We start from the raw sequence: 57,671 nt of genomic DNA on the forward strand, positions 1-57,671 counted from the left end.
TCAAGATGAGATTTCCCAGTACGTAAGACCCCTGGAAGAACACCAGGTTGATAGGCTCGAGGTGTAAGCACGGCAACGTGTGCAGCTGACGAGTACTAATCGGTCGAGGGCTTATCCTAATCAGCCAGCACGGCAAGTGAGATTCTAATGAACGCTAACTCGTTTCGTATCCGGTTATCAAGGCGCAAGCTTTGAGATCGCTAATGCTTGTCTCATCGGACAAGCGCTCGTGAGATGGCGGCGTAGCTCAGCTGGCTAGAGCGTTCGGTTCATACCCGAAAGGTCGGGGGTTCGATCCCCTCCGCCGCTACCAAATCACGCTTCCCATGGAGGCTTAGCTCAGCTGGGAGAGCATCTGCCTTACAAGCAGAGGGTCGGGGGTTCGATCCCCTCAGCCTCCACCACTTCACCCCAAAAAGTGAAGAAGGTCTTCGAAGCTTATTCCTATTACTTTTCGGGGACCCCGAAACACCTTTTATCGCGGAGCCGTGGTGTAGAGGCCTAACATGCCTGCCTGTCACGCAGGAGACCGCGGGTTCGAATCCCGTCGGCTCCGCCATTTTTCTCAAATAAGAACTAAATATGCGGCTCGGTAGCTCAGTTGGTAGAGCAGAGGACTGAAAATCCTCGTGTCGGCGGTTCGATTCCGTCCCGAGCCACCATTGTATTTCTCCGGTATAAGCTACTCTTGAGTTGCGCAACCTACCGGCGGGGCGCATGGAGGGTTAGCGAAGTGGCCAAACGCGGGAGACTGTAAATCTCTTCCTCACGGTTCGGTGGTTCGAATCCATCACCCTCCACCAACACACCCCGAGCCATTAGCTCAGTTGGTAGAGCACCTGACTTTTAATCAGGGTGTCGAAGGTTCGAGTCCTTCATGGCTCACCAGTTAAACCATCAACAGACGTGCAGACGTCTGTTTTTTTGATTTTTAAGGACATGCATGAGGCTGCCGTTGTCTGGAGAGGTTAACAGCAAAAACCTGTAACCGGAGGGCCTCGACATGATCTATATGTATGCATTCTTCAGTGCGTTCCTTCTCGTTCTCCTGCTCGTCCCCATCGTTCGCGAAGCGGCCCGCAGGCTCGGCTTCGTGGATCGTCCGACCAAGCGCAAGATGCATACGAGCCCGGTTCCGTTAAGCGGCGGATTGGCCATCTACATAGGCGTTATCGGAATGGCATATTTGTACGTCGGCGACAGCTCGATCGTCAGGGTCCTTGCCTTGGGAGGCGGCCTGCTCGTCGCGATCGGCCTCGTCGATGACGGTTTTAAAGCTTACGGCAAGGAATTCCCCGTATGGCCCCGATTGATTGTTTACATAGGCGTGGCGATTCTTCCCGTAGGGTTCGGAATCTCGATCCAGGGGATATCCGCTCCTTCTCATTCCGCGATGCTGATCTTCTCCGACGGGTGGTCGGTTTTCTTCACGGCGCTCTGGATTTTCTCCCTTATTAATATGATGAACTTTATCGATGGCGTCGACGGCTTGGCTTCCGGGGTATGCGTCATCTCCTCCTTGACCCTGTTCGTGGCATCCCTGCTGGGCAATCAAGAGGTAATCGCGCTTCTGGCTATCGCTCTTGCCGGCTCTTGCCTGGCGTTCCTGACCTACAACTTCCACCCGGCGAAAATATTCATGGGCGACGCGGGAGCGACTTTTCTCGGATTTACCTTGGCCGTACTAGCGATAGAGGGCACCCTTAAGGGGGCGACCTTCCTGTCGATATCCGTGCCTCTGCTTGCTTTGGGCGTTCCTATTCTGGATACGGTTATCACGTTCAGCAGACGTCTTCTCGTGGGAAAGGGACTGCATAGGGCCGACAACTTGCATACTCACCACACTTTAATGAGATGGGGTCTATCCCAGGTGCAGACCGTATCGTTTCTGTACCTGATAGCGGCCGTATTTGCCCTTATGTCGATCGTCATTCTTTTGATCTTGAGATGATGGGAAGGCTTGGCCGTCCCCAAATAGCCCCTTAAGCCCGTTAATTATGCTACAATTGTGGATATTGATTACGGATGAGGGGCATGCAGCGATGAACAAAACAAGATTGCAGCAGCTTCAGCAACTGGCGGGAGCACCGGTGGAGGTCGTCGTCATCCAGCTCAGCGATTGGGTTCAAGCGGGAGGCTCCCGGCAGCCGGAAGCTGGCGATAGCGTTGTACGAGAGGATGGGACTCTGATCGCGATAAGCGCGGACGGGGAGGAGCTGGAGGCTCTTCGGTTCCCGAAAGGGCTGACACCGCTGGAATCCGAATTGTTCAGGTGGGTGCTCCAGCCTTCCGCTTCCCGCACGGCCGCCAACGGCTTCACGGATACCGAGCGAAGCGCGAGAAGGCTTGGCGATTGGATCGAGCAGAGCATTAACGGAGGGGATCTGCGGGCGGAGGTTCCGGACCGGTTCGAGCTGCGCAACCGCTTGTTCGACGGGATGATTCCGTTCCTGCTGATCAGCGAGCAGGCGGATGACCGGGAGCTCCCCTACAATGAATTGGAGAAAGTGTTCAAGTCCTTTATCTCGGACGAAATTCTCCTTATTCCGATCCGGGAGAGGGAATGGCTCGTTTTGGGTCCTGATCGGCTGCTGGCGGAGGTCGAATCGGCCGAAGAGGATGTCATCGAGATGGACGAGACGAAGGATGCTTTATTCTCGCTCGCCACGGGACTTCACCAGATGTTTACCGAGGAGTGGGGCGGAGAATGCCACGTCGCGGTCGGCGTTCCGATCATTCCGACGGAAAGCTTAGTCCAGACGGTCTACGGCCTTCGGGAGACGATCTATCTCGGCCGCAAATTTCACATGGGAGTGCAGGTTCATCTCCCCTGGATGATTCATCTGGAGAGACTTCTGAACGGAATTCCGGAATCGACGCGCATCCGGTTCATGGAAGAAATGATGGGGCGTCCGGACCTGTTCACCGAACCGGAGACCATCTCGACTCTGGACGCTTTTTTTACCATGGACTGCAACGTGAGCGAGACGGCCAAGCGCCTATATATTCATCGCAATACGCTTTTATACCGGCTGGATAAGCTGAAGCAGGAGACAGGACTTGACGTCCGTTCCTTTAACGACGCGGTTCTTGTCCGAATCATGCTGCTATTGTACAAAGTCACGAAAAGGAAATGAATTTTTTGTACGCTTTGTGCATAGTCATTCGACACCGCTCTGGGTTAAGATAGCTATGTACCTTAAACGAGTTGTTAGGGGGAACTTATAAATGGCAGGCGTACGTTTAGAGCATGTTTATAAAAAATATCCAGGTTCCGACAAAGCTTCGGTAACTGACTTTAACCTTGACATTCAAGACAAAGAATTTCTCGTGCTGGTCGGTCCTTCCGGTTGCGGCAAGTCCACGACGCTGCGCATGATCGCGGGTCTCGAAGAAATCTCCGAAGGCAAGCTGTACATCGGCGACCGCGTCGTGAACGACGTCGCTCCGAAAGACCGCGACATCGCGATGGTATTCCAATCCTACGCGCTGTATCCGCACATGAACGTATATCAAAACATGGCATTCGGCCTGAAGCTTCGCAAATTCCGCAAGGACGAAATCGACCGCCGCGTACGCGAAGCGGCTCGCACGCTCGAAATCGAACACCTTCTGGACCGCAAGCCTAAGGCTCTGTCCGGCGGTCAGCGCCAGCGCGTCGCCCTGGGCCGCGCAATCGTCCGCGAACCTCAAGTGTTCCTGATGGACGAACCGCTCTCCAACTTGGACGCCAAGCTGCGTACTCAAATGCGTGCTAACATCTCCAAGCTGATGAAGCGCCTTGAGACGACTTGCATCTACGTAACGCACGACCAAACGGAAGCCATGACGATGGGCGACCGCATCGTCGTCATGAAGGACGGCTTCATTCAACAAGCCGCTACTCCGGAAGAGCTCTACAACCACCCGATCAACCTGTTCGTTGCAGGCTTCATCGGCGCTCCGGCGATGAACTTCGTCACCGGCCAACTGGTTGAAGAAGGCGGCAGCGTGCACTTCAAGGCTACCGGCATCAACGTTGAAGTAGCGGAAGGCAAAGCGAAGGCCCTTCGCGCCAAGGGCTACATCGGCAAGGAAGTCATCCTGGGCGTTCGTCCGGAAGATTTCCACGAAGAGCCGGTCTTCATCGAAGCGTCTCCGAAGACGATCGTCAATGCCAGCATCGAAGTATCCGAGAACCTCGGCTACGAAGTGTTCCTGTACCTGAACGGTCTTGGCAAGGACAACGTCATCGCTCGCGTCGACGGCCGTACGGGCCTGCAAGAAGGCCAAAACGTGAAGCTCGCGATCGACATGAACAAGGTTCATTTCTTCGACAAGGATTCCGAGCTCAACATTCTCGAGAACTAATCCCGTTTTCCTTAAGCGCTCGGCCAGACGGCCGGGCGCTTTTCTGCTATTCGGGCTTTTACATTGATTTCCGCCCTTTTTTTAGATACGATGAAAAAGACAAGTGGAAGGGAGACCGTGCGATGGCTAAGAAAGTAAAGGTATCCGAACTCGTTCAACAGTTTCAGCTAGAGGTCGTGGCCGGGGCGGAAGGCCTGCGACGTACGATACAGACGGACGATCTCAATCGTCCGGGCCTCGAGGTCGCCGGTTACTTCGAGTATTATCCGATGGACCGGGCTCAGATCTTCGGCAAGACGGAATTGGCCTTCCTCGAGACGCTTACCTCGTCGGAGAGATCGGATCGAATGCAGAAGCTGTGCACGGACGATACTCCGTGCATTATCGTGACTCGCGGGCTGGATGTTCCCGAAGAGCTCGTGGAAGTCGCGAACGAGAAGAAGTTCCCGGTGCTGCGCAGCAGCCTGGCGACTACGATCCTTCAGAGCCGGATCACGAACTATCTGGAGAAGAAGCTGGCTCCGACCGCTACGATCCACGGGGTTCTGGTCGACGTGTACGGCGTCGGAATGCTGATTACCGGAGGAAGCGGCATCGGCAAGAGCGAGACGGCGCTCGAGCTTGTGAAGCGCGGGCATCGCCTGGTCGCGGACGACGCGGTCGAAATTCGCCAGACGGCGGACAACCTTCTATACGGAAGCGCGCCCGAGCTGATCCAGCATCTGCTGGAGATACGGGGTCTTGGCATCCTTAACGTGATGACGCTCTTCGGAGCCGGCGCCGTTCGGACCACGAAGCAGATCAGCCTGGTCATCAAGCTGGAGAACTGGCAGCAGGAGAAGCAGTACGACCGGCTCGGCCTGGACGAGGAGACGACTAAGCTCATCGAAGCCGAAGTTCCTCTCGTCACGGTGCCTGTCCGGCCGGGACGGAACCTGGCGGTCATTCTGGAAGTGGCGGCCATGAATTTCCGATTGAAGAGAATGGGGTACAATGCGGCCCTACAGTTCACGAACAAGCTCACCGAAGCTATCGCCGACGAGGATTACGAATAAGACGACAACTTCGGCATTAAGCCGATAAACCAGGATGGAGGATTCGGATGTTGCCGCTCAAACTGGACCCCATAGCTTTCTCGTTGGGGTCGCTTCAGGTGCACTGGTACGGAATTATTTTGGGAACGGCCGCATTGGTCGGTCTTCTGCTGGCGATCTGGGAAGGCAAGCGTTTTAACTTAACGCCGGACTTCTTCCTTGATCTCATGCTTTACGGTGTTCCGTCCGCCATCATTGCCGCCCGTTTATACTATGTTGCTTTTACCTGGGATTACTACAGCCAGCACCCCGGCGAGATCATTCAGATCTGGAACGGTGGCATCGCGATTTACGGCGCGTTGATCGGGGCGTTCATCTGCGGGTTTCTGTACTTCCGGGCCAAAGGCTACTCGTTCTGGAGGGTAGCGGATATTTGCGCTCCTTCCTTGCTGGCGGGGCAGATGATCGGACGTTGGGGCAACTTCGTCAACCAAGAAGCCTACGGATCGCCGGTTGAAGAGTCTTTCCTGCGCAACACGCTTCATTTGCCCGACTTTATCGTGAATCAGATGAATATCGAGGGGATCTATCACCATCCCACCTTTTTGTACGAATCGCTGTGGAGCTTGGTCGGAATCATCATCCTCTTTATCCTCCGCAGACAGAGCTTCCTTCGCTCGGGAGAGCTGCTGTTATCTTACTTCATCTGGTATTCGATCGGCCGCTTCTACATCGAAGCCATCCGTACGGACAGCTTGGCGTTCAACGGGGCGGATTGGCTGGCGTCCTTCCTGAAGACCTTGTGGAAGCCGATGGAATGGATGGGCTTCGAGCAAGGTTATCTCGATCCGCAATACGGGGACGTGCGCAGCTCGCAGCTGCTCGCATTGCTGCTCATCATCGGCAGCATCATCCTCATTATCGTGCGCCGCAGAATGGGGTACGCGAACGAGAGATATCTCGATCCTCTGGTCAGCACGAAGAAGCCCGCCGCAAAGTCGGACGCACCGGCAAGCGAGAAGGCGAAGAACGCGCAGACGACGGATTCCGCGGCAGCCGCGACTCTGCCTAACCAGACGAGCTATGCGGACCGCGAACCCGATCGCGATCCTCCGGCGGCCGACAAGCGGGAAGGGGATGCGAAACAAGGGGATAGCAGCTCCGATGATTCGAGCCCGGCTTCGGATTCGAACGGCGGATCGGGCGATAGTCACTCCGGCAGCGCGGATTCCGGCAGTTCGAGTTCCGGCAGCTCAAGCTCGGATTCCGGCAGCTCGGATGGCGGCGGTTCGGGCGGCGGCGACTAATCGCGACTTACGAAAAGAGGCCTAACAAAGAATGACAGCTAAGATTAGAACCGTTCTGTTCGATCTGGACGGGACCATTATCGATACGAATGAATTGATTATCGAATCGTTCCTTCATGCGCTCCAAGGAATCGTTCCCGAGGGCTTCGGACGGGAGCATATCATTCCCAGCATGGGACTGCCGCTCGTCACGCAGCTGCAGCAGTTCTCGGGAAGAGAGCAGGTAGACGATCTCGCGCGTTCTTACCGGGAATACAACCTTCTTCGCCACGACGAGATGGTCACGTTGTTCCCTGGCGTGGGAGAGGTTGTACCCAAGCTCCATGCGGCGGGAATTCGGCTCGGGATCGTCACGACGAAGATGAAGCCTTCTACCGAGAGAGCTTTGAAGCTGCTCGGCATCTACGATTACATGGGGGCGATCGTCACGCTGGACGACGTCGAGCACGCGAAGCCTCACCCCGAACCCGTGCTTAAAGCGATCGAGGCTCTCGGGGCCGATCCGGAGACCACGATCATGGTCGGAGACAGCAAGGTCGACATCGAGTCGGCCAGAAACGCGGGCGCTATTCCCGTCGGAGTCGCTTGGTCGCTTAAGGGAGAAGGGATCCTGAAGGACGCGGGAGCGGCCCATATCATTCAGGAGATGGATCAGCTGCTGACGATATGCGGATTGGAGCGATGATCGGTTGAGAAGAGTGGAACGGTATCCCGTGGAAGGTCCCAATGCGTTATGGCAGGTATACCGCACGGTTTCCCGCTGGAAAGCGGTTCGGAACTTCATCTTCATTCAACTGGCTCGTTACTGCCCGATTCTGCCGGTGAAGAATTGGATCTATCGCCGGATACTCGGAATGAAAGTCGGGAAACAGACATCTTTCGCCCTGATGGTCATGGTCGACGTGTTCTTTCCGGAACGGATCCAGATCGGCAATAACAGCATTATCGGCTATAACTCCACGCTTCTGACCCATGAATATCTAATCGAGGAATATCGGATCGGACCGATCGTTATCGGCTCTAACGTCATGATCGGAGCGAACGTTACCGTTCTTCCCGGCGTCACGATCGGAGACGGGGCGGTCGTCGCCGCCGGCGCGGTCGTTCACCGCGATGTCCCCGCGTATGCCAGGGTAGGCGGCAATCCGCTAAGGGATCTCTCTTCCCGCAAGGAAGAGGAAGCTAACTCCTTCGAGGAGCGGTCGACGAGAGTGCATTGATCGCGGCTATAAAGAATTGAAGGTCCATGCCGGGAGGAACTGTCGGGTTCCTCTGGCGTGGACTTATTTTTTGGCGCGATTGGGTCAAGTTAGAGTGATAAGCGCTGGGGTCCGGCTTCTTGACGCGGGGGATGGCTCGTGATAAAGTCAAAGAAAGCTTTATTTTGGCAGTATGGTAGAATGGTAGAACTTTAACGCGATAAAGCATAGAGCGAGATACGAGATCAAGTTGCCATATAGAGAAGAGGGAATAGCATTGTCGAAGCCAAAGGTGTTCGAGAAGCCGACAGGCGTAAAGGATTATTTGCCGCATGCGGTCGCGAAACTTCGCCGCATCGAGCGCAACGTGCTGGAATGCATGCGTCGTTGGGGCTATGAGCAGATCATGACTCCGACGATGGAGTATTACGACACGGTAGGGGTGGCCAGCGCCACCTCCGACCAGAAGCTGTTTAAGCTGCTGAACCAGAGAGGGACGACGATCGTTCTCCGTTCGGAGATGACGTCGCCGATCGCGAGGGTAGTCTCTTCCTTGTTGAAGGAGACGCCGTTCCCGCTGCGACTCAGCTATCATGCGAACGTGTTCCGCGCTTTCGAAGAGGAAGCCGGACGGGATGCGGAGTTTTTCCAGACGGGGGTAGAACTGGTCGGCGATCCGTCTTCGGAAGCGGACGCGGAGGTGATCGCTCTCGCGATCGCTTCCCTTCAAGCGGCGGGAGTGCCGTCGTTCAAGATCGCCGTAGGCCATGTAGGGTTCCTGAACGGTCTGTTCCAGGAAGCTCTGCTCGGCAGGACGGAGGAGCAGGAGAATCTGAAGTCGCATCTGCTGCAGCGCGACCACGTCGGCTACCGCGACGCGCTGAAGAAGCTGTCGATCGAGGACAGCGTCCGCGGCGAGCTGGAAGGAATCCTGCGCTTGCGCGGCGGAGTCGAGGTATGCGACCAGGCGCTGAGCCTGAGCGGAAGCCCGGATGCGCAAGCGGCGATCCGCCAGCTGTGCGAGGTATGGGAAGTGCTGACGGCTTACGGGCTGCAGGATCACGTTCTCATCGACCTGACGATGATCGGGGATTTCTCCTATTATACGGGAATGACGTTCGAGGGCTATGCCTCCCATCTCGGTTTCCCGGTGTGCAGCGGCGGCCGTTACGACAATCTGCTGGCCCAATTCGGACGTCCCGCGGCCGCGACGGGCTTTGCGCTTAAGACGACCCGCATTCTGGAGGTTGTCGGGGATGACGAGGCGGACGAGAATCGCATTCTTATCGTCTACACGAAGGAGAGCCGCAGGGAAGCGCTGCTCGAAGCGGAGAGAATTCGCGAAGAAGGGCTTGTCGCCGTGACGGAGAAGGAAGACGTTCTGAAGGACGTGCTGCCGGGGCTGCGCGCCGAAGCGGCCAAGGGTCCGTTCGTCCATCGGGGAATGGCCTTCGATCGTTTAGTCGTTTACGGGCTTGAGAAGGAGGGACGGGCATGACCGACAATGGCGTTTTGAAGGTAGCGATGCCGAAGGGCAGAATCTATAAGCAGGCGAGCAAGCTGTTCCGGGAAGCGGGATTGTCGATTCCGGAAGACTTCGACGATTCGCGCAAGCTCATCATTCCCGTTCCGGAAGCGAACATGGAATTCATCATGGCCAAGCCGGTCGACGTGCCGACCTACGTGGAATACGGCGTGGCGGACATCGGCATCGTCGGCAAGGACGTTCTGATGGAAGAGAACAAGGACGTATACGAGCTGCTCGACCTCGGAATCGCGAAGTGCCGCATGTCGGTTATCGGACTTCCGGGGTGGAAGCCGGTCATTCATCCGAGAGTGGCGACTAAGTATCCGAACGTCGCTTCCCAATACTTCCGCGAGCAGGGGCAGCAGGTGGAGGTCATCAAGCTGAACGGCTCCATCGAGCTTGCTCCTCTTATCGGGCTGGCCGACCGGATCGTCGATATGGTCGAGACGGGGCAGACGCTGAAGGAGAACGGTCTGGTCGAGATGGAGACGCTGTTCTCGGTCACGAGCCGTCTCATCGCCAACCGCGTGAGCTACCGGTTGAAGAACAACGCGATTCAAGCGCTGTGCGATCGGTTGAGCCAGAAAATCGCGGTTCGAGGCTAAGCGGAAGAGAGCATCGGAAAAGGTTTGCGTAGAGCTTCGATGACAACGAACGGACAAGAGGAAAGGGGAGAGCGATATGTATATCGGACCGGCAGAGGGCTTCCGGCTGGAACGACAGGCCGAATATGGAACGCCCGAGCAGAATGCCGTGGTCAAAGAGATCGTCGAAGCGGTGAAGCTCGAAGGGGACGCGGCTCTCCTGCGATATACGGAGAAGCTCGACAAGGTGAAGCTTCAGCCGGAGGGGCTGAGGGTAACCCAGGAGGAGATCGACTCCGCTTACGATAAAGTGGAACCGGAGTTTCTTGCGGCGCTTAGGCAAGCGGCGGCGAACATTACAGCGTTCCACGAGAAGCAGAAGCGGACGACGTGGATCGACGCGCAGCCGGACGGCACGCTGCTCGGGATGGTGCTGCGGCCGCTGCGCCGCGTCGGCCTGTACGTTCCCGGAGGCAAGGCGGCGTATCCGTCGTCGGTGCTGATGAACGTGCTTCCGGCCAAGGTAGCCGGCGTGCCGGAGATCGTCATGGCGACGCCGCCGGCGACCGGCGGACGCGAAGGCATCGACCCGTACATCTTAGTGGCGGCCGCGGAAGCGGGAGTGACGGAGATGTACCGGGTCGGGGGAGCGCAGGCGGTCGCCGCGCTCGCGTACGGGACGGCGAGCATTCCCGCCGTCGACAAGATCTGCGGGCCCGGCAACATCTACGTGGCGCTGGCGAAACGCGCCGTGTTCGGCGCGGTCGACATCGACAGCATCGCCGGGCCCAGCGAGATCGCGGTGCTGGCGGACGACACCGCCGACGCCGGGTACATCGCCGCGGACATGCTGTCGCAGGCGGAGCATGACGAGATGGCGTCCGCGGTGCTCGTGACGCCGTCGGAGAAGCTGGCCGCCGCCGTCGAGGCGGAGCTGAAGCGGCAGGTGGCGACGCTGCCGCGGCGCGAGATCGCGGAGAAGTCGCTCGAGCAGTACGGCGCCATCCTGACGGTGCCGACGATGGCGGACGGCGTGAAGGTCATCAACCTGCTCGCTCCCGAGCATCTCGAGGTGATGACCGAGGATCCGCTGGAGCTGCTCGGCGGCATCGAGAACGCGGGCGCGATTTTCCTCGGGCCGTACAGCTCCGAGCCGGTCGGCGACTACTTCGCGGGCCCGAACCACATACTTCCGACGAACGGGACGGCGCGGTTCTCCTCGCCCCTGAACGTCGATCACTTCCTGAAGAAATCGAGCTTGATCCGATACAGCCGCCAAGCGTTGCTGAGAGACGCGGCGGGCATCGCTACGCTCGCGCGGCATGAAGGGCTCGAAGCCCATGCCCGGGCGGTAGAAATCCGACTAGAAGGTGGAGATTCCAAATGACGGTACCTGCAGGAGCGCGCGTCGCCGAAGTGGCGCGCAAAACGAACGAAACGGACATCAAGCTGTCGCTGGGGGTAGACGGGACGGGCTCGGTCGACCTCGAGACGGACGTTCCTTTCCTTAATCACATGCTCGACCTGTTCGCGAAGCACGGCCAATTCGACCTGAAGGTCGAAGCGCGGGGCGACGTGGACATCGACGACCACCATACGGTCGAAGACATCGGAATCTGCCTGGGCCAGACGCTGCGCGAGGCGCTCGGCGACAAAGCCGGCATCAAGCGCTACGCGAGCGTGTTCGTGCCGATGGACGAGGCGCTGGCTCAAGTCGTCGTCGACGTGAGCAACCGCCCGCACTTCGAGTACCGCGCCGAATACCCTTCCGCCCAAGTGGGAAGCTTCAGCACGGAGCTCGTGCACGAGTTCCTCTGGAAGCTTGCGCTCGAAGCCCGAATCACGCTGCACGTCATCGTGCATTACGGCAAGAACACGCATCACATGATCGAAGCGGTGTTCAAAGCGCTGGGACGCGCGTTGGACGAAGCGACCACGATCGATCCCCGGGTGAAAGGCGTGCCATCGACGAAGGGAGTGCTGTAGGATGATCGCGATCATCGATTACGGCATGGGCAACCTTCACAGCGTCGGCAAGGCGGTCGAGAGACTCGGCGCCGAGGCGCTCGTGACTTCCTCCCCCGAGGAGATCCTGGCGGCGGACGGGGCGATCCTGCCCGGCGTCGGGGCGTTCGGAGACGCGATGGCCAATCTTCGCGAGACCGGCCTCGAGAGCGTCGTGAAGGAATACGCGGCGTCCGGCAAGCCGCTGCTCGGCATCTGCCTCGGCATGCAGCTTCTGTTCGACGAGAGCGAAGAGCACGGGACGCATACCGGCCTTGGCCTTCTGCCGGGCAAGGTCGTGCGCTTCCAAGGCGATTACAAGGTGCCCCACATGGGCTGGAACGAGCTCGTCTTCACCCAGGAGAGCCCTCTTTTCTCCGGATTGAATCCGGGCCACGTCTACTTCGTGCACTCCTACCATGCGCTTCCCGAGCGCAAGGAAGACCTGCTGGCGACGACCGATTATTATCAGCCGGTGACGGCCATCGTCGGACGCGGCTCGGTGTACGGAATGCAGTTCCACCCGGAGAAGAGCGGCGAGCTGGGCATGGCGCTGCTGAACAACTTCGTTAAACTGGTCGCGAACAAGGCCAGCAATTTATAAGCCAAAGGATTGAGCAAGCTTGCGCTTCAGACCCTGTATCGATATCCATCAAGGCAAGGTGAAGCAGATCGTCGGGGAGACGCTGCAGGAGGACTCCTCCAAGGTCGTGGAGAACTTCGTTTCCGAGAAGGACCCCGGCTACTTCGCTTCGATGTATAAGGAAGACGGCTTAACCGGCGGGCATATCATCATGCTTGGCGGCGGGAATCGGGATGCGGCCGTCCAGGCGCTCCAAGCGTATCCACAAGGGATGCAGATCGGCGGAGGCATTACGGCCGACAACGCGGCGTCCTATCTCGAGGAAGGCGCTTCTCATGTCATCGTGACTTCCTACGTGTTCCGCGACGGCCGTCTGCAGATGGACAACTTGAACCGGATCGTCTCGGAGGTCGGCCGGGAAAAGCTGGTGCTCGATCTTAGCTGCAAAGAACGAGACGGGCGCTGGTACGTGGTGACGAACCAATGGACGCAATTCAGCGACCTGGAGGTGAACGAAGCCTCCATCCGGGAGCTCGAGAGCTATTGCGGCGAGTTTCTCGTTCATGCCGTGGACGTGGAAGGCAAGCGGGAAGGCGTGCAGGAGAAGCTGGCGGGCAAGCTCTCCGAATGGGTGCGGATTCCGACGACCTATGCGGGCGGAGCCCGTTCCCTGGAGGATCTCGAGCATTTCCGTTCGCTGACGGGCGGCAAGCTGGACATTACGATCGGCAGCGCGCTGGACATCTTCGGCGGGTCGCTTCCTTACCGGGAAGTCGTGGACTATTGCCGGAGGCGTTAAGAAGGGGGCCATATCATGCTAGCCAAACGAATTATTCCGTGCCTCGACGTGAAGGACGGGCGCGTCGTAAAGGGAGTCAACTTCGTCAATCTGCGGGATGCCGGCGATCCGGTCGAGCTCGCGGCCATCTACGATAAGGAAGGCGCCGACGAGCTGGTGTTCCTCGACATCTCCGCTTCGGTCGAAGGCCGGGCGACGATGATCGAGGTCGTTCGCCGCACGGCGGGCGAAATCACGATCCCGTTCACGGTAGGCGGAGGCATCTCGTCGACGGACGATATGAAGCGGCTGCTTCGCGCCGGAGCCGACAAGATCGGCATCAACACGGCGGCGATCCGCAATCCGGATCTGATCGGCGAGGGCTCGAAGATCTTCGGGGCGCAGTGCATCGTCGTCGCGATCGACGCGAAGTTCAACTCCGAGTGGGGCGAATGGGAAGTGTTTACTCACGGAGGACGCAACCCGACCGGCATTCGCGCCCTCGAGTGGGCGAAGGACGCGGAGCGCAGGGGAGCGGGAGAGCTGCTCTTGACGAGCATGGACGCCGACGGGACGAAGGACGGCTTCGACCTGGAGTTGACCGCGGCGGTATCCGGCAGCGTCGGCATTCCGGTGATCGCATCGGGGGGAGCGGGCCATGCCGAGCACTTCGTCGACGTGTTCGCGCAAGGGAAGGCGGACGCCGGACTCGCCGCAAGTATTTTCCACTATAAGGAAGTGTCCGTCCGAGAAGTCAAGGATGCTCTGCGGGCGCAAGGAGTGAATGTCAGATGACCACATCGAACCTGATCGATCAAATCAAATGGAGCGCGGACGGACTCGTTCCGGCTGTCGTGCAAGACGCCGTGAGCAAGGAAGTCTTGATGCTCGCCTACATGAATCAAGAATCCCTGAAGCTGTCGCTGGACAGCGGAGAGACGTGGTTCTGGAGCCGCTCGCGCGGCGAGCTGTGGAACAAGGGCGCTACCAGCGGGAACACGCAGAAGATCGTATCGCTGCGCTACGATTGCGACGGGGACACGCTGCTCGTGCAAGTCGTTCCGAACGGGCCGGCTTGCCATACGGGCGCTTATACCTGCTTCTATCGCGACGCGGACGGAGAGCTTCCGGAAGACAAGCGTCCGGCCGCGGATCGCTTCGCTACCCTCAGCGCCTTGGAGGAGACGATCGCGAAGCGGGATGCCGAGCGCCCGGAGGGCTCTTATACGACTTACCTCTTCGAGAAGGGGCTCGATAAGATCCTGAAGAAGATCGGCGAAGAGACGGCGGAGGTCATCATCGGGGGCAAGAACGAGGACAGGCAGGAGATCCGCAGCGAAGCGGCCGACCTGATCTTCCATCTGATGGTGCTGCTGCGCCAGCAGCGGATTCCTTTCGACGAGGTGCTGGCGGAGCTCGAATTCCGTCACCGCAAGCCGACGAAGAAAAATTGAAGAAAACGAGCGGATTCGACGTCGGATGACGTCGAATTTTCACGTTTTTGCCAAAAATTCACCAGCATTCGGGCTAGATGAAATTTTAAATTGCGTTACGCGTATTGTATAATATATTCCGATTGTGGATACAGGTCGGACACGCCGACGGCGTTTTTATTTGAAAGAACTTTTGGAGGGGCTCATGTACAGCAGCAGCAAGCTTCGCATTTTCTCGGGGAGTTCGAACCCGATCCTTGCCGAGAACATCGCTCATCAATTGGGATTGCCTCTTGGGAAAATCAAGCTTTCCCGTTTCAAGAGCGGGGAAGTCTACGTTCACTACGAAGAGACCATTCGCAATTGCGACGTCTTTCTCGTGCAATCCTTGTCTCATCCGATTAATGACTTTTTCGTAGAGCTGTTGGTCATGATCGATGCCGCCAAGCGGGCGTCGGCCCGTACGATCAACATCGTGCTGCCTTATTACGGGTACGCAAGGCAAGAACGCAAAGCCGCTCCGCGCGAGCCGATCTCGGCCAAGATGGTAGCGGACGTTCTAACGACGGTCGGAGCGAATCGAATCGTGACGATCGATCTGCATGCAGCCGCCATCCAAGGGTTCTTCAACATCCCGGTGGATCACTTGACCGCCTTGGATCTGCTCAGCGATTACTTGAGAGCCAAGAACATTCACAACCCGGTTATCGTATCGCCGGACGCCGGCCGCGCGTCCACTGCGGAGAAGCTGGCGAACCAGCTGGATTCGCCGTTCGCGATCATGATCAAGAAGCGTCCGGCGCATAACGAATCGGTGATTACCCACGTCATCGGCGACGTCGAAGGCCATACGCCGATCATTATCGAGGATTTGATCGACACCGGAACGACGATCGTGAACGTCGTCGAAGGCTTGAAGGAGCGCGGGTCGGAAGACGTCTATGTCTGCGCGACCCATCCTCTGTTCTCCGGCGACGCGGTCCTGAAGCTGGACCATCCGAACATCCGCGAGGTCGTCGTGACCGACTCGATCGCGCTTCCGACGCAATGCTCCGCCAAGTTCAAAACGCTGTCCGTCGCGCCGATGCTGGCCGAAGCCATCCGCATCATCATGGAAGGCGGATCCATCAGCACTCTTTTCAAAGATAACGGCGTTTGATCTTAAACGATGAACCGCTCTCGGGCTCTCTTCCGCACGGAGGAGTCCCCGGGAGTTTTTTTTGTTCCGGAGTCGGCGGAGGGGCCGGTTAAGGGGAATTTGTTTTAAGGAAGGGTACGCTGTGTTATAATCGGTTTGACGTATCCGGCGAAGCCGGAGATCACAGTGGATCGGATTCATGGCTATTTCAACCGAGGAGGTGCCTTGCGGATGAATCCAAGAAAGCACGCAGTCAAGAATCGGCGCAAGAAAGTGATTCCCTTCTCCCTGGATGCCACGTTCTTCTTCGAGCGGGCGGTTCAATCGCTGGATCGGTTTCATTACGACAAGGCACTGAAGTACTTTCGGCGCGCCGTCGAATATGAGCCGAACAACCCGGTGAACCATTGCAACATGGCGGGCATTCTCTCGGAGATGGGGCGCTACGAGGAATCGAACGACATTCTGCGTACCGTCCTGGAGCGGGTCGACCCTTCGATGACGGAATGCTATTACTACTTGGCGAACAACTTCGCCAACATGGAGAAGTACGAGGAAGCGGAGAAGGCTCTCGTCCAGTACCTCGAGACGGACGCGGAGGGCCAGTTCCTCGATGAGGCGGATGAGCTGCTCGAGCTGCTTCGCTATGAGCTGAACCGGCCGACCAAGCTGTCGACGATCAAGTCCAAGGAGAACGTCTACGCGCACGATAAGGCCCGGGAGCTGCTGGAGGCGGGGCATTTCGCGGAAGCGGTTCGGATATTGGAAGAAATTATCGAGCGGCAGCCGGATTTTCTCGCGGCGCGCAACAATCTCGGATTGGCATACTACTATATGGGGTTGTTCGATAAATCCATTCAGACGATCCAAGAGGTTCTGGATGCCGAGCCGGGCAACCTGCACGCGCTGTGCAACCTCGCGATCTTCTACCAGCATTCGAACAAGCAGGAGGAGCTGCGCGAGCTTCTCGGGCTTCTGATGAAGACGGTGCCCTTCCATCCGGAGCACGTGTTCAAGCTGTCGACGACTCTCGGCATCGTGGGCAAGCACGCCGAAGCTTACCGGCACTTCCGTCGCCTGCTTCGTACGGGCGAGCTGTCCGGCGAGCCGAGCCTGCACCATTTCGCCGCCGTGGCCGCGGCCAACATCGGACGGTTCGACGACGCGGAGCGCCACTGGCAGGAGGCGCAGCGGCTGGACCGCGATTCCGATGTGCCCGCCTTCTATCTGATGAAGCTCGCTAAGATGAGAACGATGGAGGAATCGCCGCCTCTGCATTATCACTATCACCTTCCGTTCGACGAGCAGTTCCGGAAGTGGGCGGATTCTCCGGAGATGGTGCCCGGGGCGCTGAAGCAGGATCCGTTGATCCGCTCCTCCTTCTTCTGGGCGCTGCGCCACGGCGATCGCCGAACGAAGGCGCAAGTCATTCAGGCGCTGGGGCTCGTGGCGGACGACGAGGTCGTCGAAGCGCTAAAGGCGTTCCTGATCGATCCGAAGGAAGACGACGAGCTGAAGCGCGTCGCCGTTCTCGTGCTCCGTTCGATCGGGCTGAACGAATCGCTGTACGTGATGTTCGGCGGCCGGATGGTGACTTTGGAGGCGAAGCGCAAGGCGCCGAGACTGCCCGTCTGGGACAGCTCCTGGCAGGCGGTGCTGGAGAAGGCGATGGAGCAGATGGCGGGGCGCTACGACGTCGTTCAGCAGCACGACATGATGACGCTGTGGGTCGACTACCTCTCGCGGGTCTATCCGGACGTTCCGAAGCTGAGCAAGTCGTCCGGCTGGGCGGCGGCGCTCGAATATTGGACGGCCAAGATGCATCGGCAAGCGATTACCTACACGGATTTGGTCGCCCGTTATGAAGCGTCGCAGGCGAGCATCAGCCGGTACGTGAACCGAATCGACGAGGCTTGCGGCATCCGGGAGAAGATGAAGCAGGTACTGACGATTCCTCAGCTTCCGCAGCTTCGGTAGCCGGCGCGCCGCATGGCGAAGCGCGGTTGCCCCGGCGGCAAGCGCGTAGGCACGAACGAGCAGGCTTGGATGGATGAGCTTATAGATGGATGGGCTTATATACGGATGAGCTTAGACGGATGGGCTTCACACGGATGAGCTTGACGGATAAGCCTGGACGGGCAAGCCGGAACCGGAGAATCTACGCGGGGGTGCCCATTAGGTTAGGCTCGTCCGGCGGGGCTTGTGGAACCCTTCATATACTGTTACAATTATGATTACAGTTAATCGAATAGAGCTTGGCTCATCAGGCTATATCCGCAGAAGGAGAGAGACCTATGTACAAAAGCATCGTAATCGGTACGGGACCTGCCGGACTCACGGCAGCTATTTATTTGGCGCGGGCCAATCTGAACCCGCTCGTCATCGAAGGTCCGGAACCGGGCGGCCAATTGACGACGACGACGGAGGTCGAGAATTTCCCGGGATTCCCGGATGGCATCATGGGCCCGGATTTGATGGCCAACATGCGCAAGCAGGCGGAGCGCTTCGGCGCCCAATTCCGCACGGGCTGGATCAATTCGGTCGACCTGTCGAAGAGACCGTTCACCTTGAACCTGGAAGGCGGAGAAGTTCTGACGGCGGAGACGCTGATCGTTTCGACCGGCGCATCGGCCAAGTACCTCGGCATTCCTGGCGAGAAGGACAACGTCGGACGCGGCGTCAGCACGTGCGCGACCTGCGACGGCTTCTTCTTCCGCAACAAGAAGATCGTCGTTGTCGGCGGAGGAGACTCCGCGATGGAGGAAGCGAACTTCCTGACTCGCTTCGCCTCCGACCTGACGCTGGTTCATCGCCGCGACGAGCTTCGCGCGTCGAAGATCATGCAGGACCGCGTGAAGGAGAACCCGAAGGTAAGCTTAGGCCTGAACCGCACTCCGCTCGAAGTCGTCGCGGGCGAACAAGGCGTTACCGGACTCAAGGTGCGCAACAACTCGACCGGCGAGGAAGAGATCATCGAGGCGCACGGAGTGTTCGTGGCCATCGGGCATACGCCGAACACGAAGTTCCTCGGCGGCCAAGTCGAGACGGATGAGCAGGGCTACATCGTGACGAAGCCGGGATCCTCCGAGACGAGCGTCGAAGGGGTATTCGCGTGCGGCGACGTCCAGGATACGAAGTATCGCCAAGCCATCACGGCCGCGGGCAGCGGCTGCATGGCGGCTCTCGATTGCGAGAAGTTCCTGGAGGGCTCTGCCGTTCACGATTGGAGCCAGACGCTGGGCTGATCCTTCATCCGGCCGGCGACCCGATAGCATTACCGATATCATTATCTATTCGAGGTGTCTACCATTATGTCTCAAGCTTTGTATGTTGGCGTCGATCTCGGCGGTACCGCCATCAAGATCGGATTGTGCAATGCCGAAGGGGAACTGATTCGCACGTTTGAAGGTCCGACTCATACGGACCAAGGGGCGGACGCCGTTCTGAGCAATATCGCGGCTTACGTGAAGGAACTCGTTCCTCCGGGTTCGGACGAATGGGAAGCCGTCCAGGGCGTCGGCATCGGAATCCCGGGCTTCCTGGACATTCCGAACGGGATCATCGACTTCTCGCCGAACCTCCCCTTCCGGAACGTGCCGGTCAAGCAGATCATGGAGGAGAAGCTCGGCAAGCCGATCCGGATCAGCAACGATGCCAACGTGGCAGCGCTTGGAGAAGTGTGGGGAGGAGCCGGCCGGGGCGTCGAGCACTGCGTCTGCTATACGCTCGGAACGGGCGTAGGCGGCGGCATTATCGTAAACGGCCGATTGCTGGAAGGCTTCAGCGGCATGGCGGGCGAGCTCGGCCACATGTCGGTCGTGCCGGATCTCGAAGCGATTCAATGCGGCTGCGGCCGCATGGGATGCCTGGAGACGGTCTCCTCCGCGACGGGCATCATTCGGATGGCTAAGGATGCGGTGGATCGCGGAGATCGCACTTCGCTCTCGCTTGTGACGGACATTGCCGCCAAGGAAGTGTTCGACGCCGCCAAGGCGGGAGACGAAGTCGCGCAACGCATCATAAGCCGCGCGGCCTTCTACCTCGGCAAGTCGATGGCGGCGGTCGCTGTCGTGACGAACCCTCAGCGGTTCATCATCGGCGGCGGGGTCAGCAAGGCCGGAGAATTCTTGTTCGAGCAGATTCGTTCCGTGTTCGTCAAGCTGGCGCCGGAGTCGGCCTCGGCGGGCGTGGACATCGTCGCCGCGGAGCTAGGCAATAACGCGGGCGTCGTGGGCGCGGCGGGATTATTCCTTCGAGCATAATGGAGAGCGCCTGCTCGTCGGCCTTTCGACGGACAGGCGCTTTTGACTGGCCTCTGCCGCCGAACCGGGAAGCCTGTTCCGAGTTGCAAGCAGGTTGCTGAACAACCGACCGATGGCATTTTCTTAGAGATATAACAAACTGCAACAAATGGAGGAGACCGAAATGGATTCGATCGCATCCAAGCCGACGCTGGTCATTATTACGGGGATGTCCGGCGCGGGCAAGACGATAGCGGTGCAGAGCATGGAAGACCTGGGGTACTTCTGCGTCGACAATCTCCCTCCCGTTCTTATCCCGAAGTTCGCCGAGCTGATCGACCAGTCGCAGGGGAGGATCGGCAAGGTGGCGCTCGTGATCGACCTGCGCGGCCGGGAGTTCTTCACGGCTCTCTCGGAATCGCTCAACTACATTCGCGAGCACTTCACGATTCATAACGAGATTCTGTTCCTGGACGCGACGGATTCGGTGCTGGTCCAGCGCTACAAGGAGAGCCGCCGCCGCCATCCGCTAGCGCCGGAAGGAATGCCCCTCGACGGAATTCAGAGCGAGCGCAAGCTGCTGGAGGACCTGAAGGGCTGGGCGACCCAGGTGATCGATACGAGCAACCTGAAGCCCGCCCAGCTTAAGGAGAGAATCGTCTCGAGATTCTCCAACCTCGACCGGAGCTCGATCTCGATCAACGTCACTTCGTTCGGATTCAAGTACGGCATTCCGATCGATGCGGATCTGATTTTCGACGTCCGCTTCCTGCCGAACCCTCATTACGTGGAGAACCTGCGTCCGCTGACGGGGCAAAACCCGGAAGTGTACGATTACGTCATGAAGTGGCCGGAGACGCAGACGTTCCTCTCCAAGCTGCTGGATATGCTGCAGTACCTGATTCCTCTCTACCACAAGGAAGGCAAGAGCCAGGTGGTCATCGGAATCGGCTGCACGGGAGGCAAGCATCGCTCCGTTGCCCTGGCGGAGTATCTCGGAAGAATGCTCGGCTCGAGCGAGACGGAGAAGGTGCGCGTGAGTCATCGGGATGCGGATCGCGATCTTCATGGGTGAGGTGAGGCGATGACTCCGAAGCCATCCGCGAATCCTCAGAAGGAGCTGCCCCGGATCGTCGTTATCGGCGGAGGAACGGGACTGTCGGTCATGCTGCGGGGGCTTAAGCAGAAGCCCCTGGACATTACGGCTATCGTGACCGTAGCCGACGACGGCGGCAGCTCCGGCATCTTGAGGGAAGAGATGCAGATGCCTCCTCCCGGGGACATCCGCAACGTGCTCGCGGCGCTCGCGGACGCGGAGCCGCTGCTTGCGGATATGCTCTCTTACCGGTTCAACAACGGCAAGGGGCTTGCCGGCCACAGCTTGGGCAACCTGATCCTGGCCGCGATGACCGACATCTCCGGAGACTTCGTCGCCGGTATCCGCGAATTAAGCCGAGTTCTGGCCGTTCGGGGGAGGGTGCTCCCCGCGGCGAATCAAGCGATCGTGCTGAGAGCCGAGATGGCGGACGGCAGAATCGTCGTCGGGGAGTCTTCGATTCCCAAGGCGGGTGTGGCCATCAAACGGGTGTTCATCGAGCCCGAGAATGTGGAGCCGCTGCCGGAAGCGATTGAAGCGATCGAGCAGGCCGACGCTATCCTTATGGGGCCTGGTTCTCTTTATACAAGCATAATTCCGAACCTGCTCGTTCCCAAACTCGCCGACGCGATCGTCAAGAGCGACGCGGTCAAGATTTTCGTATGCAACGTCATGACGCAGCCGGGAGAGACGGACAACTATTCGGTCAGCGACCATCTGGACGCGGTTCATGCCCACATCGGCCATCAGCTGTTCGATTACGTGATCGTGAACGACGGCGAGATTCCGCCCCAGGTTCACCAGATGTACGCGGAGCAGGGCTCCACGGCCGTTCATCTGGATATGGACGAAGTCATGCGCAGAGGCTATAAGGTAATCGCGGATACGCTCGTGCTGTTCCGGACCTATCTGCGACACGATGCCGCCAAGTTAAGCAATCACATTTACCAACTGGTGGCCGATTGGAAGAAGAGAAAGGGGTGAGTGCGCATGTCCTTCGCAGCCCTTACCAAAAAAGAACTAACCTTGGTCGAGGCGGATTCCTGCTGCGAGAAAGCGGAGCTGTCCGCGCTCATCCGGATGAACGGTTCGGTGCAGCTGACGAATAAAAGAATCGTTCTGGATATCTCGACCGAGAACGCGGCGATCGCCAGGCGGATGTACACTCTTCTGAAGAAGCATTATCCGGTGCCGACGGAGCTTCTGGTACGCAAAAAAATGCGGCTCAAAAAGAACAACGTGTATATCGTGCGGGTGCCGGCCGGCGTGGAGTCTCTGCTGAAGGAATTGGCGATCACGAGCGAGGGCTTCCTTTTTCAATCGTCGATCGACAAGGAGCTTGTCCGCAAGCCTTGCTGCAAGCGGGCCTATCTTCGAGGGGCATTCCTTGCGGGAGGATCCGTCAACAATCCGGAGGGCTCGTCCTATCACCTAGAGATCGCTTCGATGTACGAAGAGCACTGCCAGGCTCTCGTGGAATTGGCGAACAAGTTCCAGCTGAATGCCCGGTTCATCGAGCGGAAGAAGGGATTCATTCTCTATATCAAGGAAGGCGAGAAGATCATCGAATTCCTCAGCATCATCGGCGCTCACCAAGCGCTGTTCAAGTTCGAGGACGTCCGAATCATGAGGGACATGCGCAACTCCGTGAACCGCATCGTCAATTGCGAGACCGCCAACCTCAACAAGACGATCGGGGCCGCCGTCAGGCAGATCGACAACATCAAGCTGCTGGAGAAGGAGGTCGGACTCGAGAACTTGCCTGACAAGCTCAGGGAGGTGGCGGAGGTCCGGCTCAAGCACCCGGATTTGAATTTGAAGGAAGTCGGCGATATGCTCAAAGGGCAGGTCAGCAAGTCCGGCGTCAACCATCGCTTGCGCAAAATCGACGAGTGGGCCGAAAAAATCCGGAACGGCGGAGCATAAGCGTATGGCGTAACATCCTTTAACATTGTATAATAGACGATAGACCATACACGTGATGAACTAAGATAGGGGGTATCCGTTCCATGACGAAACAGCCGGTGGTTGTTCGGCTTAAAACGGGGCTTCACGCCAGACCGGCGGCTTTATTCGTTCAAGAAGCCAATAAATTCTCCTCCGACGTCTTCGTGGAGAAGGACGACAAGAAGGTTAACGCCAAGAGCATTATGGGGATCATGAGCCTTGCGATCAGCTCGGGCACCGAAGTCGTGATAAGCGCAGAAGGTTCGGACGCAGAGCAAGCTGTAACCGCTTTAGTCCAATTAGTCAGCAAAGAAGAGCTCGAGAACCAATAAGCAGCCAATGGCTCAAAGCTCCCGCGAGGGGGCTTTTTGCGTTTTCCATAAGGAAGATTTTGTTTCGGGCGAGAATATTATGCAACTTTCCGGGCACCCTCTGCGTCGAGAAGACAAACCGATAAAGGGGTGTTGATGGGCAATGGGCAAAAAGGGACTGCAGACGGCAGCGATTGCACTGGCGGTACTGTTGGTAGGCTGGATCGGGTTCGATGGACGCGGGGAGGTGAAGCCGGTGTCGGCGGAGACGACGAATGCGACGGCGGTTAATACGATTACGGTCGGGGCCGAAGGCTCGATCAAGGCGGAGCCGGACATCGCGTATGTGAATTTCTCGGTGGAGACGAGAGGAGCTGACGCCAAAACGGCGCAGCAAGCGAACGCGGATAAGTTCGCCGCGGTGGAGAAGGTGCTGTACTCGACTTACGGCCTGAGCAAGCAAGACGTTCAAACGGTCGGCTTCAACGTTCAGCCGGAGTACAACTACACGGAGAAGGAGGGCCAAGTGCTGAAGGGCTACGTGGCTACCCATTCCGTTAAGGTCTCCTTCCGCAAGCTCGCGGAGATCGGCAAGCTGCTGGACGATCTGTCCGCGGCCGGAGCCAACCGCATGAACGGAGTTCAGTTCAGCACGGAGAAGCAAGAGCAATACGAGCTCGAGGCTCTGAAGAAAGCGATGGCGAACGCGGATGCCAAAGCCGCCGTCCTGGCGACCTCCGCCAAGAAGCAGCTGGGCGAGGTGCTGAATATCGTCCAAGGCGAGGTCTCGCCGATTCCGGTCGTCCAAGCGGAGTCCCTGCAGATGGCCAAGGCCATGGCCAGCGATGCGGCGTCGACCTCGATCCAAGGCGGCCAAATCGAGATCACTACGAACGTAACCGTTCAATATGCGATGAAGTAACGGGATCTAAAGGGAGCGTGCGGCCGCACGCTCTTTTTTTGTTGCTAGCGTGCTAGCGTGCTTGCGTGTGACGAAGGCTAATTGCCGAATGAACTCTGCTTCTCGAACCGATTGAACATCATGTGATAAATCAGGGCTGCCAAGCAAGACAACGCCGTCAGAAGGCCGAATGTCCAGGGATATCCGATCGCATCGCTTAACGGGACGGAGAGAGGCGCGATGGTTCTGCCCAGAGTGAACCGGAGGCTGGAAGCCGCGAAGTATTGTCCTCTCTTATCGTCCGGCGCCAGCCTGGCGACGAAGGCCTGCTGCGGACCCGTGGACATGAGCTCGGCGAAGGTGAACAGCGCCATGACCGCAACGAGCCCGAATACGGAGCTTGTCTGGCCGAACAGGAAAATGCTGAGCGCGTATACGAGGGCGGTTCCGATAAACACATATCGATCCTTGTAGCGGTCCATCCACTTCGTGACGATCACGGTGAACAGGACGACGAGGAGACCGTTCTCGGAGACGAGCATCCCGAACAGCTTCTCGCCGCCGAAATGCGCTTGCCAATCGCCGATCCGAAGGGATGCGTTCTCGATCGTCTCCTTCAGGTAGATCGGGAAAAGCAAATCGAGCTGCATGAACGTTTGGGCGATGAGGACCCCGGCAAGGATAAAGAGAAGGAAGACGCGGTCGGTCACGATGATGCGGTAGTCCTTCATCTGGGCGAGGATCGCTTCGGACCAGGAGCCGGACTGTTTCTTGGCGGCCAGCTTCTCCGGAGAGAGCGTTTCCGCTAAGGCTGCGCTTAGCGTTATAGCGAGAGCAAGGCAGACGAGGCTCGCCGCGAGCAGCACCGCGGACGGATGATCCAGGAACAGAACGGAGCCGATCAGCGGACCGATGACGACGGAGAAGTTCTGAACGGCATAGAACGTCGCGAATACCCGGTTTCTATGCTTATCTTCGACGACGTCGGCGACCATCGCTTGGCTGGCGGGCCAGTACATCGAGCCGGACATGCTGGCGAAGGCGAAGCCGACGAAGCCTAGCAGCGGGAGGTCGACCCACGGGGAGAGGGCAAGAGCGAACAATCCGTAGCCGAGGCTTTGTCCGGCAGAAGCGGCGATCATCATTCGCTTGCGGCCGAAACGGTCGGCGCAATAGCCGCCGATCAGGTTGGCGAACACGGAGACGACCTGCGAGGCGACCAGCAGCATGCCGCTGGTCCCTTTGCCAAGAGCGTCGGAGAAGTAAATGGTCAGATAGGGGAAGAAGATCCAGAAGCTTATGTTGGTGGCGGACTCCCCGATGATGCGGATTCTCAGATTAAAGTCCCAATCTCGTATTCTCATGGTTGCGATGTCTCCAATGGGCAAATATCCATTCATCATATCCATAAGCTTCGCAGAATACAAGAGGAGTCCGGAGCGGCTTCCAAAGAGGCCAATAGGAGGAAATGAGGAGCGCGGGCGCGTACTCAGGATCGAACGAACGGGGGAATCTTGGAGAAAATAATAAGGTGAAGCAGATAGATCCTGCTTCACCGATAGTTGAACGAGCCTGAGCCCAGGCTGTTGAGTATATATGATCTTATGACTTGCAAGCCAAGCCGGCGCTTCGGTTTAAGCCTTCAACCGATGCTCCAACTGGCGCATCTCGATCGCATCTTCCAGGAGTTCGATGAACTCATGCGACAGATTCATTCTCTTTGCTTCACGATATACTTCCAGAAGGTGCTCATCCTTCAACGGGCGCAGAAGCGAAGCTTTGTCGCTAAGCTGCCTTGCGGCGATCATCTCTGGGAAGTCGGATCCGGAAGCTTGCTTGGAAGGTTGTGCAGGATATTGCAGCGTCTTGTTGCTAGATACCAAGCGGATCGTTTGGGATGGACGACTCATTGGGGGTTCCCCCTTCGCGGTATTTCTAGGCCACAGCTAGATATGGTTGTTTATGGAACTTCTTATGAATCTAGTTTATCATGGGATATTCGATTCGCAGAGGGGGGATTCAAAGTTTTGAATTTCTGTTGACAAAACTCGAATGGTGTGATAAAAGCACCTCCCCCGACTCAAGCAGTCGGAGAGAGGTGCTTCGCGTGAGGACTTACAGTTTCTCGATGACTTTATCGACCAGACCGTACTCGCGCGCCGCTTCCGCTTCCATGAAGTTGTCGCGGTCGGTATCCTTCTCGATCTTCTCGAGCGGCTGCCCGGTGCGTTCGGACAGGATGCGGTTCAGCTTGTCGCGCATCTTCAGGATGCGTCGGGCGCGGATCTCGATGTCGCTTGCTTGTCCTTCGGCTCCGCCGAGCGGCTGGTGAATCATCACTTCGCTGTTCGGAAGCGCGTAGCGTTTGCCTTTGGCTCCCGCCGCGAGCAGGAAAGCGCCCATGGAAGCCGCCATGCCCACGCAGATCGTGGAGACGTCGGGCTTGATGAATTGCATGGTGTCGTAGATGGCCATGCCGGCCGTAATCGAGCCGCCGGGCGAATTGATGTAGAGGCTGATATCCTTCTCGGGATCGTCAGCAGCCAGGAATAGCATCTGTGCGATAATGGAGTTGGCGACGACATCGTTCACTCCGCTTCCCAGGAAGATGATTCGATCCTTGAGAAGTCGGGAATAAATGTCATAGGCGCGTTCTCCGCGATTGCTCTGTTCGATGACCATTGGGACAAAGCTCATGCGTCAATCCCTCCTTGAAATTAGGGGTAGTGATTATGGTTTCTCCATTCTAATCCATTGCCAAACAAAAGTCAAAGAAAGTCAAAGTCGTCCCGCGAAAAAATCGGCGAGACTTGCCGGGGCGGTTGTTGGAGTTTGGCGGGAGGTTCGTAAAAGGAGTCGGGAACCGATTTGGAAGGCGGAGCGGAGGGGATCCGGTCGGCGATCCGGACGGGGGATAAGCTGGCGGGACAAGGTTGGCGGAGACGAGGGGCGCCCGATAGCCATTATATAGGAAGCCGCTTGCCGAGCGAACGGACGTCAAGACAGCAAAAAAGCAGCCGCGAATAACGGCTGCTTCGAGATTTCATTATAAAGGTGGCGCGCCCGCAGGGAATCGAACCCCGATCTCAGGCTCCGGAGGCCTGCGTCATATCCTTTGGACCACGGGCGCATGTCATAAACCAAGCAAGTAGACAGCAAAAGTTATTATAGTCGAAGACGGCGAAGAAAGCAAGAGATTTCGAAACGCCAAAAAAGTCGAATGTTTGAAAACTCTATTGCGCTAAACAAGAAGTTCCATTAAAATAAATGTGTGGGACTTAAATGGATGTAGCGGGACATTATACGTCCAGCCCTGCGGCCCGCAGTTTGCCGAGAAGCATCCGGCAATAGGGGGAAGCCAGTCGATGAGCAAGATCCTGCAAGTACAGAAGAAGCTTGTCCCGGACCTGCTTCAAGTCATGAAGAAGAGATACGACATTCTTCATCGGATTCTCATTTCGGGAACCATGGGACGCCGCTCGCTCGCCGCTAGCTTGGACCTCACCGAACGCACCCTGCGCGCCGAGCTCGATCTTCTACGGGAGCAAGGCTTGCTTGAAGCCGGAACCGCGGGCATGACCCTCAGCGAGGCGGGAAGACGCTTGCTCGAAGAGATGGAGCCTCTCGTCAAGGAGCTGTTCGGATTATCGGAGCTGGAGGAAGCCGTTCGCGCGAAATTCGGCTTGCGCCAAGTCGTCGTCGTGGCGGGAGATTCGGACTCCTCCGACGAGGTGAAGCGGGAGCTCGGAAGAGCCGGCGGACGGGTACTCGGCCAGATGCTGTCCCCGGGCGACATCGTCGCCGTCATGGGGGGCACGACGATGGCCAGCATGTCCGCTCATTTCAAGGTCTCGTCCCCGTTGCAAGACAATTGGTTCGTTCCGGCAAGAGGCGGTCTCGGCGAGAGCGTCGACTACCAGGCGAACACGATTGCCGCCCAGTTGGCGAAGAAGACGGGAGCCCGTTCCAGAATGCTTCACGTTCCGGATCACCTAAGCGAAGAAGCTTATCAGACGATCATGATGGAGCCGAACGTTCGGGAAGTCGTGGATATGATCCGAAGGGCGCATATCGTCGTTCACGGGATCGGAGATGCCACCACCATGGCGAGAAGGCGCAAGCTGGACGACCGGACGATCGAAACGCTGCTTCAGGACGGAGCTCTTGCGGAAGCCTTCGGCTATTACTTCAATAGCTCGGGCGCGGTCATGCACCGAACGGCGAATGCCGGGCTTCACCTGGAGGACATCGAAGCCGCCAGAACGGTTATCGGACTCGCGGGCGGACGAAGCAAGGGCGAGGCGATCGCCGCCGTGCTGAAATTCGGCCACGACGATATTCTCGTGACGGACGAAGCGGCAGCCGAAGAAGCTTTGAAGCACGGCTGACCGGACGCGGCGCAACATACTTAACCTGTGGTCTTGGCGCATTACCGCGCCTGATATAGATCAAAATAAAACAAAGATTTCCAAGGAGGAACCATTCATGAGTGTTAAAATCGGTATCAATGGCTTCGGACGTATTGGACGTAACGTATTCCGCGCTTCCTTGAATAACCCGAATGTAGAAGTGGTTGCTATCAACGACCTGACGGACGTAAGCACGCTTGCTCATTTGCTTAAATATGACACTACTCATGGCCGCCTGAAGGCAACCGTTGAAGTTGGCGAAGGCGCTCTGATCGTAAACGGCAAGACGATCAAGGTATTCGCAGAGCGCGATCCGGGCAACCTGCCTTGGTCTTCCGTCGGCGCCGAGATCGTTGTCGAGTCCACGGGTATCTTCACGGCTAAGGAGAAGGCCGAGCTTCACCTGAAGGGCGGCGCCAAGAAGGTTATCATCTCCGCTCCGGCTACGAACGAAGACATCACGATCGTTCTGGGCGTCAACGAAGACAAGTACGACGCTGCTTCCCACACGATCATCTCCAACGCTTCCTGCACGACGAACTGCCTCGCGCCGTTCACGAAGGTGCTTAACGACCAATTCGGCATCGTCAAGGGCATGATGACGACGATCCACTCCTATACGAACGACCAGCAAGTGCTTGACCTGCCGCACAAGGATCTGCGCCGCGCTCGCGCCGCTGCCGAGAACATCATCCCGTCCTCCACGGGCGCTGCCAAGGCAATCGGCCTGGTTCTGCCTGAGCTGAAGGGCAAGCTGAACGGCATGTCGTTCCGCGTACCTACCAAGAACGTATCCGTCACCGACCTCGTTGCCGAACTGAAGGTCAACGTAACGGTCGAAGAAGTAAACGCAGCGCTCAAGGCTGCTGCCGAAGGCCCGCTGAAGGGTATCCTGAACTACTCCGACGAGCCGCTGGTATCCAGCGACTACAACACGGATCCTGCTTCCTCCACGATCGACGCTCTGTCGACAATGGTAGTTGAAGGTAACATGGTTAAGGTCGTTTCCTGGTACGACAACGAGTGGGGCTACTCCAACCGCGTCGTAGACCTGGCTGCGTTCATCGCTAGCAAGGGCCTGTAAGATTCGATACAACCTATCTATAACAAATAAACGGCTAAAGAGGAGACCTGCGTTCTCCTCTTTAACTCCGTTTATAAAGATATGAACTTAACAGGAGGAGAGGCTTACCATGAACAAGAAGAGCATTCGCGATATCGACGTGAAGGGCAAGAAAGTGTTCGTCCGCGTGGACTTCAACGTCCCGCTGGAGAATGGAGCTATTACCGACGACACCCGGATCCGGGAGACCCTGCCTACGATCAAGTTCCTGATCGAGAAGGGCGCCAAGATCATCCTGGCGAGCCACCTGGGACGTCCGAAGGGACAATTCGTCGAGGAGATGCGCTTGACTCCGGCGGCCGCTCGCCTGTCCGAGCTGCTCGGCAAGCCGGTTGCGAAGGCTGACGAAGCGATCGGCGCCGCCGTAGAAGCGAAGGTTGCCGCCCTGAACGAAGGCGACGTCCTTCTGCTCGAGAACGTTCGCTTCTACGAAGGCGAAGAGAAGAACGATCCGGAACTCGCGAAGGCTTTCGCCGGGCTGGCCGACATCTTCGTCAACGACGCGTTCGGAGCCGCTCACCGCGCTCACGCTTCCACCGAAGGCATCGCGCACTTCCTGCCTGCCGTATCCGGTCTCCTGATGGAGAAAGAGCTCGACGTTCTTGGCAAGGCTCTGAACAATCCGGAGCGTCCGTTCACGGCAATCGTCGGCGGCTCCAAGGTTAAGGACAAGATCGACGTCATCAACAAGATGATCGAGATCGCCGACAACATCCTGATCGGCGGCGGCCTGTCCTACACGTTCCTCAAGGCTCAAGGCAACGAGATCGGCCTGTCGCTGTGCGACGACTCCAAGCTGGACCTGACGCTCGAATTCGTCGAGAAAGCGAAGAAGCTCGGCAAGAAGCTCTATCTGCCGGTCGATATCGTGGTATCGGAAGACTTTAAGGCTGCCGTCAACTCGGAAATCGTCGGCGTAGGCGGAATTCCGGCCAACAAGGAAGGCGTTGACATCGGACCGAAGACCCGCGAGATCTACGCGGAAGTCATCAAGAACTCCAAGCTCGTCGTCTGGAACGGACCGATGGGCGTATTCGAAGTCGACGACTTCGCGCACGGCACCCGCGCGGTAGCTCAAGCTTGCGCGGAAACGTCCGGCTATACCGTTATCGGCGGCGGCGACTCCGCTGCGGCGGTCGAAAAGTTCCAAATGGCCGACAAGATGGACCATATCTCCACAGGCGGCGGCGCTTCCCTGGAATTCATGGAAGGCAAGGCTCTTCCAGGCGTCGTTGCGCTGAACGATAAGTGAGGGTAAACCCATGAGCAGAACTCCGATCATTGCAGGCAACTGGAAAATGTTCAAAACGGTTCCGGAGGCAGTCGCTTTCGTGGCCGAAGTGAAGGGCAAGGCGGAGGTTGCGGGCGTCGAGAGCGTCATCTGCGCTCCTTACATCGCGCTTCCGGCGCTCGTATCCGCAGTGAAGGGCACGTCGATCAAGATCGGCGCGCAGAACCTTCACTTCGAAGACAACGGCGCTTACACCGGCGAGATCAGCGGCGTCATGCTGAAGGATCTCGGCGTCGATTACGTCATCATCGGCCACTCCGAGCGTCGCCAATACTTCAATGAGACCGACGAGACGGTCAACAAGAAGCTGCATGCCGCGTTCAAGCACGGCCTGACTCCGATCCTGTGCGTGGGCGAGAAGCTCGAAGAGCGCGAAGCCGGCAAGACGGACGAAGTGAACCGCGTTCAAACGGAAGCGGCGCTTAGCGGCCTGACGGCGGAGCAAGTCGCCGAGACCGTCATCGCCTACGAGCCGATCTGGGCGATCGGAACCGGCAAGTCTTCGACGGCCAAGGACGCGAACGATGCGATCGCTTATATCCGCAGCGTCGTCGGCGGATTATACGGCGCGGAAGTCGCGGCTAAGGTGCGCATTCAATACGGAGGCAGCGTGAAGCCGAACAACGTCGCGGAATACCTGGGCGAGTCCGACATCGACGGAGCCCTGGTAGGAGGCGCAAGTCTGGAGCCTGCTTCTTATATCGCATTGGTCGAGGGGGCGAAGTAAGATGGCCGCGCCGAAACCCGTAGCCCTTATTATTCTCGACGGCTTCGGCCTTCGCGAAGAGACGCACGGCAACGCCGTGGCTCAAGCGAAGAAGCCGGTATTCGACCGTCTCTGGGCGACTTACCCGCACACGAAGCTGACGGCGCAAGGCGAAGCCGTCGGTCTGCCCGAAGGACAAATGGGCAACTCCGAAGTCGGACACTTGAACATCGGCGCCGGCCGCGTCGTGTATCAGGATCTGACTCGCATCACGAAGTCGATCCGCGAAGGCGACTTCTTCGAGAACGAGACTCTGCTCGGGGCGGTTCGCCACGCCAAGCAGAACGGCAAGAAGCTTCATCTGTACGGACTTCTCTCCGATGGCGGCGTACATAGCCACATCGCCCACTTGTTCGCTCTTCTCGAGCTGGCCAAGAAGGAGCAGCTGTCCGAGGTGTACATCCATGCGTTCCTGGACGGACGCGACGTCGCTCCGGACAGCGCGGTCGGTTACCTGACCCAGCTTCAAGGGAAGATTGAAGAGATCGGCGTCGGCCGCATCGCGACGGTTCAAGGCCGTTACTACGCGATGGACCGCGACAAGCGCTGGGAGCGCACGGAGAAGTCCTACCGCGCCATGGTTTACGGCGAAGGTCCTGCCTACGTCGATCCGATCCAAGCGGTGAAGGAGTCGTACGAGAAGTCCGTCATGGACGAATTCGTGATGCCGACCGTTATCGTGGGAGCGGACAACAAGCCGGTCGGCCTGGTCGAGTCGGAAGACGCCGTCGTCTTCTTCAACTTCCGTCCGGACCGCGCGATCCAGCTGTCGAACGTCTTCACGAACGAAGACTTCCGAGGCTTCGATCGCGGCGACAAGTTCCCGAAGAACCTGTACTTCGTCTGCCTGACGCTGTTCGCCGAATCCGTCGGGGGCTTCGTCGCTTACAAGCCGAAGGAGCTCGACAACACGCTCGGCGAGGTTCTCGTGCAGCAAGGCAAGACCCAGCTTCGCATCGCGGAGACGGAGAAGTACCCGCACGTGACGTTCTTCTTCAGCGGCGGACGCGACGTTCAGCTTCCGGGCGAGACCCGCGTGCTCATCAATTCGCCTAAGGTCGCTACCTATGACCTGAAGCCGGAGATGAGCGCTTACGAAGTAGCGGACGCGGCGGTCAAGGAGATCGAGTCGGAGAAGCATGACGCGATCATCCTGAACTTCGCGAACCCGGACATGGTCGGCCACTCCGGCATGCTGGAGCCGACGATCAAAGCGGTCGAAGCGACCGACGAATGCCTCGGCAAGGTCGTCGACGCGATTCTCGCGAAGGGCGGCGTCGCCGTCATCATCGCGGACCACGGCAACGCCGACATGGTCATCGACGATCAAGGACGTCCGTTCACGGCTCACACGACGAACCCGGTTCCGTTCATCGTGACGAAAGCGGGCGTCGAGCTGTACGACGACGGCGTTTTGGCCGACGTATCGCCTACGCTGCTGAAGCTTCTCGAGCTGCCGCAGCCGAAGGAAATGACGGGCAAGGCACTGATTAAAGGGTAATTTTCCCGCTTGAGATAACATCGGAGGCCGACAGTTGCGCTGCCGCCTCCAGATGTCGATAATAGAGAATGAAAAAAAGAAGACGAGGAGTGTTTTCCTAATGACGATCATTGCTGACGTATATGCACGCGAAGTGCTGGACTCCCGCGGTAACCCTACCGTCGAAGTCGAAGTTACTCTTGAATCCGGCGGCTTCGGCAGCGCCATCGTTCCATCCGGCGCTTCCACCGGCGCTTACGAAGCGGTTGAGCTTCGCGACGGCGACAAGAACCGTTACCTGGGCAAGGGCGTTGAGAAGGCCGTCGAGAACGTCAACTCCATCATCGCTCCCGAGCTGATCGGCTACGACGCTCTGGACCAAGTGACGATCGACCGCAAGATGATCGAGCTGGACGGCACGCCGAACAAGGCTAAGCTGGGCGCTAACGCTATCCTCGCCGTCTCCATCGCCGTCGCTCGCGCGGCTGCAGACGCTCTGGACATCCCGCTGTCCGTCTACCTGGGCGGCTTCAACGCGAAGACGCTGCCGGTTCCGATGATGAACATCGTCAACGGCGGCGCTCATGCCGACAACAACGTTGACGTTCAAGAATTCATGGTTCTGCCTGTAGGCGCTCCTTCCTTCAAGGAAGCTCTCCGCACCGGCGCGGAAATTTTCCACTCCCTGAAGTCCGTACTGAAGGCTAAAGGCCTGAACACGGCCGTAGGCGACGAAGGCGGCTTCGCTCCGAACTTCGGCTCCAACGAAGAAGCCCTGTCCACGATCATCGAAGCTATCGAGAAGGCCGGCTACAAGCCGGGCGTCGACGTCTTCCTGGGCATGGACGTCGCTTCCACCGAGTTCTACAAGGACGGCAAGTACCACCTCGAAGGCGAAGGCAAGTCCTACACGTCCGCCGAGTTCGTGGACCTGCTCGCTAGCTGGGTAGACAAGTACCCGCTGATCACGATCGAAGACGGCTGCTCCGAAGACGACTGGGAAGGCTGGAAGCTGCTGACCGAGAAGCTGGGCGGCAAGATCCAGCTCGTCGGCGACGACCTGTTCGTGACGAACACCGAGCGCCTGTCCCAAGGCATCGAGAAGGGCATCGGCAACTCGATCCTCGTCAAGGTTAACCAAATCGGTTCCCTGACCGAGACGTTCGACGCTATCGAGATGGCTAAGCGCGCCGGCTACACGGCGGTTATCTCCCACCGTTCCGGCGAATCCGAAGACAGCACGATCGCCGACATCGCGGTTGCTACGAACGCCGGCCAGATCAAGACGGGCGCTCCTTCCCGTACGGACCGCGTAGCGAAGTACAACCAACTGCTTCGCCTAGAAGACCGTCTGGGCGCTACGGCGATCTATGCCGGCAAGAACGCCTTCTACAACCTGAAGGACTTCAAGTAAGATTAATATACGGAAAAATCCCCAAGGATTCGCCGGTGCGGCGGCCTTGGGGATTTTTTTGGATGTAAGCCGACATTATCGGCTTAGAGAGATGTGCGGCATGCAAAAGCGAGCTGTAAGCCGACATTATCGGCTTAGAGAGATGTGCGGCATGCAAAATCGAGCTGTAAGCCGACATTGTCGGCTTAGAGAGGTTCGCGGCCCTCGAAAGCGAGCTGTAAGCCGACATTACCGGCTTAGAGAGATGTGCGGCATGCAAAATCGAGCTGTAAGCCGACATTATCGGCTTAGAGAGGTTCGCGGCCCTCGAAAGCGAGCTGTAAGCCGACATTACCGGCTTAGAGAGATGTGCGGCATGCAAAACCGAGCTGTAAGCCGACATTGTCGGCTTAGAGAGGATCTCAGCCGCCGCCACCGGTCATCCCGGCAAAATCAGCCCTTTGCGGATAAGGTTCGCCGAGACCGGAGCCCTGCCGAGCTCTCGCGACCAGACGGACAGCTGGCCGATATGGTGGATCTCATGGGCGATGACGTGGCGAACGACTTCGCCCCAGGCAAGCACCTCTACGCTGCCGTCCTGACGGCTATTGTGCAGGGGTCTCGTCTCCATCGACTCGTCCCAGCTATTCACGAACTCCTCCACCTCGGGACGGAACCGGGCGTCCAGCTCCCTGACTTTTGCCAAAGTGGCGTAATTCTCGAAGGGCTCCTCGAAATCCGGCAAGCCTTGAAGAACGCGAATCCAGCTCCACTCGACGTCGGCGACGTGGAACAACGTTTGCAGAATGCCCCCCACGCCGCCGGTGCGTTCCTTAATCAGTTCCTCGAGAGGAAGCTCCTCGCACCATTGGTACCACTGCTCCCGTACGATCCAGTTATAGCGGAAAAAGGGGATCACGAATAAAACGCCTCCTTTAGCAAGTTATGCCCATTTTATCAAACCGGATGCTCCGCGTCTTGATCATGCTATAATAGGCGAAGAAAAGTTTGGCCTAAGACAGCGAGGGATGACCAAGATGAGGCTGAGAAGGATCTACCGCAACTTCATCAAAAACAACTTGTTCGTCAAAGTGATCTTCGTGTTCGCGGTTATCGTTATCCTGACGGTTATCGGCTTCTCTTACTTCCTGTTCAATTTTATCTCCGCGTCGATCGTCCGCAACGAGCTCGATAACCAGCGCGAAGCAATGGACCGCGTCAATCAATACCTGGAGCAGAAGTACGAGTGGGTTCAAGCCGTCGTGCAGGACAGCTATCGCGACAATCTTCTATCCGACAACATCTCCTATCTCCTGAAGCATTCCTATCAGGAATATCTTCAATATCGGCTTGGCGAGGGCTACACCGGCGGAGGAGGCTCGGCCAACGCCATATCCTACTTCGGAGACAAGTTCGGAGCGGATTCCGACATCCGCAATATTATCGTGTACAGCTCCGACAAGCAGGCGATGTACGTGTACAAGTCGGTCGGCTCCCCCAAGATCTATCAGACGAACGCGTCCCGCTCCTACATTCCCGACCTGATGTCGATGGAAGGCTCGAACGCTTCCACGCCGAACGTCTGGGTCCGCAAGCTGATCGAACAATGGGACAATCGCTTGTATTCGATGAGGAGCCGGATCAACGACAAGAATACGCTGAAGAACATCGGCCAGATCGTCGTCTACTTCGATTCGGAGATGATTCGGCAATCCCTGATGAGCAGCTCCGAGGCGAGCAAAGGGACGATTCTGGTGCTGACGCCGGAAGGGCAGGTCATGTTCGACTCCTCCGGGCGTTATTACGGACAGTCCTATCCGTATTTGGACAGGATCGACGCCTTCCAGGAGACGGCCGATTTGGACGAGCCTTCGTACGTCTCGATGCTGCAATCCAATACGGCCGGCTACAAGATCGTCGGAATCTCGCCGAAGAGCGAGATGGCGGAGTCGTACGAGCGGCTCAAGAACACGATTATCCTGATCGCGGCCATCTGTATCCTGATCGCCGTCGTCATTCCGTCCCTGCTGATCGCGAGCATCTCGAAACGCACGAACAAGATCGTCCGCTTCATGAAGAAGGTGGAGGGAGGAGACTTGGGCGCCCGTCTGCAGGATCCGCGCGAGGACGAGCTCGGTCAGATCTCCCGCAGCTTCAACGACATGGTGGAGGAGCTGAACCGGATGATCGACCGGGAGTACAAAGCGGAGATCCGGCTCCGCCAGTCCGAGCTGGCCGCGCTGCAGGCGAGGGTGAACCCGCACTTCCTGTACAACACGCTGGAAGTTATCCGCATGCGGGCGCTGTCCCAAGGAGCGGAGGACGTCGGCGAGATGATCTACAGCCTGGCCGCTCTGTTCCGCAACTCGGTTCGCGGGGGAGCGGAATGCAAGCTGGGCGAGGAGCTGGAGATGTGCCGCCTCTTCCTGGAGCTCTTCCGCATCCGGTATAAGGACAAGTTGGCGTTCGAGATCGACTGCCCTCCGGAGCTGCTGACGGTCCGGATTCCGAAGCTGATGCTTCAGCCGATCGTGGAGAATTACATCGTTCACGGCATGGAATCCAACCGGACGGACAATCGGATCCGGATCGAGGCGAAAGCGGATGACGGCAGGATTAGGTTCCGGGTTTGGAACAACGGCAAGCCGATCGACGCGGAACGCTTAAAAAAAATTCGGATCGAGCTGGACTATCCGGAGACGGAAGGAAGCTCGTTCGGGCTGCGAAGCGTGCATGAGAGGCTGAAGCTGGCTTACGGACCCGAATACGGCATCGAGCTGGCGAGCGATCCGTCGGAAGGGACCGTCGTGACGATGGATATCCCGGGTCCGGGCCTCGCGGCGTAGGAGAACCGGCAGAATGGACAGAGGGGGGCGCAGGGAGAGATGTACAAAGTATTTCTAGTCGACGACGAGCCGTTTATCACCGAAGGCTTGATGGATGCGATCGATTGGCCGGCCTACGGGCTGGAGGTGGTCGGGAGCGCCGAGAACGGCGAAGAGGCGCTGGAACGGCTCCGCCACACACCGGTCGACATTCTCATTACCGATATCTCCATGCCGCTCATGAACGGCTTGGATCTGATCCGCCGGGCCCGCGAGCTTCATCCGGATTTGAAAGCGGTTATCTTAAGCGGATTCAACGAGTTCGACTACCTCAAGGAAGGGCTAATGCTCGGCATCGAGAATTACCTGCTTAAGCCGATTAACGTGAAGGAGCTTCAAGATACGCTGCGCAACGCGGCGGACAAGCTGCTGAACTCCCGGTCCGACGCCAGGCTGCACGAATACAACGTTCAAATCATGCGGGACAATACGTTGTACCGCTGGATGAACGGCAGAATCTCCAAGGCGGAGCTGAACGAACGGGCGGAGCTGCTCGGCCTCTCGTTGGACGCGCCATACGGCATCGTCGCGCTGCTGCGGCGCGAGCCGTCCGGGCTGGAAGAGCAGGAGGAGGCGCTGGAGAGAATCGCCTCCGCCTTCGACGGGCGCGGAACGGTCATTCCGTTTCGGGACCTCGACGGAGACATCGTCGTGCTGGCGGGGCTCTCTTCGCCGGAAGAGGACCGTTCCGGTCTGGCGCTGGAGCTCAAGCGAATCGCGTCGCCGTCCGCGAACGGAACGCCGGCGAGGCTGTCCTTCGGCAGCCCGCATCCTCTCCTCTCCTCCATCTCGGACAGCTATCGGGAGGCGAAGAAGGCGCAGGAGTTCTTCATGATCGATCCGGATCGGGAATGGATCGACTACGAGGATACGGTGCCCCTCAAGAAAGCGGAGCTGGGCGAATTCCCGATCGATTGGGAAGCGTACCGCAAGCTTCTGGTCACCCGGGACAAGGAGAAGCTGTCCGAGGACATCACGGCCGACTTCGAACGGCTTCGGCTGATGGAGGGAATGACGCCCGCCTGGCTTCAGGAGGTGGCGCTCGAGCTGATCATTCGCTTCAAGATGGAGCTTAAGGCCATTAAGCATTCGGACGAGCCCGAGCTGTTCGAAGGCGGCATCGGACAAGCGAACTCGGCTTCCCATTATGCGGAGCTGGCCGAAGCGGTTCGGCAAGTGGCCGAGCGCTGCGTGGATTCCTTGGCGATGGACGTCCGAAGTCCGGTCGTGCGGCAGGTTCTTAACGAGATAGAAGAGCATTACGCGGACGAGTTGAGCTTAAAAACGCTGGGGACGCGGTTCCACATTCATCCGGTCTACCTCGGCCAGCTTTTCCAGAAGGAGATCGGGGAGAGCTTCACGGAACATATCAACAAGTACCGCATCGAGCAAGCGAAGAGGCTGCTCAAGACCTCCTCTCTCAAGGTTCACGACATCGCGAGGCAGGTCGGCTATTGGGAGACGGGATATTTCTACAAGCAATTCAAGAAGTTCGTCGGGGTCTCCCCCAGCGAGTTCAAAGGGCTTCATTAATCAACGGAATCCCGCTAGGCTGCCACCCGTTATTTTCCTGACATGGATAGGTCATATACCGCGCAGAAAGACTGCTTTCGAGCAGTCTTTCTTTAATTTGAACAGCAGTTATTAAGTTTGTCGTCTATTTGAAACTGCTTTCATGTTTTAAAGTTAGGGCATGTAAGAGAAAGTAACTTCGAGGAGGGCACAGAAAAAGATGAGCAAGTTAAAGAAAAGAGCAGGTCTGGCCTTGGCCGCGACGACGGCGCTTTCGGTCGTTCTGAGCGGTTGCGGCGGCAACAACAACGAAGCTTCCGGCTCCGGTTCCGGCAGCGGCTCCGAGAAGCCGGTCGAACTGATCTGGTACACGATCGGCACCCCTCAGAAAGACGTCGACACGGTCATGGCCGAAGTCAGCAAGTACACCCAAGAGAAGATCAACGCGACTATCAAAATGAAGATGATCGATTGGGGCGACTACCAGCAGAAGATGCAGGTATTGGTCGCTTCGGGCGAGCCGATGGACATCCTGTTCACCTCCGCCGGCGGCTTCGATTACGTGCAAAACGCGCGCAAGGGAGCGTTCCTCGAGCTGGACGAGCTCCTTGACAAATACGGACAGGGCATCAAGGACACGATCGATCCGGGCTTCCTGAGCGGCTCCAAGGTCGACGGCCACAACTACGGCATTCCGGCCAACAAGGAGCTTCCGCAGCTTGAGGTATGGCGCTTCAACAAGAACCTCGTGGACAAGTACCAGCTGGATACGTCCGGCATCCGCACCCTGGAGAGCCTCGAGCCGCTGCTGAAGACCATCAAGGAGAAAGAGTCGGAAGTGACTCCGTTCGGAATGGACAAGAACTTCGTTCCTTACGTTCCTTACGACTACCTCGTAACGAACATGCCGATGGCCGTCAAGCTGGACGGCTCGGACATGAAGGTCGTCAACATCCTCGAGACGGACGAGATGAAGAGCGCGCTCGAGACGATGCACAAGTACTACATGGCGGGATATATCGCGCCTGAAGCGGCGACGACGGGCTCGACGAGCGACCTGACGACGTCCGGCAAGTGGCTGCTGGACCGCGCGCAAACCCAGCCGCTGGCGGAGAACCTCTGGTCCGCTTCCTACGGCTACCCGGTCACCACGACTCCGGCGAGCGACGCGATCATCACGAACACGTCGGTCCAAGGCTCGATCATGGCTATCTCCGCCAACTCCGAGCATCCGGAGAAGGCGATGGAGTTCCTGAACCTGCTGAACACCGATCCGGTTCTCCGCAACATGGTCGACTCCGGCATCGAAGGCACTCACTACGAGAAGATCGACGACCTGCACATCAAGAACCTGGACGCTTCCCAGAACTACAACATGCCGTCCTACTCGCTGGGCAACAACATGCTGCTCTACCTGAACGAAGGCGACCCGGACGACAAGTGGGATCAGTTCAAGAAGTTCAACTCCGAAGGCAAGGCTTCCCCGATCCTCGGCTTCAACTTCGACAGCACGAAGGTAGCGACCGAGATGACGGCCGTTCAGAACGTGAAGGAGCAGTTCTGGGCATCCCTGATGACCGGTACCGTCGACCCGGCCACGTTCCTGCCTAAGGCGATCGACGAGTTCAAGAAAGCCGGCATGGACAAGGTTATCGCCGAAGCGCAAAGCCAATTGGACGCTTGGGTAGCCGCGAACAAGTAAGCTAATTGACAAAGAAAAAGATCGGGCGGGCTGCGTTCGCCCGATCTTTTTTTACTTCCAGGAGGGGATTACTCGCGATGGCAGGCTCATTCTTCCGCCGCTTCAACCGCAACAAGGTCTTGCTGCTTATGGTACTACCGGGGGCCTTATGGTTCCTCTTCTTTTCCTATCTGCCGCTGTTCGGCACGATTGCCGCGTTCAAAGAGTATCGGTTCAGGGGCGGCTTCTGGAACAGTCTGATTAATAGCAAATTCGTCGGCTGGGACAACTTCAAATTCCTGTTCAACACCGATGCCGCCTTTACGATTACCCGCAATACGCTTCTGTACAATATCGCGTTTATTTTCCTCGGACTCGTCTTCTCCGTCGGCCTTGCCATCCTCCTCTCGGAGCTGGTGAACAAAAGATTGGCGAAGCTCTATCAGACGAGCATGTTCCTGCCGTACTTCCTGTCTTGGGTCATCGTCGGCTACTTCGCGTTCAGCTTCCTGAGCATGGACCGCGGATTGCTGAATCATATACTCGGATACTTCGGGGTCGATTCGATGCAATGGTATTCGGATCCGACCTATTGGCCGTATATCCTGATCTTTGTCTATCTTTGGAAATCGATCGGCTACAGCAGCGTCGTTTATCTGGCATCCATCCTCGGCATCGACAGGTCGCTGTACGAAGCGGCGATGATCGACGGAGCGAGCAAGCTGCAGCAGGTTCGCAACATCACGCTCCCTCTGCTCAAGCCGATTATCATCATCATGACGCTGCTGGCAGTTGGCAAAATTTTCTACGCAGACTTCGGTCTCTTCTACAATGTGCCTCGGGACTCCGGTACGCTCTACTCCGTGACGAACGTCATCGATACGTACGTCTACCGCGGTTTCAAGGTGACGGGCGAGATCGGCATGAGCACCGCGGCCGGCTTGTACCAATCTGTGGTCGGCTTCGTGCTCGTCATGGTGTCCAACTTTGCCGTGCGCAAGCTAGACAAAGATAGCGCGCTGTTCTAATTCCTACACCTAAGAAAGGAGGGCTATACGTTGTCCACTGCAACTGCAACCAAGAAAAAACGCGATTTTCACCAAATAACGAAAGGCTGGAATGTCCTATTTAACATTCTCGCCACTCTTTTCTCGTTCCTTTGCGTGTTCCCGTTCGTTTTCGTGCTGATCATCTCGTTTACCGACGAGAAGGCGCTCGCTACCAACGGATATCGGATCATTCCGGAGAAGTGGAGCTTTGAAGCCTACGAATATATTTTCCAAACCGGCGATACGCTGCTGCGCTCTTATGGGGTGACGATTCTGGTGACGGTCGTCGGCACGCTCGTCAGCCTGGTAATGATCGCGCTGTATGCTTACGCCGTATCCCGCAAGAGCTTCGCCTACCGGAGATTCTTCAATCTTTTTGCCGTGTTCACGATGCTGTTCAACGGCGGGATGATCCCGACCTACATCGTCGTCACGCAGCTGCTTCATCTGAAAGACAACATCTGGGCGCTGATTCTGCCAATGGCGATGAACGCCTTCTACATTATGATTCTGCGTACCTTCTACATTACGGGCATTCCCGACGCGATCATCGAATCGGGCAAGATCGACGGCGCGGGCGAGTTCAAGATCTTCATCCGCCTCGTGCTTCCGCTGTCGCTCCCGGGTCTCGCGACGATCGGCCTGTTCAGCACTCTGGGTTATTGGAACGACTGGTTTAACGCTCTGCTGTATATCGAAAACCCGAATTTGGTTCCCTTGCAATCGATGCTTATGAGAATAGAATCGAGCATGCAGTTCATTCAGCAGAACTCGCTCAACAGCGCGGTCAGCCTCGAAGCTCTCGCTTCGATGCCTCAGGATACGGCCCGGATGGCGATGGTCGTCTTGGCGACGCTGCCGATCATCTTCGCTTATCCGTTCTTCCAGCGTTACTTCGTGCAAGGCTTGACGGTCGGATCGGTTAAGGAATAAGGTCGAGACATAAGCGGTTTCCCGGGCGCGAGCCCGGGGCCCCCCATGGGGGCATTGCGGGATCGCAGGCCATGTTACGCCACATAACGGACACAAGCGACGCTTAAAGGCCCGGAAAACAAGTTCTGGAAGTTTTACGGACATCCAGTCCGTTAGCGACCCGTTTTTGCTTAAAAGAGGCGTTTACGTCCTTCTAAGGGGTTCCTATGTCCGTTAGAAATCGAAGGACGCCATTTAGCCGCCCTACCGGACTGGATGTCCGTAAGAGGGGAATCGGCACCGGATTTGATCGTGAGACCGAGAATCAGATCGCAAGAAGAGGAAGAATGTGCGAAATATCGCGCGTCGGCGCCGAGAGAGAAGGGTGAGAGAGTGGACTATAGAGACGCTTCGAAGTCGCCCGAGGAACGGGCGGAGCTGCTGCTTCGGCAGATGACGACGGAAGAGAAGGTCGGCCAGTTGATCCAACCGTTCGGCTGGCAGGCCTATGATCATAGAGACGGGAAAATCGAGCTGACGGATTCGTTCAAAGAGCAGGTGAAGCGCGGAGGAGTCGGCGCGTTGTACGGAACGCTTCGCGCGGACCCGTGGACCGGCGTCACCCTCGAGACCGGGCTGTCGCCTGCCGAAGGCGCGGACGCGGTGAACGAGATCCAGCGCTACGCGATCGAGAATTCGCGATTGGGCATTCCGCTCCTGATCGGAGAGGAATGCTCGCATGGGCACATGGCGATCGGCGGCACGGTTTATCCGGTGCCGCTCGTGATCGGCAGCTCGTGGAACGTCGACCTGTACCGCGAGATGTGCCGCGCGGTCGCGAAGGAGACGCGCGCCCAAGGCGGCGCGGTCACGTACTCGCCGGTGCTCGACGTCGTCCGCGACCCTCGCTGGGGGCGGACGGAGGAATGCTTCGGCGAGGACCCTTATCTGATCGGCGAGATGGCGGTCGCCGCCGTCGAAGGAATGCAAGGGCAGTCGCTGGCCTCCGAGGACAGCGTGGCCGTGACGCTGAAGCACTACGTCGGCTACGGCAGCTCGGAAGGCGGGCGCAACGCCGGGCCGGTGCACATGGGCTGGCGCGAGCTGCTCGAGGTCGACCTGCATCCGTTCCGCAAGGCGGTGGAAGCGGGCGCGGCCTCGATCATGCCGGCTTATAACGAGATCGACGGCGTTCCGTGCACGGTGAACAAGAAGCTCTTGGACGACATTCTCGTCGGCGAATGGGGCTTCGACGGCATGATCATCACCGACTGCGGCGCGATCGACATGCTGGCGGCCGGGCACGACATCGCCGAGGACGGCCAGGAAGCGGCCGCGCGGTCGCTCGAGGCCGGCATCGACATGGAGATGTCGGGCGAGATGTTCGGCAAGCATCTGTTGAATGCGGCCGCAGCCGGGAAGTTGAACCTGGAGGCGCTCGACCGGGCGGCTCGCCGGGTGCTGACGCTCAAGTTCCGGCTGGGATTGTTCGAGCAGCCTTACGGGAACGCCCGGCTCGCCGGGGAGCTCATCGGAAGCGAGGAGCACCGGAAGCTGGCGCGGCAGCTCGCGGCGGAAGGCGCGGTGCTGCTGAAGAACGAAGGAGCGGCGCTGCCGCTGTCGGCGGACGACTGCGGCGTCATCGCGGTCATCGGGCCGAACGCGGACAACGGCTATAACCAGCTCGGCGACTACACGTCGCCGCAGCCGGCGGGCCGGGTCGCGACGGTTCTCGCGGGCCTGCAGGCTCGTTTCGCGGACGAGCCGGGTCGCGTGCTGTACGCGCCGGGCTGCCGCATTCGCGGCGAGGACCGCGAAGGGTTCCCGTTCGCGCTGGAGACGGCGGCCAAGGCCGACACGATCGTGATGGTCGTCGGCGGCTCCAGCGCCCGGGACTTCGGCGAAGGGACGATCGACCTTCGCACCGGGGCTTCTCTCGTGACGGGGGACTCCTGGAACGACATGGACTGCGGCGAAGGCATCGACCGCCTGTCGCTTCGCCTGTCGGGCGTCCAGCTTGAGCTGATCCAAGAGATTCATAAGCTGGGCAAGAAGCTGATCGTCGTCTACGTCAACGGACGGCCGATCGCCGAGCCTTGGATCGACGAGCGCGCGGACGCCATTCTCGAAGCCTGGTACCCAGGCCAAGAGGGCGGCCACGCAATCGCCGACCTGCTGTTCGGCGACGCGAATCCTTCGGGACGGCTGACGATCTCGATTCCGAAGCACGTCGGGCAGCTTCCGGTGTTCTACAACGGCAAGCGTTCCAGAGGCAAGAGGTACCTGGAGGCCGATTCCCGGCCGCAGTATCCGTTCGGCTTCGGGCTTAGCTATACGGAATATCGTTACGACAATTTGAAGGTTTCGACCGGCGTCATCGGAACGGACGGCGAAGCGACCGTCACGGTGGACGTGACGAACGCGGGAGAGCGCGCCGGCTCGGAAGTCGTTCAATTATATATCTCCGACCGGGCGAGCGCGTACACCCGTCCGGAGCGGGAGCTGAAGGGCTTCCGCAAGATCGAGCTGGCGCCGGGAGAGACGAAGACCGTCGCGTTCCGGGTCGGGGCCGCCGAGCTGGAGTACGTCGGCGAGAACTACGAGAGAGTCGTCGAGCCGGGCGCGTTCCGGATCCTTGTCGGCGGCAGCTCGGTCGAGACGCTTGAAGCGGAGCTTCTCGTGGAGAAGGAGGCAGGGCGATGAACCCGATGCTGGAGAGAGTCAATCGCTTCATTCGAGAGCTGGCCGATGTCCAGTGGCTCGAGCGGCGGGCGATTCGCGATTGGTCTATCGAGAAGAAATACTATGTTCTGCCAGGCGAGTACGAGGAGCTCGGCGCGATCGACAGGCCGGGCTTGACCGACGGCGACGAAGGAGCGGGGCTCGGAACCGTTCCGTTCCCGAGCAAGCAGGGCACGACGTATTTCTTCCGGACGAAGCTGAACATTCCTTCGGAATGGAAGGCTGCGGCAGGTCCGATCGGGCTCGTCTTCGAGTCCGGCGGCGAAGGGCTGCTGCGGGTGAACGGGGCGTCGTGGGCGGGACTCGACCGCAACCATACGTTCGCTCTCCTGGACGCCGCGAAGATTGGAAGCTCCCCGGAGCTCGAGATCGAGCTGTACGATCCGATTCCGGAGCCGAACGATCCGCTGAACCGCCAAGCGGTCATCCAGCCGCCGATCTCGGGCGTTCGCAGCGAGCTCGTCCAAGCGAACGGCGCCGCGCAAAGCCTGATGTACGCGGCGACGATCGTGCGCGATTCGGCGCTGCTGCTGCCGGAATCGGACCTTCGCCGGACGCGTCTGTTCGAGGCTTTGTTCCGCGCGATGGACTCGTTCGTCGGCATGGAAGAGAGCGAGATTCGCGAAGGCGGCGGGCTTAAGCGGATCGAAGAGAAGCTTGCGGAAGACGTTCGCCAGGTCGGCGGCAACGCCGAAGGCCTGATCCGGATGGTCGGCCAATCCCATATCGACATCGCCTGGCTGTGGCCGGTGCGGGAGACGGTTCGCAAGGCGAGCCGGACATTTTCGACAGTTGATGCCCTCATGAGGGAATATCCCGACTTCAAGTACTCGCAGAGCCAGCCGCTCCTGTTCGAGTTCCTGAAGGAGAACGATCCCGAGCTGTATGGCCGGATCAAGGAGAGAATCAAGGAAGGCCGCGTCGAGCTCGTCGGCGGCATGTGGGTGGAGCCGGACCTGAACATCCCGAGCGGGGAGTCGCTCATCCGCCAGATGCTGTACGGCCAGCGCTTCTACCAAGAGGAGTTCGGCCTTGTCTCGAAGATCGAATGGCTGCCCGACACGTTCGGCTATTGCGCGTCGCTGCCCCAGATTCTGAAGCACGGCGGCATCGAATACTTCATGACGACGAAGCTCGGCTGGAACGACACGAACGTCTTCCCGCACGACCTGTTCCATTGGGTCGGCATCGACGGCACGCCGATTCTGTCTTACCTGAATCACGGCGTCAACGAGCACACGCTGCCGAAGGACATTCACGACCATTGGCAGTCTTACCGCCAGAAATCCGTTCATCCCGAGCAGATGCTGCTGTACGGCCACGGCGACGGAGGCGGCGGGGTGACCCGCGAGATGATCGAATACGTCGACCGCTCCGAGCTCATGGTCGGCCAACCGGCGAACCGGTACGGCACGGCGGCCGACTTCTTCGAGGGAACCGGGAAGAGCCGGGATTCGCTGCCTTCCTGGCACGGCGACTTGTACCTGGAGCTGCACCGCGGCACCTACACGACGCATGGGCGGAACAAGCGCAGCAACCGCAAAGCGGAGCTGCTGTACCGCGAAGCCGAGCTGTGGATGGCCCTTGCTCTTCCGAGCTTAAACGCGGAAGCGGAGAAGGAGCTGCGCGGGCGGCTGCATGAGGGATGGAAGCTCATCCTGCTGAACCAATTCCACGACATCATTCCCGGCTCCGCGATTCCGGAAGCGTACCGGACCTCGGAGAAGGAGTACAAGGAGATCGAAGCTTACGGAAGCTCGAGCCTGAAAGCCGTGCTGCCGCTTCTCGTCGACAGGATCGACGCGTCGTCGGCATCGGATTCGGCGCGGGAAGGAACGCCGTACGTCGTCTTCAACAGCCTCGGCTGGAAGCGGGACGTTCTGATCGAGCTGACGGACGCGGGAGAAGGGGTTGCCGCTTACGACTCCGAAGGCAACCGTCTCGCAAGCGACGCCTTCGGGACGGGCGGCCTCGCGGTGCTCGTGCCGGACGTGCCTGCGTTCGGCTACAAGACCATTGCGGTTCGCCGGGAGAGCGGGGCGAACGGCGGCGAAGCGGTTGGTTCGAAGAGCGCAACGGCGGCTGCCGCGGGACAGGCACTCGGAGAACGCTGGGAGACGGACCGCTACCTCGTCCGCTTCAACGAGCGGGGAGAAATCGTCGGCCTCTTCGACAAGGAGGCCGGGCGCGAGATCGTGAAGCCGGGAGAAGCGGCGAACCGCTTCCACTTCTATCACGACCGTCCGACGCTGTGGGACGCGTGGGACATCGACGACCGCTACGAGAAGCAGCGCGCCGGAGAGGCGGAGCTGCTCGAGAAGAGCGTCGTCCTGCAAGGGGAGACGATGGATATCCTGCGCTTCCGCTGGAAGGTCCATCGGTCGGAGATCGAACAAGAGCTCCGCTTCTATCGCCATGACAAGAGAATCGACTTCCAGACTCGAGTCTCCTGGAACGAAGATAACAAGCTGCTCAAGGTCGGCTTCCCGATCGACGTCGTCGCGAGCAAGGCGACCTACGAGATTCCGTTCGGGGCGCTGGAGCGTCCGACTCACCGCAACACGAGCTGGGAGCAGGCGCAGTACGAGGTGTGCGGCCATCGCTTCGCGGACGTGTCCGAGCACGGGTACGGCGTCAGCCTCATGAACGACTGCAAATACGGCTACGACGTTCAGGGCACGACGCTTCGCCTGTCGCTGCTCCGCGCGCCGAAGTGGCCGGACGACACGGCCGATCTGGGCGAGCACGTCTTCACGTATTCGCTCTACCCTCACGAGGGAGATTGGCGGATCGCGAACACGGTTCGCAGCGCGGCCGAGCTCAACGCGGACGCCGTCGTCTTGAAGGCGCACCCCCGGAAAGACGATCTGTCGGCGGACGAGCTGCTGCCTGCGGTCGGAGCGCTCCTGCCGTTCGAGAGCGAGCACGTCGTGCTCGACACGGTCAAGCCTGCCGAGGACGGCGACGGCATCGTGCTTCGCTTCTACGAATCGTCCGGCGGACGGGGCCGCGCCAAGCTGACCTGGCCTCGGCCGTTCGAGAGCGCCTTCGTCTCGAATGCGCTCGAGGAGGAGCTGGGGCCGATCGAGTCGAAGAATAGAACGATCGAGCTGAGCTTCTCGCCGTACGAGATTAAAACCGTTAAATTCAAAGGCCGTTAACCTCCAAGGCCATTAATGATAGCAAGACCGACGAGACGCAATGGGCGGACGACAACCGGATCCTGACACAACCATCCGATGCCGTCCGCCTCCCCGTTCGCCGGATCTTCGACAAAGGTGGAGAGCCCAAAACCATGGAACAATTCCGACTGCCCAAAATCGACATGCCGCGCCTGGAGCTGCCCAAAGCGATCCAAGAGGTGCTGAAAGAAGCCGAGACCCGTCTGGCTCATCGGCCTAAGCTTCTCCGGCTTTTCAAGAACTGCTTCCCGAACACCCTGGAGACGACCACGAAGCTGCTGAACGACGGCACGACGTTCGTCATCACCGGCGACATCCCGGCCTCCTGGCTGCGCGACTCGGTCGAGCAAGTGATTCACTACGTGCCGCACGCCAAGGACGACGCCGATCTGCAGCGCATCATCGCCGGCCTGATCCGTCGCCATACGGAATACATCAAGATCGACCCGTACGCCAACGCGTTCAACGAATCCGCGAACGACTGGCACTGGAACACGACCGACGAGACCGAGATGTCCCCGTGGGTGTGGGAGCGCAAGTTCGAGATCGACTCGCTCTGCTTCCCGATCCGTCTCGCTTACCATTACTGGAAGGAGACCGGCCGCGCGGATATTTTCGATGCGGGCTTCAAGGAAGCGATGCGCGTCATCATCGACTTGTTCAAAACCGAACAACGCCACTTCGAGAAGTCGCCGTACCGCTTTACGCGCAACAACGGCATTATCCACGACTCCCTGCGCAACGGCGGACTCGGCATGCCGGTCAATTACACGGGCATGGTCTGGTCGGGCTTCCGCTCGAGCGACGACGCGTGCGACTTCCACTACAACATTCCGGGCAACATGTTCGCCGTCGTGATTATCCGCCACATGCAGGAATTCGCCGAGTGGGTTTTCCGCGATATGGCGCTGCTCGCCGAATTGAAGGAGCTGGAGCTGGAGATCGATTACGGCATCCGCCTGTACGGCATCTACCGTCACCCCGAGTTCGGGCCGATCTACGCGTACGAGACGGACGGCTACGGCAACTACTGCCTGATGGACGACGCCGGCACGCCGGGCCTGATGTCCATTCCGTACCTGGGCTACGTGTCCGCGGACGATCCGATCTACCAGAACACGCGCCGCTTCGCGCTGAGCAAGGAGAATCCGTTCTACTACGAGGGCAAGGTGGCCAAGGGCATCGGAAGCCCCCACACGCCGCCGGACTACATCTGGCACATGGCCCTGTCCATGCAGGGACTGACCGCTTCTACCGCTGAGGAGAAGCTCGAAATGATCGCGATGCTGGAGTCGACCGACGCGGATACCGGCTTCATGCACGAAGGCTTCCACGCGGACGATCCGGCCGTGTTCACCCGCAAGTGGTTCGCTTGGTCCAACAGTCTCTTCTCCCAGCTTGTCTATAAGGCGATGAAGGATGGTTTGCTCGATGGCTAAAAATATTATTTTCTACGATGCCGCTTTCCCCGGGGCTCCCGTCCTGAGCGCGTCCGAACTGGAGCGGTTGAAGGAGCTGGGCTTGGTCGTCGGCGCGGTCGAGTTGGGCGATAGCCTTACGGGGGCGGAAGGGGGCAGCTTCGTTACCTTGCATGCCCCGTACTTTCCCGTAACGGCTTGGGAGGACATTCTCGCTTACCTGAAGCGCGGCGGCGGCCTGATCAGCGCGGGCGGAGCTCCGTTCCGCAGCCCGGTTCGCCAAGAAGGCGGAGATTGGAAGATCGAGGTCGATCAGACCGCGTACTACCGCCATCTCCGCATTCACGAGATGCTGCCGGTTCAAGTGGAGCGGGTAGTCGGGTTGAAGGCGAATGACGAGATTCCTTTGTTCGGCGGAAGCGAGACGCTGCTTGATGCTTCGGATACGTGGAACCTCGTTCCGCACGTGACGAAATCCAGCGACCTGCCGCACCAGATGGGCTCGGCGGGCCCGATGGACGCGCATGTGTATCCGCTTCTGAAGGGAGTTACGGCGGAAGGCCGCGAGGTCGCCGCTCCGGTCGTTCTCTGGGAGAACACGAAGGGCGACTTCGCCGGCGGCCGCTGGCTGTTCGTGAACCACCCTCTGGGCGCGGACTTCGCCGCCCGCGGCGGCTTGAACGCGCTCGAGGCTTGGATTCGCTTCGTCTCGGCGGGCGTGACCGAGCTGTGGCTGAAGCCGAACTACGCTTCTTACGAGCTTCACGAGCGTCCGATGCTGACGCTTCAGGCTCAGAAGCTCGGCCGCGGCGAGGCTCGCAAGTGGACGTTCGACATCTGCATCGGCCGGGAGGACGGCGCGGGGGAGCCCCTTCGCTATCCGCTTGAGGAGACCGTGACGGAAGCGCTCGGCCTGTGGCGCCTTCCGGTCTGGCAGGACTTGAAGAGCGGCTACTACCGCGTCGTCTGCCGCGCCGAATCGGAGGACGGAGAGGTTCGCATCCTCCGCCAGGGCTTCTGGGCGCACGACGCCGCGCTGCTCGCCGAAGGTACGCCGGTCAAGGCCGGACGCGACTACTTCGAGAAGGACGGCCGCCCGCTGCCCGTCGTGGGCATGACGTACATGACGTCGGACGTGGCGCGCAAGTTCCTTTTCCTCCCGAACGTGTCCGTCTGGGACCGCGACATGGCGCAGATGCGCCGCGCGGGCATCAACTGGATTCGCACGGGCATCTGGACCGCCTACCGCAACGTCATGCAGGTGGACGGCCACGCTTCCGAAGAAGTGCTGCGCTCGATCGACGCCTTCATCCTGACGGCGAAGAAGCACGGCCTGCAGCTGACGTTCACGTTCTTCTCGTTCACTCCGGAGACGTGGGAAGGGACGAACCCTTACCTCGATCCTCGCAGCCTGGAAGCGCAGAAGCGGTTCATTCGCTCCATCGTCAGCCGGCACAAGGACACGAAGAACATCGACTGGGATCTCATCAACGAGCCTTCGATGTTCGATCCGCCTCGCATTTTCTCGAATGGGCCGCGTTCGGCGCGGGATCGCTTCGAGCAGGAAGCTTACGCGGAATGGTTGGAGAAGCGCCATGGCTCGATCGACTTGTTGAGGGAACGCTGGAGCATGACGCCGGGAGAGCTGCCTAGCTTCGCCGCCGCCCGCATTCCGGAGCCGGAGGAGATCAACTTCGACGTGCAGGACATGCATCAAGGCAAGAAGGGCACGCGTTGGCTCGACTACGTGCTGTTCTCGATGGACATGCACAACCGCTGGGCGAAGGAGCTCACCGACGCGATCAAGGAAGAGTGCCCGGACCACCTGGTGACCGTCGGGCAGGACGAGGCGCTCGGCGCGCAGCGTCCGTCTCCGTTCTTCTACGGCTCCGAGGTCGACTACACGACCGTTCACTCCTGGTGGCTGAACGACCAGCTTCTGTGGGACGGCATCTTCGCCAAGACGGCGGACAAGCCGAACCTCATTCAGGAGACGGGCATCATGTACGTCGAGACGCCGGAAGGGCTCGCGAAGCGCTCGGAAGAAGAGCTGCGCTCGATCCTCGAGCGCAAGTACGCTTACGCGTTCGCCACCGGCGGAGCGGGTGCGGTTCACTGGATCTGGAACACGAACTTCTACATGGACAACGCGAACGAGTCCCATATCGGGGCGCTGCGCGCGGACGGCACGGAGAAGCCGGAGGCGGACGTGTCCTATGACTTCGGAGCGTTCATCGAAGCGACTCGCGACCTGTTCAAGGGGCGCCGGCTTGAAGACGTCGCGGTCGTCTTCCCGTATTCGAACGACTTCTCGAACCGGAAGCTCGCCTACGACGCCACGACGAAGCTGACCCGCGTGCTCTCTTACGAGCTGAAGGTGCCTTTCCGCGGCGTGTCGGAATATGATCTGCAGCCGCTTCGGGACGTTCCCGCCAAGCTCATTCTGTTCCCGTCGGCGCATAATGTCGACGATTCGGCGATGGCGGAGCTGCTGGCGATCGTCGGCGAGACCGGAGCGACGCTGGTGCTGACCGGCCCGGCGGGCATCGACGCTTATTGGCGCCATACGGACCGGCTGGCGGGTTTATTAGGGGAGAGAAAACTAGGCAATGTGGTCCGCGAGGAGCGGATCGAGGTTGGCGGACGGAAACTGTCCGTGAGCTATGGGCAACGACGTATCGCGGAGGTGGCCAAGGAGTCTCCGGCGAATGTTGGGGCTGCTCAAGGGGCGGATCGTTTGGTTGAAGCTGCCCACGGCAAGGGCCGCGTCATCTGGAGCGGGCTGCCTCTGGAGCTGAATGATCGCAGCGAGCCGATCGCGGCTCTGTACGAGCATGCTCTGAAGGCTGCGGGCTGCGGGCCGGACCTGGAATGGATCCAGGGCGGCGAGCTGCCGGGCGTTTACGGCCGCAAGCTGGCTTTCGACGATGGCGCGCTGTTCGTGTTCGTCTCGGAATACGCCTGGGATACGGAAGTCGAAGTGAAGGATCCGGCGACGGGCGCCGTTTATTCGTTCGTGCTTGAGAAAGAGCGTTCGGTGCTGTTCGCGGCGGATGGCGCAGGCAAGCTTGCGGCTTCCTACCGCTCGGTAGACATTAAGGTTAAGTAAGGGGGAGACAGAGTGGAGAACAGAGTCCAGACGAGAAGAAAAGCGCACATCATCTCCCACACCCACTGGGACCGGGAATGGTATTTGCCTTACGAGAAGCATCACGTCCGCCTGATCCGCCTGATGGATACGCTTCTTGACACTCTGAAGCGGGACGACGAGTACCGGAGCTTTTTCCTCGACGGCCAGACGATCATCCTGGAGGACTACCTCCAGGTTCGTCCGGAACGCAGGGAAGAGCTTGAGCAGCGCATCAAGGAAAACCGTATCTTCATCGGGCCATGGTACATCCTGCAGGACGCGTTCCTGACGAGCAGCGAGGCGAACCTTCGCAACCTGTTGATCGGCCACCAGGACGCCGCTCGCTACGGCACGATCTCGAAGGTCGGCTACTTCCCCGACACGTTCGGCAATATCGGCCAAGCGCCTCAGATCATGCGGCAGGCCGGCATCGGCAACGCCGTGTTCGGCCGCGGAGTCAAGCCGACCGGCTTCAACAACACGGTCGCCGACTCCGAGTTCGAGTCCTCGTACTCCGAGCTCATCTGGGAAGGACCGGACGGCTCCCGCGTGCTCGGCATTCTGTTCGCGAACTGGTACAGCAACGGCAACGAAGTACCGACGGACGAAGCGGCGGCCAAGGAATACTGGGACCGCAAGCTGGCCGACGCGGAGAAGTACGCTTCGACGAACCAACTGCTGTATATGAACGGCTGCGACCACCAGCCGATCCAGACGGATCTGCCGGAAGCGATGCGCGTCGCGCGCAAGCTGTATCCGGACACGGACTTCGTCCATTCGAACTTCGCCGATTACTTGGCCGCGCTGGGCGGAGACGAACTGCCGGCTCACTTGTCCGTCGTGAAGGGCGAGTTGCGCAGCCAGCGCACCGACGGCTGGGGAACGCTCGTCAACACGGCGTCCGCCCGCGTCTACCTGAAGCAGATGAACCAGCACGGGCAAACTCTGCTGGAGAAGGTCGCGGAGCCTCTCGCGGCGATCGCTCATGGTTTGGGGCGCGGGGAGCAGGGTAAGGGCCAAGGACAAGAGGCGACACTCGGGAGCTACAGCTACCCGCACCACCTGTTCACCTACGCCTGGAAAACGCTCATGCAGAACCATCCGCACGACAGCATCTGCGGCTGCAGCGTCGACGAGGTTCACCGCGAGATGGTCACCCGCTTCGAGAAGAGCAAGCACGTCGCCGAGTCGATAGTGGACGAGAGCAAGCAGCTCGTCGCGGACGCCGTCGACACGTCCGGCTTCGCTCGGTTCGGAGAGGAAGCCCTTCCGCTCATCGCCTTCAACACGACGGGCTGGAAGCGCGGCGGCACGATCTCGATCGTGGCGGACGTTCGGCGGATCTATTATCGCGAAGGGCTGTCTCCGGAAGAGATGATCTCCCGTTTGAAGGCTCTTGATCTTGGCGGTCGCGTCTTGGTCGATGCGGAGGGCGCTGCCGTTCCGGTTAAAGTGGAAGACCTCGGCGTGCAGTTCGGCTACGACCTGCCGGACGATGCTTTCCGCCAAGCGTACTGGGCTCGCCAGGTCCGGCTGACTTTTGCGGCATCCGACGTTCCGGCTCTTGGCTGGAAAACGTATGCCTGGGTGAAGTCGGCTTCCGCGGCTTCGGCTGCTGCTCCGGAGGCGGCTTCTATCGTTCGCGGCGAGCGCACGCTGGATAACGGCACGTTGCGCGTCGAAGTCGCAGACGACGGAACGCTTACGGTGACGGATCTCGCCAGCGGCCATGCGTACCGCGATCTGCTCGTCTACGAGGACACGGGCGACATCGGCAACGAGTACATGTACAAGCAGCCGGAAGGCGAAGAAGCGCTGACGACTCGCGGCCTTGCCGCCGAGATTCGCGTCGCCTGCGACGAAGTGTACCGCGCGACGATCGAGATCGTTCACCGCTGGGCGGTTCCGGCTTCGGCCGATGCCCTGTTCGAAGAAGAGAAGCAATACGCGGTGTACTTCCCCGAGCGCAAGGCGCAGCGCGTCGCCGAGACGGTACCGCTGACGATCCGCACTCTCGTCAGCCTCGAGAAGGACGGCAAGGGCGTGGCGGTGCGCGCTTCCTTCAACAACCAGGCGAAGGACCACCGCGTTCGCGCGCTGTTCCCGACGGATTTGCAGGCCTCCGTCCATCGCGCGGACGCCATCTTCGAGGTCGCGGTTCGCGACAACGAGCCGGCCGCCGAGTGGCAAAACCCGAGCAACGCTCAGCACCAGCAAGCGTTCGTCGACGTGAGCGAAGCGGATTTGAGCCGCGGCCTGACGATCGCGAACAAGGGGCTGAACGAGTACGAGGTTCTGCGCGACGGCCGCAACACGATCGCCGTCACGCTGCTTCGTTCCGTCGCCGAGCTCGGCGACTGGGGCGTTTTCCCGACGCCGGAAGCGCAATGCCTGGGCGATCATGAAGTGGAGCTCATGATCATTCCGCACGAAGGCGACGGAGCCGTATCCGGTGCTTACGCGGAAGCGTACCAGTTCCAAGTTCCGTGGACGTCCGCTCAGACTGGCGCTCATCAAGGGCAACTGGCTCCGGTAGGCGCCGCCTACGCTTGGGAAGGCGAAGGCCTCGCGTTCTCCTCGCTTAAGATTAACGAGAAGGACGGCGGCGCGATGCTCCGCTGGTTCAACCTGCGGCAGCAGCCCGCCGAGCTTAAGCTCGCGGCGCCGAACGCCTCGGTCTATCGCAGCGACGTGTTGGAGAACCGCGGGGAAGCGCTCGCTCTCGGCGCGGACGGCTCGCTGAGCTTACCGATCGGACCATGCGAGATCGTGACTATTGGCGTGGAAGCGACTAAGTAAAGAATCAAGAAGCATCTCTTTCTTCAGGCTGTCGAGATTGACTCGACAGCCTTCTTTATATCTATTTATGACATTCGGATGGTGCCGCACCGAAATAAGAACAAGAGCATCCGTCCATTTCCGACTCGAGTCGACATAATGCGCAGAATGAAACAAGGCTTTAGCCCGTATCGCAATAAGTACCAATATGTTACGAATATGTTACGAATATGCATAAAAGGAGGAAGGACAAAAGTGAAATTATACCCCTTTTCGAGGATTTCCCAAGCATGAGAAAAATGAAGAGATTTTGCATGCTCTTGCCTGTTTTTTTTCTATTTCTAACGGGTTGTCAAGAAAAGGAGGCAAATACAATTGTCAAAGAAGCTTCGGTTGATTCGATTACTTTACGAGTAAAAGTGGATAAAGCAGCGGATTCGGAGATTAAGGTGCATACGGAATTAGTGAATACGGGGGAGACATCCCTAGAAATCATCCATGCTGACCCCATGGTCGGAGTAGCAATCGGCAGTCACGCTGCAAAGCCTGAAATAGTCACAAGTTTTGTCGGAATTAAAAAAATTCTTAGCAAAGAAGAAGCCTATCATTTCGATGCGGATAAATCCTTCGTAATTCAATCTGGTGACGAGGTCCTTTACACCAAGGCAAGCTTCTCCATTGGCGCCGAACTTAGAACGATTGAATTAGAAATTGACTTGGATGAGATTGGATAAAATCTGAGTAGGCGGGAAAATAAAAACCACAACTCTACAATGGAGTTGTGGCAATATTGACTAAAGTTGCGGTTTTGCCTAGCCTCACACCGACTCCCCGTTCAAATACCGATAAAACGGAGCGTCCGTCCAGAAGTCGTAGTGCTCGACAGTGACGGATGGATCGACCGACTTGAAGCCGTCGATAACCGCCTGGGACTGCTCTTTCAAGGAGAAGGACTGCGCGTAATAGCGGCCGATCTGGATCTTGTTGTTGGTGATGACCTCGTAGTCCGGCAGAGCGGTTAGCGAGTAGTAGAGCGGCTGCCACCAGGATCCGGCCAAAAGCCCGCTTTGGTCGTCCTCATTCTTCTTGGCGTACGTCAGAATAATGTCGTTGAAGCGCTTCTTGTCGCTAACGCTGTTGAATTCGAAAGCGATGTCGTACTCTTTGGCATATTCGATGTAGTTGCCGTTCGCGATTTGACGCACCTCGTACAGGTCGGATACGCCCGGGTCGCCCCATTCCTTCAGATAGACGAAGGCGGACGTTTTCGGTTCGAGCTGCACCTTGGCGTCGATCCCTTCGCTGCGAAGCAGGCCGATGAGCTGCAGGGCGTGCGTCGGATCGGAGTGCCCGTACACGAGCGACAAGGAGTCCACGAAGTTCGAGTCGTAGCTCGAGTCCTTCAGGTTATAGCCGGTCACCAGGTCTTTCTCGAGCGCGGTATCGACGATTTGCTGAAGCTCTTCGGATTTAATGATGACGGAGG

The 57,671-nt window shown here is 58.7% G+C and carries 46 protein-coding genes, 7 tRNA genes and 1 rRNA gene (1 of these 54 running past the window's edge); 48 read left to right on the top strand and 6 right to left on the bottom strand.

All coding sequences use genetic code 11. The features are described 5' to 3' along the window. The 31 genes from H7B67_RS25725 to H7B67_RS25875 all read left to right on the top strand — a co-directional run. A 23S ribosomal RNA gene (locus H7B67_RS25725) occupies nt 1–119 on the top strand; the annotation flags it as partial. 117 nt (nt 120–236) lie between these two features. Further along, a tRNA-Met gene (locus H7B67_RS25730) sits at nt 237–313 on the top strand. Nucleotides 314–328: 15 nt separating this feature from the next. Beyond that, nucleotides 329–404 (top strand) — tRNA-Val (locus H7B67_RS25735). A gap of 78 nt (nt 405–482) precedes the next feature. After that, nucleotides 483–559: transfer RNA gene (locus tag H7B67_RS25740), tRNA-Asp, on the top strand. Nucleotides 560–586: 27 nt separating this feature from the next. Next, nucleotides 587–662 (top strand) — tRNA-Phe (locus H7B67_RS25745). A gap of 57 nt (nt 663–719) precedes the next feature. Then, a tRNA-Tyr gene (locus H7B67_RS25750) sits at nt 720–803 on the top strand. A gap of 9 nt (nt 804–812) precedes the next feature. After that, nucleotides 813–888: transfer RNA gene (locus tag H7B67_RS25755), tRNA-Lys, on the top strand. Nucleotides 889–1,003: 115 nt separating this feature from the next. Beyond that, the gene (locus H7B67_RS25760; RefSeq protein WP_185122759.1) at nt 1,004–1,951 is read left to right on the top strand and encodes an MraY family glycosyltransferase; all 948 of its coding nucleotides are present in this window, start codon (nt 1,004–1,006) and stop codon (nt 1,949–1,951) included. Between the two features lie 91 nt (nt 1,952–2,042). Further along, the gene (locus H7B67_RS25765; protein ID WP_185122760.1) at nt 2,043–3,137 is read left to right on the top strand and encodes a PucR family transcriptional regulator; all 1,095 of its coding nucleotides are present in this window, start codon (nt 2,043–2,045) and stop codon (nt 3,135–3,137) included. Nucleotides 3,138–3,228: 91 nt separating this feature from the next. Further along, nucleotides 3,229–4,350, top strand: coding sequence for an ABC transporter ATP-binding protein (locus H7B67_RS25770; protein WP_185122761.1), 1,122 nt, complete (start codon nt 3,229–3,231; stop codon nt 4,348–4,350). Nucleotides 4,351–4,472: 122 nt separating this feature from the next. Next, nucleotides 4,473–5,405 carry an HPr(Ser) kinase/phosphatase gene (gene hprK / locus H7B67_RS25775; RefSeq protein WP_185122762.1) on the top strand — a complete coding sequence of 311 codons (933 nt, stop codon included), beginning with the start codon at nt 4,473–4,475 and terminating at the stop codon, nt 5,403–5,405. A 47-nt stretch (nt 5,406–5,452) separates the two neighbouring features. Continuing rightward, nucleotides 5,453–6,691, top strand: a complete 1,239-nt coding sequence (lgt, locus tag H7B67_RS25780) for a prolipoprotein diacylglyceryl transferase (protein ID WP_185122763.1) — start codon at nt 5,453–5,455, stop codon at nt 6,689–6,691. 31 nt (nt 6,692–6,722) lie between these two features. Next, the gene (gene ppaX / locus H7B67_RS25785; protein WP_185122764.1) at nt 6,723–7,376 is read left to right on the top strand and encodes a pyrophosphatase PpaX; all 654 of its coding nucleotides are present in this window, start codon (nt 6,723–6,725) and stop codon (nt 7,374–7,376) included. A 4-nt stretch (nt 7,377–7,380) separates the two neighbouring features. Continuing rightward, entirely contained in the window at nt 7,381–7,911 is a 531-nt protein-coding gene (locus H7B67_RS25790; RefSeq protein ID WP_185122765.1) for an acyltransferase, read from the top strand. A 256-nt stretch (nt 7,912–8,167) separates the two neighbouring features. Next, on the top strand, nt 8,168–9,388 hold the full coding sequence (locus tag H7B67_RS25795) for an ATP phosphoribosyltransferase regulatory subunit (protein ID WP_185122766.1): 1,221 nt from the start codon (nt 8,168–8,170) through the stop codon (nt 9,386–9,388). Beyond that, entirely contained in the window at nt 9,385–10,023 is a 639-nt protein-coding gene (hisG, locus tag H7B67_RS25800) for an ATP phosphoribosyltransferase (protein WP_185122767.1), read from the top strand. The genes H7B67_RS25795 and hisG overlap by 4 nt, the downstream gene beginning before the upstream one ends. A gap of 76 nt (nt 10,024–10,099) precedes the next feature. Then, nucleotides 10,100–11,389, top strand: a complete 1,290-nt coding sequence (hisD, locus tag H7B67_RS25805) for a histidinol dehydrogenase (protein WP_185122768.1) — start codon at nt 10,100–10,102, stop codon at nt 11,387–11,389. Continuing rightward, nucleotides 11,386–11,988: an imidazoleglycerol-phosphate dehydratase HisB gene (hisB, locus tag H7B67_RS25810; RefSeq protein ID WP_185122769.1), complete on the top strand. Its 603-nt coding sequence runs from the start codon at nt 11,386–11,388 to the stop codon at nt 11,986–11,988. The genes hisD and hisB overlap by 4 nt, the downstream gene beginning before the upstream one ends. A gap of 1 nt (nt 11,989) precedes the next feature. Then, nucleotides 11,990–12,610, top strand: coding sequence for an imidazole glycerol phosphate synthase subunit HisH (gene hisH / locus H7B67_RS25815; RefSeq protein ID WP_185122770.1), 621 nt, complete (start codon nt 11,990–11,992; stop codon nt 12,608–12,610). A gap of 19 nt (nt 12,611–12,629) precedes the next feature. After that, nucleotides 12,630–13,388 carry a phosphoribosylformimino-5-aminoimidazole carboxamide ribotide isomerase gene (gene hisA / locus H7B67_RS25820; protein ID WP_185122771.1) on the top strand — a complete coding sequence of 253 codons (759 nt, stop codon included), beginning with the start codon at nt 12,630–12,632 and terminating at the stop codon, nt 13,386–13,388. A gap of 15 nt (nt 13,389–13,403) precedes the next feature. Beyond that, nucleotides 13,404–14,162, top strand: a complete 759-nt coding sequence (hisF, locus tag H7B67_RS25825; protein ID WP_185122772.1) for an imidazole glycerol phosphate synthase subunit HisF — start codon at nt 13,404–13,406, stop codon at nt 14,160–14,162. Next, the gene (gene hisIE, locus H7B67_RS25830) at nt 14,159–14,821 is read left to right on the top strand and encodes a bifunctional phosphoribosyl-AMP cyclohydrolase/phosphoribosyl-ATP diphosphatase HisIE (RefSeq protein WP_185122773.1); all 663 of its coding nucleotides are present in this window, start codon (nt 14,159–14,161) and stop codon (nt 14,819–14,821) included. The genes hisF and hisIE overlap by 4 nt, the downstream gene beginning before the upstream one ends. A gap of 184 nt (nt 14,822–15,005) precedes the next feature. Then, a complete protein-coding gene (locus H7B67_RS25835) occupies nt 15,006–15,959 on the top strand; it encodes a ribose-phosphate diphosphokinase (protein WP_185122774.1) in 954 nt (317 codons plus the stop codon). Between the two features lie 210 nt (nt 15,960–16,169). Next, the gene (locus tag H7B67_RS25840) at nt 16,170–17,915 is read left to right on the top strand and encodes a tetratricopeptide repeat protein (protein WP_185122775.1); all 1,746 of its coding nucleotides are present in this window, start codon (nt 16,170–16,172) and stop codon (nt 17,913–17,915) included. A 317-nt stretch (nt 17,916–18,232) separates the two neighbouring features. Then, nucleotides 18,233–19,183 (top strand): thioredoxin-disulfide reductase, encoded by a 951-nt coding sequence (gene trxB, locus H7B67_RS25845; RefSeq protein ID WP_185122776.1) that lies wholly within the window; start codon nt 18,233–18,235, stop codon nt 19,181–19,183. Nucleotides 19,184–19,249: 66 nt separating this feature from the next. Then, a complete protein-coding gene (locus H7B67_RS25850; RefSeq protein WP_185122777.1) occupies nt 19,250–20,200 on the top strand; it encodes an ROK family glucokinase in 951 nt (316 codons plus the stop codon). Between the two features lie 163 nt (nt 20,201–20,363). Beyond that, nucleotides 20,364–21,254, top strand: a complete 891-nt coding sequence (gene rapZ / locus H7B67_RS25855) for an RNase adapter RapZ (RefSeq protein ID WP_185122778.1) — start codon at nt 20,364–20,366, stop codon at nt 21,252–21,254. A 9-nt stretch (nt 21,255–21,263) separates the two neighbouring features. Further along, complete coding sequence (locus H7B67_RS25860; RefSeq protein WP_185122779.1) at nt 21,264–22,259, top strand: gluconeogenesis factor YvcK family protein; 996 nt, start codon at nt 21,264–21,266, stop codon at nt 22,257–22,259. A gap of 6 nt (nt 22,260–22,265) precedes the next feature. Then, nucleotides 22,266–23,201 carry a DNA-binding protein WhiA gene (gene whiA / locus H7B67_RS25865; RefSeq protein ID WP_185122780.1) on the top strand — a complete coding sequence of 312 codons (936 nt, stop codon included), beginning with the start codon at nt 22,266–22,268 and terminating at the stop codon, nt 23,199–23,201. Nucleotides 23,202–23,284: 83 nt separating this feature from the next. Next, nucleotides 23,285–23,554 (top strand): HPr family phosphocarrier protein, encoded by a 270-nt coding sequence (locus H7B67_RS25870; protein ID WP_136373277.1) that lies wholly within the window; start codon nt 23,285–23,287, stop codon nt 23,552–23,554. A 142-nt stretch (nt 23,555–23,696) separates the two neighbouring features. Further along, entirely contained in the window at nt 23,697–24,455 is a 759-nt protein-coding gene (locus H7B67_RS25875) for an SIMPL domain-containing protein (protein WP_185122781.1), read from the top strand. A 77-nt stretch (nt 24,456–24,532) separates the two neighbouring features. Here H7B67_RS25875 and H7B67_RS25880 read toward each other — a convergent pair whose 3' ends face one another. The 4 genes from H7B67_RS25880 to H7B67_RS25895 form a co-directional block, all read right to left on the bottom strand. Further along, nucleotides 24,533–25,798: an MDR family MFS transporter gene (locus H7B67_RS25880; protein ID WP_185122782.1), complete on the bottom strand. Its 1,266-nt coding sequence runs from the start codon at nt 25,796–25,798 to the stop codon at nt 24,533–24,535. Between the two features lie 270 nt (nt 25,799–26,068). After that, nucleotides 26,069–26,344 (bottom strand): sporulation histidine kinase inhibitor Sda, encoded by a 276-nt coding sequence (sda, locus tag H7B67_RS31015; protein WP_245363555.1) that lies wholly within the window; start codon nt 26,342–26,344, stop codon nt 26,069–26,071. 205 nt (nt 26,345–26,549) lie between these two features. Further along, entirely contained in the window at nt 26,550–27,131 is a 582-nt protein-coding gene (clpP, locus tag H7B67_RS25890; protein WP_185122783.1) for an ATP-dependent Clp endopeptidase proteolytic subunit ClpP, read from the bottom strand. A gap of 358 nt (nt 27,132–27,489) precedes the next feature. Then, a tRNA-Arg gene (locus H7B67_RS25895) sits at nt 27,490–27,564 on the bottom strand. A 235-nt stretch (nt 27,565–27,799) separates the two neighbouring features. Here H7B67_RS25895 and H7B67_RS25900 point away from each other — a divergent pair. The 6 genes from H7B67_RS25900 (at nt 27,800) to eno (ending at nt 34,917) form a co-directional block, all read left to right on the top strand. Continuing rightward, complete coding sequence (locus H7B67_RS25900; protein ID WP_185122784.1) at nt 27,800–28,822, top strand: sugar-binding transcriptional regulator; 1,023 nt, start codon at nt 27,800–27,802, stop codon at nt 28,820–28,822. A 97-nt stretch (nt 28,823–28,919) separates the two neighbouring features. Beyond that, the gene (gap, locus tag H7B67_RS25905) at nt 28,920–29,927 is read left to right on the top strand and encodes a type I glyceraldehyde-3-phosphate dehydrogenase (protein ID WP_185122785.1); all 1,008 of its coding nucleotides are present in this window, start codon (nt 28,920–28,922) and stop codon (nt 29,925–29,927) included. Between the two features lie 109 nt (nt 29,928–30,036). Next, nucleotides 30,037–31,218, top strand: coding sequence for a phosphoglycerate kinase (locus H7B67_RS25910; protein ID WP_185122786.1), 1,182 nt, complete (start codon nt 30,037–30,039; stop codon nt 31,216–31,218). A gap of 10 nt (nt 31,219–31,228) precedes the next feature. Next, nucleotides 31,229–31,984 carry a triose-phosphate isomerase gene (gene tpiA, locus H7B67_RS25915; protein WP_185122787.1) on the top strand — a complete coding sequence of 252 codons (756 nt, stop codon included), beginning with the start codon at nt 31,229–31,231 and terminating at the stop codon, nt 31,982–31,984. Between the two features lies 1 nt (nt 31,985). Then, entirely contained in the window at nt 31,986–33,524 is a 1,539-nt protein-coding gene (gene gpmI, locus H7B67_RS25920; protein WP_185122788.1) for a 2,3-bisphosphoglycerate-independent phosphoglycerate mutase, read from the top strand. 100 nt (nt 33,525–33,624) lie between these two features. Next, the gene (gene eno, locus H7B67_RS25925; protein ID WP_185122789.1) at nt 33,625–34,917 is read left to right on the top strand and encodes a phosphopyruvate hydratase; all 1,293 of its coding nucleotides are present in this window, start codon (nt 33,625–33,627) and stop codon (nt 34,915–34,917) included. A 418-nt stretch (nt 34,918–35,335) separates the two neighbouring features. Here eno and H7B67_RS25930 read toward each other — a convergent pair whose 3' ends face one another. Beyond that, a complete protein-coding gene (locus H7B67_RS25930; RefSeq protein ID WP_185122790.1) occupies nt 35,336–35,815 on the bottom strand; it encodes a DinB family protein in 480 nt (159 codons plus the stop codon). A 118-nt stretch (nt 35,816–35,933) separates the two neighbouring features. Between H7B67_RS25930 and H7B67_RS25935 the strand changes: the two genes are divergently transcribed. The 11 genes from H7B67_RS25935 to H7B67_RS25985 all read left to right on the top strand — a co-directional run bounded on the left by H7B67_RS25935 (nt 35,934) and on the right by H7B67_RS25985 (nt 56,919). Further along, on the top strand, nt 35,934–37,742 hold the full coding sequence (locus H7B67_RS25935; RefSeq protein ID WP_185122791.1) for a sensor histidine kinase: 1,809 nt from the start codon (nt 35,934–35,936) through the stop codon (nt 37,740–37,742). A 39-nt stretch (nt 37,743–37,781) separates the two neighbouring features. Next, nucleotides 37,782–39,314: a response regulator transcription factor gene (locus H7B67_RS25940; protein WP_185122792.1), complete on the top strand. Its 1,533-nt coding sequence runs from the start codon at nt 37,782–37,784 to the stop codon at nt 39,312–39,314. Nucleotides 39,315–39,513: 199 nt separating this feature from the next. Then, a complete protein-coding gene (locus H7B67_RS25945) occupies nt 39,514–40,995 on the top strand; it encodes an ABC transporter substrate-binding protein (RefSeq protein WP_185122793.1) in 1,482 nt (493 codons plus the stop codon). Nucleotides 40,996–41,072: 77 nt separating this feature from the next. After that, on the top strand, nt 41,073–42,002 hold the full coding sequence (locus H7B67_RS25950; RefSeq protein ID WP_185122794.1) for an ABC transporter permease: 930 nt from the start codon (nt 41,073–41,075) through the stop codon (nt 42,000–42,002). A gap of 30 nt (nt 42,003–42,032) precedes the next feature. Continuing rightward, the gene (locus tag H7B67_RS25955) at nt 42,033–42,956 is read left to right on the top strand and encodes a carbohydrate ABC transporter permease (RefSeq protein WP_185122795.1); all 924 of its coding nucleotides are present in this window, start codon (nt 42,033–42,035) and stop codon (nt 42,954–42,956) included. Between the two features lie 372 nt (nt 42,957–43,328). Further along, entirely contained in the window at nt 43,329–45,638 is a 2,310-nt protein-coding gene (locus H7B67_RS25960; RefSeq protein WP_425353894.1) for a glycoside hydrolase family 3 N-terminal domain-containing protein, read from the top strand. Nucleotides 45,639–45,646: 8 nt separating this feature from the next. Next, complete coding sequence (locus H7B67_RS25965; protein ID WP_185123027.1) at nt 45,647–48,838, top strand: alpha-mannosidase; 3,192 nt, start codon at nt 45,647–45,649, stop codon at nt 48,836–48,838. Nucleotides 48,839–48,972: 134 nt separating this feature from the next. Next, nucleotides 48,973–50,298 (top strand): glycoside hydrolase family 125 protein, encoded by a 1,326-nt coding sequence (locus H7B67_RS25970; protein WP_185122796.1) that lies wholly within the window; start codon nt 48,973–48,975, stop codon nt 50,296–50,298. Then, the gene (locus H7B67_RS25975; RefSeq protein ID WP_185122797.1) at nt 50,291–53,386 is read left to right on the top strand and encodes a beta-galactosidase; all 3,096 of its coding nucleotides are present in this window, start codon (nt 50,291–50,293) and stop codon (nt 53,384–53,386) included. Before H7B67_RS25970 ends, H7B67_RS25975 begins: the two co-directional genes overlap by 8 nt. 12 nt (nt 53,387–53,398) lie before the next feature. Further along, entirely contained in the window at nt 53,399–56,206 is a 2,808-nt protein-coding gene (locus H7B67_RS25980; RefSeq protein ID WP_185122798.1) for a glycoside hydrolase family 38 N-terminal domain-containing protein, read from the top strand. A gap of 269 nt (nt 56,207–56,475) precedes the next feature. Then, on the top strand, nt 56,476–56,919 hold the full coding sequence (locus tag H7B67_RS25985) for a hypothetical protein (protein WP_185122799.1): 444 nt from the start codon (nt 56,476–56,478) through the stop codon (nt 56,917–56,919). Nucleotides 56,920–57,003: 84 nt separating this feature from the next. On the opposite strand, the gene H7B67_RS25990 is transcribed toward H7B67_RS25985, so the two are convergent. After that, a protein-coding gene (locus H7B67_RS25990) for a hypothetical protein (RefSeq protein WP_185122800.1) crosses the window boundary here: on the bottom strand, nt 57,004–57,671 show its 3' portion. It continues 724 nt past the right edge of the window; 668 of the gene's 1,392 nt are visible here — the last part of the coding sequence; its start codon lies off the right edge, out of view — the gene reads right to left on this strand; its stop codon occupies nt 57,004–57,006.

The sequence above is a fragment of the Cohnella thailandensis genome (assembly GCF_014212135.1).
Taxonomy (GTDB): Bacteria; Bacillota; Bacilli; order Paenibacillales; family Paenibacillaceae; genus Cohnella; species Cohnella thailandensis.

Excerpts from the sequence above, each read along its gene's own strand:
- H7B67_RS25760 (WP_185122759.1), top strand. The coding sequence starts at position 1,004 with ATGATCTATATGTATGCATTCTTCAGTGCGTTCCTTCTCGTTCTCCTG.
- H7B67_RS25765 (WP_185122760.1), top strand. The coding sequence starts at position 2,043 with ATGAACAAAACAAGATTGCAGCAGCTTCAGCAACTGGCGGGAGCACCG.
- H7B67_RS25770 (WP_185122761.1), top strand. The coding sequence starts at position 3,229 with ATGGCAGGCGTACGTTTAGAGCATGTTTATAAAAAATATCCAGGTTCC.
- hprK (WP_185122762.1), top strand. The coding sequence starts at position 4,473 with ATGGCTAAGAAAGTAAAGGTATCCGAACTCGTTCAACAGTTTCAGCTA.
- lgt (WP_185122763.1), top strand. The coding sequence starts at position 5,453 with ATGTTGCCGCTCAAACTGGACCCCATAGCTTTCTCGTTGGGGTCGCTT.
- ppaX (WP_185122764.1), top strand. The coding sequence starts at position 6,723 with ATGACAGCTAAGATTAGAACCGTTCTGTTCGATCTGGACGGGACCATT.
- hisG (WP_185122767.1), top strand. The coding sequence starts at position 9,385 with ATGACCGACAATGGCGTTTTGAAGGTAGCGATGCCGAAGGGCAGAATC.
- hisD (WP_185122768.1), top strand. The coding sequence starts at position 10,100 with ATGTATATCGGACCGGCAGAGGGCTTCCGGCTGGAACGACAGGCCGAA.
- hisB (WP_185122769.1), top strand. The coding sequence starts at position 11,386 with ATGACGGTACCTGCAGGAGCGCGCGTCGCCGAAGTGGCGCGCAAAACG.
- hisH (WP_185122770.1), top strand. The coding sequence starts at position 11,990 with ATGATCGCGATCATCGATTACGGCATGGGCAACCTTCACAGCGTCGGC.
- hisF (WP_185122772.1), top strand. The coding sequence starts at position 13,404 with ATGCTAGCCAAACGAATTATTCCGTGCCTCGACGTGAAGGACGGGCGC.
- hisIE (WP_185122773.1), top strand. The coding sequence starts at position 14,159 with ATGACCACATCGAACCTGATCGATCAAATCAAATGGAGCGCGGACGGA.
- H7B67_RS25835 (WP_185122774.1), top strand. The coding sequence starts at position 15,006 with ATGTACAGCAGCAGCAAGCTTCGCATTTTCTCGGGGAGTTCGAACCCG.
- H7B67_RS25840 (WP_185122775.1), top strand. The coding sequence starts at position 16,170 with ATGAATCCAAGAAAGCACGCAGTCAAGAATCGGCGCAAGAAAGTGATT.
- trxB (WP_185122776.1), top strand. The coding sequence starts at position 18,233 with ATGTACAAAAGCATCGTAATCGGTACGGGACCTGCCGGACTCACGGCA.
- H7B67_RS25850 (WP_185122777.1), top strand. The coding sequence starts at position 19,250 with ATGTCTCAAGCTTTGTATGTTGGCGTCGATCTCGGCGGTACCGCCATC.
- rapZ (WP_185122778.1), top strand. The coding sequence starts at position 20,364 with ATGGATTCGATCGCATCCAAGCCGACGCTGGTCATTATTACGGGGATG.
- H7B67_RS25860 (WP_185122779.1), top strand. The coding sequence starts at position 21,264 with ATGACTCCGAAGCCATCCGCGAATCCTCAGAAGGAGCTGCCCCGGATC.
- whiA (WP_185122780.1), top strand. The coding sequence starts at position 22,266 with ATGTCCTTCGCAGCCCTTACCAAAAAAGAACTAACCTTGGTCGAGGCG.
- H7B67_RS25870 (WP_136373277.1), top strand. The coding sequence starts at position 23,285 with ATGACGAAACAGCCGGTGGTTGTTCGGCTTAAAACGGGGCTTCACGCC.
- H7B67_RS25875 (WP_185122781.1), top strand. The coding sequence starts at position 23,697 with ATGGGCAAAAAGGGACTGCAGACGGCAGCGATTGCACTGGCGGTACTG.
- H7B67_RS25880 (WP_185122782.1), bottom strand. The coding sequence starts at position 25,798 with ATGAGAATACGAGATTGGGACTTTAATCTGAGAATCCGCATCATCGGG.
- sda (WP_245363555.1), bottom strand. The coding sequence starts at position 26,344 with ATGAGTCGTCCATCCCAAACGATCCGCTTGGTATCTAGCAACAAGACG.
- clpP (WP_185122783.1), bottom strand. The coding sequence starts at position 27,131 with ATGAGCTTTGTCCCAATGGTCATCGAACAGAGCAATCGCGGAGAACGC.
- H7B67_RS25900 (WP_185122784.1), top strand. The coding sequence starts at position 27,800 with ATGAGCAAGATCCTGCAAGTACAGAAGAAGCTTGTCCCGGACCTGCTT.
- gap (WP_185122785.1), top strand. The coding sequence starts at position 28,920 with ATGAGTGTTAAAATCGGTATCAATGGCTTCGGACGTATTGGACGTAAC.
- H7B67_RS25910 (WP_185122786.1), top strand. The coding sequence starts at position 30,037 with ATGAACAAGAAGAGCATTCGCGATATCGACGTGAAGGGCAAGAAAGTG.
- tpiA (WP_185122787.1), top strand. The coding sequence starts at position 31,229 with ATGAGCAGAACTCCGATCATTGCAGGCAACTGGAAAATGTTCAAAACG.
- gpmI (WP_185122788.1), top strand. The coding sequence starts at position 31,986 with ATGGCCGCGCCGAAACCCGTAGCCCTTATTATTCTCGACGGCTTCGGC.
- eno (WP_185122789.1), top strand. The coding sequence starts at position 33,625 with ATGACGATCATTGCTGACGTATATGCACGCGAAGTGCTGGACTCCCGC.
- H7B67_RS25935 (WP_185122791.1), top strand. The coding sequence starts at position 35,934 with ATGAGGCTGAGAAGGATCTACCGCAACTTCATCAAAAACAACTTGTTC.
- H7B67_RS25940 (WP_185122792.1), top strand. The coding sequence starts at position 37,782 with ATGTACAAAGTATTTCTAGTCGACGACGAGCCGTTTATCACCGAAGGC.
- H7B67_RS25945 (WP_185122793.1), top strand. The coding sequence starts at position 39,514 with ATGAGCAAGTTAAAGAAAAGAGCAGGTCTGGCCTTGGCCGCGACGACG.
- H7B67_RS25950 (WP_185122794.1), top strand. The coding sequence starts at position 41,073 with ATGGCAGGCTCATTCTTCCGCCGCTTCAACCGCAACAAGGTCTTGCTG.
- H7B67_RS25970 (WP_185122796.1), top strand. The coding sequence starts at position 48,973 with ATGGAACAATTCCGACTGCCCAAAATCGACATGCCGCGCCTGGAGCTG.
- H7B67_RS25975 (WP_185122797.1), top strand. The coding sequence starts at position 50,291 with ATGGCTAAAAATATTATTTTCTACGATGCCGCTTTCCCCGGGGCTCCC.
- H7B67_RS25985 (WP_185122799.1), top strand. The coding sequence starts at position 56,476 with ATGAGAAAAATGAAGAGATTTTGCATGCTCTTGCCTGTTTTTTTTCTA.